Annotated in this window: 53 protein-coding genes and 1 riboswitch (1 of these 54 running past the window's edge); of the genes, 27 read left to right on the forward strand and 26 right to left on the reverse strand. The window is 46.1% G+C overall.

The window, feature by feature from the left end; translation table 11 throughout:
• Positions 1-324 precede the first annotated feature (324 nt).
• Positions 325-1,698: a DNA repair protein RadA gene (gene radA, locus MJ595_RS00005; RefSeq protein WP_263080468.1), complete on the forward strand. Its 1,374-nt coding sequence runs from the start codon at positions 325-327 to the stop codon at positions 1,696-1,698.
• A 40-nt stretch (positions 1,699-1,738) separates the two neighbouring features.
• Here radA and megL read toward each other — a convergent pair whose 3' ends face one another.
• Positions 1,739-2,932: a methionine gamma-lyase gene (megL, locus tag MJ595_RS00010; RefSeq protein WP_263080469.1), complete on the reverse strand. Its 1,194-nt coding sequence runs from the start codon at positions 2,930-2,932 to the stop codon at positions 1,739-1,741.
• A 302-nt stretch (positions 2,933-3,234) separates the two neighbouring features.
• Here megL and thiE point away from each other — a divergent pair, with 302 nt between their 5' ends.
• The 3 genes from thiE to MJ595_RS00025 are packed head-to-tail and all read left to right on the forward strand — an operon-like array spanning position 3,235 to position 5,883.
• Positions 3,235-3,909: a thiamine phosphate synthase gene (gene thiE, locus MJ595_RS00015; RefSeq protein WP_263080470.1), complete on the forward strand. Its 675-nt coding sequence runs from the start codon at positions 3,235-3,237 to the stop codon at positions 3,907-3,909.
• A gap of 49 nt (positions 3,910-3,958) precedes the next feature.
• A complete protein-coding gene (gene hemL, locus MJ595_RS00020; RefSeq protein WP_263080472.1) occupies positions 3,959-5,254 on the forward strand; it encodes a glutamate-1-semialdehyde 2,1-aminomutase in 1,296 nt (431 codons plus the stop codon).
• A gap of 8 nt (positions 5,255-5,262) precedes the next feature.
• The gene (locus MJ595_RS00025) at positions 5,263-5,883 is read left to right on the forward strand and encodes a hypothetical protein (protein ID WP_263080473.1); all 621 of its coding nucleotides are present in this window, start codon (positions 5,263-5,265) and stop codon (positions 5,881-5,883) included.
• Between the two features lie 271 nt (positions 5,884-6,154).
• On the opposite strand, the gene MJ595_RS00030 is transcribed toward MJ595_RS00025, so the two are convergent.
• The 3 genes from MJ595_RS00030 to MJ595_RS00040 form a co-directional block, all read right to left on the reverse strand.
• On the reverse strand, positions 6,155-7,480 hold the full coding sequence (locus MJ595_RS00030; RefSeq protein WP_263078492.1) for a transposase: 1,326 nt from the start codon (positions 7,478-7,480) through the stop codon (positions 6,155-6,157).
• Positions 7,481-7,610: 130 nt separating this feature from the next.
• Positions 7,611-8,234, reverse strand: coding sequence for a hypothetical protein (locus tag MJ595_RS00035; protein WP_263080474.1), 624 nt, complete (start codon positions 8,232-8,234; stop codon positions 7,611-7,613).
• 261 nt (positions 8,235-8,495) lie between these two features.
• Positions 8,496-8,819 carry a DUF1820 family protein gene (locus MJ595_RS00040; protein WP_263080475.1) on the reverse strand — a complete coding sequence of 108 codons (324 nt, stop codon included), beginning with the start codon at positions 8,817-8,819 and terminating at the stop codon, positions 8,496-8,498.
• Between the two features lie 376 nt (positions 8,820-9,195).
• On the opposite strand from MJ595_RS00040, the gene miaB reads away from it, so the two are divergent.
• From miaB to lnt, 5 genes are all read left to right on the forward strand, one after another.
• The gene (gene miaB, locus MJ595_RS00045; RefSeq protein WP_263080476.1) at positions 9,196-10,545 is read left to right on the forward strand and encodes a tRNA (N6-isopentenyl adenosine(37)-C2)-methylthiotransferase MiaB; all 1,350 of its coding nucleotides are present in this window, start codon (positions 9,196-9,198) and stop codon (positions 10,543-10,545) included.
• Between the two features lie 201 nt (positions 10,546-10,746).
• Entirely contained in the window at positions 10,747-11,742 is a 996-nt protein-coding gene (locus tag MJ595_RS00050) for a PhoH family protein (RefSeq protein ID WP_263080478.1), read from the forward strand.
• Positions 11,739-12,206, forward strand: coding sequence for an rRNA maturation RNase YbeY (gene ybeY, locus MJ595_RS00055; protein ID WP_263080479.1), 468 nt, complete (start codon positions 11,739-11,741; stop codon positions 12,204-12,206). Before MJ595_RS00050 ends, ybeY begins: the two co-directional genes overlap by 4 nt.
• Before the next feature lie 47 nt (positions 12,207-12,253).
• Positions 12,254-13,096, forward strand: coding sequence for a CBS domain-containing protein (locus MJ595_RS00060; protein WP_263080480.1), 843 nt, complete (start codon positions 12,254-12,256; stop codon positions 13,094-13,096).
• A gap of 23 nt (positions 13,097-13,119) precedes the next feature.
• Positions 13,120-14,613: an apolipoprotein N-acyltransferase gene (gene lnt / locus MJ595_RS00065; RefSeq protein ID WP_263080481.1), complete on the forward strand. Its 1,494-nt coding sequence runs from the start codon at positions 13,120-13,122 to the stop codon at positions 14,611-14,613.
• 34 nt (positions 14,614-14,647) lie between these two features.
• Here the strand turns inward: lnt and MJ595_RS00070 are convergent, their stop codons facing one another.
• On the reverse strand, positions 14,648-16,135 hold the full coding sequence (locus MJ595_RS00070) for an O-antigen ligase family protein (RefSeq protein ID WP_263080482.1): 1,488 nt from the start codon (positions 16,133-16,135) through the stop codon (positions 14,648-14,650).
• 63 nt (positions 16,136-16,198) lie between these two features.
• Between MJ595_RS00070 and nadC the strand changes: the two genes are divergently transcribed.
• Positions 16,199-17,050 (forward strand): carboxylating nicotinate-nucleotide diphosphorylase, encoded by an 852-nt coding sequence (gene nadC / locus MJ595_RS00075; RefSeq protein ID WP_263080483.1) that lies wholly within the window; start codon positions 16,199-16,201, stop codon positions 17,048-17,050.
• Between the two features lie 131 nt (positions 17,051-17,181).
• On the opposite strand, the gene MJ595_RS00080 is transcribed toward nadC, so the two are convergent.
• Entirely contained in the window at positions 17,182-18,108 is a 927-nt protein-coding gene (locus MJ595_RS00080; protein ID WP_263080484.1) for a LysR family transcriptional regulator, read from the reverse strand.
• 279 nt (positions 18,109-18,387) lie between these two features.
• On the opposite strand from MJ595_RS00080, the gene MJ595_RS00085 reads away from it, so the two are divergent.
• Positions 18,388-18,849 (forward strand): hypothetical protein, encoded by a 462-nt coding sequence (locus MJ595_RS00085; RefSeq protein WP_263080485.1) that lies wholly within the window; start codon positions 18,388-18,390, stop codon positions 18,847-18,849.
• 450 nt (positions 18,850-19,299) lie between these two features.
• The gene (locus MJ595_RS00090) at positions 19,300-20,025 is read left to right on the forward strand and encodes a DsbA family protein (protein WP_263080486.1); all 726 of its coding nucleotides are present in this window, start codon (positions 19,300-19,302) and stop codon (positions 20,023-20,025) included.
• A 444-nt stretch (positions 20,026-20,469) separates the two neighbouring features.
• On the opposite strand, the gene MJ595_RS00095 is transcribed toward MJ595_RS00090, so the two are convergent.
• Positions 20,470-20,898, reverse strand: a complete 429-nt coding sequence (locus MJ595_RS00095; protein WP_263080487.1) for an H-NS histone family protein — start codon at positions 20,896-20,898, stop codon at positions 20,470-20,472.
• Positions 20,899-21,344: 446 nt separating this feature from the next.
• Between MJ595_RS00095 and MJ595_RS00100 the strand changes: the two genes are divergently transcribed.
• Complete coding sequence (locus tag MJ595_RS00100) at positions 21,345-21,653, forward strand: GIY-YIG nuclease family protein (protein ID WP_263080488.1); 309 nt, start codon at positions 21,345-21,347, stop codon at positions 21,651-21,653.
• A 62-nt stretch (positions 21,654-21,715) separates the two neighbouring features.
• Here the strand turns inward: MJ595_RS00100 and MJ595_RS00105 are convergent, their stop codons facing one another.
• Positions 21,716-22,474 carry an META domain-containing protein gene (locus MJ595_RS00105; protein ID WP_263080489.1) on the reverse strand — a complete coding sequence of 253 codons (759 nt, stop codon included), beginning with the start codon at positions 22,472-22,474 and terminating at the stop codon, positions 21,716-21,718.
• Positions 22,475-22,696: 222 nt separating this feature from the next.
• Here MJ595_RS00105 and MJ595_RS00110 point away from each other — a divergent pair, with 222 nt between their 5' ends.
• Positions 22,697-23,374 (forward strand): hemolysin III family protein, encoded by a 678-nt coding sequence (locus tag MJ595_RS00110; RefSeq protein WP_263080490.1) that lies wholly within the window; start codon positions 22,697-22,699, stop codon positions 23,372-23,374.
• 130 nt (positions 23,375-23,504) lie between these two features.
• Here the strand turns inward: MJ595_RS00110 and MJ595_RS00115 are convergent, their stop codons facing one another.
• From MJ595_RS00115 to MJ595_RS00130, 4 genes are all read right to left on the reverse strand, one after another.
• Positions 23,505-25,280 carry a DEAD/DEAH box helicase gene (locus tag MJ595_RS00115; protein ID WP_263080491.1) on the reverse strand — a complete coding sequence of 592 codons (1,776 nt, stop codon included), beginning with the start codon at positions 25,278-25,280 and terminating at the stop codon, positions 23,505-23,507.
• 667 nt (positions 25,281-25,947) lie between these two features.
• On the reverse strand, positions 25,948-26,526 hold the full coding sequence (locus MJ595_RS00120) for a lysophospholipid acyltransferase family protein (protein WP_263080492.1): 579 nt from the start codon (positions 26,524-26,526) through the stop codon (positions 25,948-25,950).
• 127 nt (positions 26,527-26,653) lie between these two features.
• Positions 26,654-27,343, reverse strand: a complete 690-nt coding sequence (locus MJ595_RS00125) for an MliC family protein (protein WP_263080493.1) — start codon at positions 27,341-27,343, stop codon at positions 26,654-26,656.
• Positions 27,344-27,398: 55 nt separating this feature from the next.
• On the reverse strand, positions 27,399-28,856 hold the full coding sequence (locus MJ595_RS00130) for an OprD family porin (protein ID WP_263080494.1): 1,458 nt from the start codon (positions 28,854-28,856) through the stop codon (positions 27,399-27,401).
• A 232-nt stretch (positions 28,857-29,088) separates the two neighbouring features.
• Here MJ595_RS00130 and MJ595_RS00135 point away from each other — a divergent pair, with 232 nt between their 5' ends.
• Positions 29,089-29,730, forward strand: a complete 642-nt coding sequence (locus MJ595_RS00135) for a class I SAM-dependent methyltransferase (RefSeq protein ID WP_263080495.1) — start codon at positions 29,089-29,091, stop codon at positions 29,728-29,730.
• 176 nt (positions 29,731-29,906) lie between these two features.
• Here the strand turns inward: MJ595_RS00135 and moaA are convergent, their stop codons facing one another.
• Complete coding sequence (gene moaA / locus MJ595_RS00140; protein WP_263080496.1) at positions 29,907-30,887, reverse strand: GTP 3',8-cyclase MoaA; 981 nt, start codon at positions 30,885-30,887, stop codon at positions 29,907-29,909.
• A riboswitch (molybdenum cofactor riboswitch) is annotated at positions 30,876-31,134 on the reverse strand. (Overlaps the previous gene by 12 nt.)
• Positions 31,135-31,273: 139 nt before the next feature.
• On the opposite strand from moaA, the gene mobB reads away from it, so the two are divergent.
• The 5 genes from mobB (at position 31,274) to MJ595_RS00165 (ending at position 35,667) form a co-directional block, all read left to right on the forward strand.
• Positions 31,274-31,792, forward strand: coding sequence for a molybdopterin-guanine dinucleotide biosynthesis protein B (mobB, locus tag MJ595_RS00145; protein WP_263080497.1), 519 nt, complete (start codon positions 31,274-31,276; stop codon positions 31,790-31,792).
• Between the two features lie 16 nt (positions 31,793-31,808).
• Positions 31,809-33,047: a molybdopterin molybdotransferase MoeA gene (moeA, locus tag MJ595_RS00150; protein ID WP_263080498.1), complete on the forward strand. Its 1,239-nt coding sequence runs from the start codon at positions 31,809-31,811 to the stop codon at positions 33,045-33,047.
• A 215-nt stretch (positions 33,048-33,262) separates the two neighbouring features.
• A complete protein-coding gene (locus tag MJ595_RS00155; protein ID WP_263080499.1) occupies positions 33,263-34,435 on the forward strand; it encodes a Na/Pi symporter in 1,173 nt (390 codons plus the stop codon).
• 107 nt (positions 34,436-34,542) lie between these two features.
• On the forward strand, positions 34,543-35,205 hold the full coding sequence (locus tag MJ595_RS00160; protein WP_263080500.1) for a VTT domain-containing protein: 663 nt from the start codon (positions 34,543-34,545) through the stop codon (positions 35,203-35,205).
• A gap of 36 nt (positions 35,206-35,241) precedes the next feature.
• Positions 35,242-35,667, forward strand: a complete 426-nt coding sequence (locus MJ595_RS00165; RefSeq protein ID WP_263080501.1) for a DUF962 domain-containing protein — start codon at positions 35,242-35,244, stop codon at positions 35,665-35,667.
• Positions 35,668-35,695: 28 nt separating this feature from the next.
• On the opposite strand, the gene MJ595_RS00170 is transcribed toward MJ595_RS00165, so the two are convergent.
• The 10 genes from MJ595_RS00170 to MJ595_RS00215 form a co-directional block, all read right to left on the reverse strand.
• Positions 35,696-38,107 carry a hypothetical protein gene (locus MJ595_RS00170; RefSeq protein WP_263080502.1) on the reverse strand — a complete coding sequence of 804 codons (2,412 nt, stop codon included), beginning with the start codon at positions 38,105-38,107 and terminating at the stop codon, positions 35,696-35,698.
• 563 nt (positions 38,108-38,670) lie between these two features.
• The gene (locus MJ595_RS00175; RefSeq protein ID WP_263080503.1) at positions 38,671-40,047 is read right to left on the reverse strand and encodes a maltoporin; all 1,377 of its coding nucleotides are present in this window, start codon (positions 40,045-40,047) and stop codon (positions 38,671-38,673) included.
• 505 nt (positions 40,048-40,552) lie between these two features.
• Entirely contained in the window at positions 40,553-41,620 is a 1,068-nt protein-coding gene (gene modC, locus MJ595_RS00180; protein WP_263080504.1) for a molybdenum ABC transporter ATP-binding protein, read from the reverse strand.
• Positions 41,613-42,296: a molybdate ABC transporter permease subunit gene (gene modB / locus MJ595_RS00185; RefSeq protein ID WP_263080505.1), complete on the reverse strand. Its 684-nt coding sequence runs from the start codon at positions 42,294-42,296 to the stop codon at positions 41,613-41,615. Before modB ends, modC begins: the two co-directional genes overlap by 8 nt.
• Positions 42,297-43,088, reverse strand: coding sequence for a molybdate ABC transporter substrate-binding protein (gene modA, locus MJ595_RS00190; RefSeq protein ID WP_263080506.1), 792 nt, complete (start codon positions 43,086-43,088; stop codon positions 42,297-42,299).
• Positions 43,081-43,545, reverse strand: coding sequence for a molybdopterin synthase catalytic subunit MoaE (gene moaE / locus MJ595_RS00195; RefSeq protein ID WP_263080508.1), 465 nt, complete (start codon positions 43,543-43,545; stop codon positions 43,081-43,083). The genes modA and moaE overlap by 8 nt, the downstream gene beginning before the upstream one ends.
• 4 nt (positions 43,546-43,549) lie before the next feature.
• Complete coding sequence (locus tag MJ595_RS00200; RefSeq protein WP_263080510.1) at positions 43,550-43,801, reverse strand: MoaD/ThiS family protein; 252 nt, start codon at positions 43,799-43,801, stop codon at positions 43,550-43,552.
• A 6-nt stretch (positions 43,802-43,807) separates the two neighbouring features.
• Complete coding sequence (gene moaC / locus MJ595_RS00205) at positions 43,808-44,296, reverse strand: cyclic pyranopterin monophosphate synthase MoaC (protein ID WP_263080511.1); 489 nt, start codon at positions 44,294-44,296, stop codon at positions 43,808-43,810.
• A gap of 5 nt (positions 44,297-44,301) precedes the next feature.
• Positions 44,302-44,820 (reverse strand): molybdenum cofactor biosynthesis protein B, encoded by a 519-nt coding sequence (gene moaB, locus MJ595_RS00210; RefSeq protein WP_263080512.1) that lies wholly within the window; start codon positions 44,818-44,820, stop codon positions 44,302-44,304.
• Between the two features lie 6 nt (positions 44,821-44,826).
• Entirely contained in the window at positions 44,827-45,414 is a 588-nt protein-coding gene (locus MJ595_RS00215) for a molybdenum cofactor guanylyltransferase (protein ID WP_263080513.1), read from the reverse strand.
• A 45-nt stretch (positions 45,415-45,459) separates the two neighbouring features.
• Here MJ595_RS00215 and MJ595_RS00220 point away from each other — a divergent pair, with 45 nt between their 5' ends.
• Both MJ595_RS00220 and MJ595_RS00225 read left to right on the forward strand, forming a co-directional pair.
• Entirely contained in the window at positions 45,460-45,918 is a 459-nt protein-coding gene (locus MJ595_RS00220) for a DUF2780 domain-containing protein (RefSeq protein WP_263080514.1), read from the forward strand.
• A gap of 134 nt (positions 45,919-46,052) precedes the next feature.
• A complete protein-coding gene (locus MJ595_RS00225) occupies positions 46,053-46,811 on the forward strand; it encodes an aldolase/citrate lyase family protein (RefSeq protein ID WP_263080515.1) in 759 nt (252 codons plus the stop codon).
• A gap of 41 nt (positions 46,812-46,852) precedes the next feature.
• Here MJ595_RS00225 and MJ595_RS00230 read toward each other — a convergent pair whose 3' ends face one another.
• The gene (locus MJ595_RS00230) at positions 46,853-47,491 is read right to left on the reverse strand and encodes a hypothetical protein (protein WP_263080516.1); all 639 of its coding nucleotides are present in this window, start codon (positions 47,489-47,491) and stop codon (positions 46,853-46,855) included.
• Between the two features lie 106 nt (positions 47,492-47,597).
• On the opposite strand from MJ595_RS00230, the gene MJ595_RS00235 reads away from it, so the two are divergent.
• The 5 genes from MJ595_RS00235 to MJ595_RS00255 all read left to right on the forward strand — a co-directional run bounded on the left by MJ595_RS00235 (position 47,598) and on the right by MJ595_RS00255 (position 55,069).
• Entirely contained in the window at positions 47,598-47,969 is a 372-nt protein-coding gene (locus MJ595_RS00235) for a hypothetical protein (RefSeq protein ID WP_263080517.1), read from the forward strand.
• Between the two features lie 798 nt (positions 47,970-48,767).
• Positions 48,768-50,786, forward strand: a complete 2,019-nt coding sequence (locus MJ595_RS00240; protein WP_263080518.1) for an SDR family oxidoreductase — start codon at positions 48,768-48,770, stop codon at positions 50,784-50,786.
• A 212-nt stretch (positions 50,787-50,998) separates the two neighbouring features.
• Positions 50,999-51,400: a phasin family protein gene (locus MJ595_RS00245; RefSeq protein ID WP_263080519.1), complete on the forward strand. Its 402-nt coding sequence runs from the start codon at positions 50,999-51,001 to the stop codon at positions 51,398-51,400.
• 89 nt (positions 51,401-51,489) lie between these two features.
• On the forward strand, positions 51,490-52,905 hold the full coding sequence (locus MJ595_RS00250; protein WP_263080520.1) for a wax ester/triacylglycerol synthase family O-acyltransferase: 1,416 nt from the start codon (positions 51,490-51,492) through the stop codon (positions 52,903-52,905).
• A gap of 451 nt (positions 52,906-53,356) precedes the next feature.
• On the forward strand, positions 53,357-55,069 hold the full coding sequence (locus MJ595_RS00255; protein ID WP_263080521.1) for an AMP-binding protein: 1,713 nt from the start codon (positions 53,357-53,359) through the stop codon (positions 55,067-55,069).
• Between the two features lie 63 nt (positions 55,070-55,132).
• On the opposite strand, the gene MJ595_RS00260 is transcribed toward MJ595_RS00255, so the two are convergent.
• Positions 55,133-57,250 carry a hypothetical protein gene (locus MJ595_RS00260; RefSeq protein ID WP_263080523.1) on the reverse strand — a complete coding sequence of 706 codons (2,118 nt, stop codon included), beginning with the start codon at positions 57,248-57,250 and terminating at the stop codon, positions 55,133-55,135.
• Between the two features lie 249 nt (positions 57,251-57,499).
• On the reverse strand, positions 57,500-57,671 hold the end of the coding sequence (locus MJ595_RS00265) for a hypothetical protein (RefSeq protein WP_263322425.1). Its footprint extends 515 nt past the window's final position; only the last 172 of its 687 coding nucleotides appear in the window; the start codon falls outside the window, past its right edge; it ends in the stop codon at positions 57,500-57,502.

The raw sequence follows: 57,671 nt of genomic DNA on the forward strand, positions 1-57,671 counted from the left end.
GATTTATTGACCTAAGACACCCGCACGTTACCTTTTGTTAAAAATTGATCTAATTCGGTCAAAATACGAAAAACCAGATAAAACACCTAAAATACCCAGTTGACAGATTATTCTACTAAAAAGCAGATTAAAATAAGCAAATAACAAAGATTACCTTTTCATAGTACGTATTCAAATTCATGTTTGCAGAGTAAAAACGAATACCATGAATATTATTTGAAAAATTATTTATCCTAGGGGCTGTTGACGTTTGCTCGTGTGCTCAGCCATTTTTTCAGGAAACGGTTCTCTGGTATAACATTAGAATTTTCATTCAGGTTAAGCATGGCCAAACCCAAATCAAGAAAAGCATACGTTTGTACTGAGTGTGGTAGCGAGTCCGCCAAGTGGCAAGGACAGTGTCCCGACTGCAAGGCCTGGAATACCTTTAAAGAGGTAAACCTTGGTCCTGCATCCTCACCTTCAATCGCTGCCGGAAACAAGGCAGGATTTGCCGGCACGCTTTCCAATATCAAACTTCTCAGTGAAGTGGATATTGAAGAAGCCCCCCGCTTCTCCAGCGGAATGACAGAATTTGACCGGGTGCTGGGCGGTGGTTTTGTAAAAGGTAGCGCCATCTTGATTGGCGGTCATCCGGGCGCGGGCAAAAGTACCATCCTGCTGCAAATCCTTTGCCATGTTGCCAAAGACATGACCGCGCTCTACGTTTCCGGAGAGGAGTCCATGCAACAAATTGCCGCACGGGCCAGCCGACTGGGATTACCCAGTGACCAGTTAAAAATGCTGGCAGAAACCTCCTCAGAAAATATCGTGGCCATTGCCGAGCAGGAAAAGCCGGGCATTATCGTTATCGACTCCATTCAGGTGATGTATATGAACGGTGTTGACTCAGCCCCCGGCGGGGTGGCACAAGTGCGGGAGTCAGCGGCATTCCTGACCCGTTTTGCCAAGCAGACGGGAACTGTTCTATTAATTGTTGGGCATGTGACCAAGGATAACTCCCTGGCAGGCCCAATGACCCTTTCCCATATTATTGATACCCAACTGATGCTGGGAAACACCGATGATTCGCGCTTTAGAATTATGCGAGCCACTAAAAACCGTTTTGGTCAGGTCAATGAACTGGGCATTTTTGCCATGACCGAAAAAGGACTCAAGGAAGTCAAAAACCCTTCGGCTATTTTTCTCTCCAGAACACCTGAACCCACTTCAGGCAGTATTATCAGTGTGCTATGGGAAGGCACTCGCCCTCTACTGGTAGAAATACAGGCACTGGTGGTTGAGTCCCAGTTAGGCAACCCGCGTCGTGTAACCGTAGGACTGGATCAAAACCGGCTGGCCATGCTGCTTGCGATTCTCACCCGTCATGGTGGCATTTTCACCAGTGACCAGGATGTATTTCTTAATGTGGTTGGGGGAGTCAAGGTCACAGAAACCAGTGCAGACCTTGCTGGCCTACTGGCAGTAATTTCCAGTCTGAGGGATACACCGCTTCCCCAGGATCTGGTTGCCTTTGGTGAGGTGGGGCTGGCCGGAGAAATACGTCCGGTGGCCAACGGTCAGGAGCGACTTATTGAAGCGGCAAAACACGGCTTTAAAAAAGCCATTGTTCCTGCCGCCAATAAGCCCCGAAAACCCATTGAGGGATTAACCGTTATCGCTATTAACAAGCTATCAGAAGCGCTTGATGCCATTTAGGCGTTTACAGAGAAGGAGATTATCTCCTTCTCACTTTTTCCTAGAGTTGGGCCAGAGCCTGATCCAAATCAGCCAGGATATCCTCACTGTTTTCCAATCCGGCAGAAAGCCTGACCAGTCCATCACTGATGCCAAAGGCACGACGCTCTTCCGGCGTATATGCAGAGTGTGTCATTGATGCCGGGTGCTCAATCAGTGATTCAGCATCTCCCAGGCTCACCGCCAGAGTAATCAGATTAAGGTGGTTCATCAGTCTGACACCGTGATCCAGTCCGCCTTTTAGCTCAAAGCAGATCATTCCGCCGCCCCGCTTCATTTGCTGACAGGCCAGTTCATATTGAGGGTGGGATTTTAGCCCGGGATAGTAGACAGTTTCGATTTTAGGATGCCTGGATAGATAGTCAGCAATAACTTCGGCATTATCACAGTGACGCTCTACACGCATGGACAGGGTTTTCAGTCCCCTCATGATTAGATGGGCATGTAATGGAGTCAGGGAGGCGCCAGTCATATCTTTCACACCCACCAAACGCACTTCACTGATTTCATCAGCGCGCCCTGCCACACAACCGGCAATCAGATCACCATGACCGCCCAGGTATTTGGTAATGGAGTGAACAACAAAGTCAGCCCCCATCATCAGGGGATTTTGCAATACTGGTGTTGCAAAGGTGTTATCCACAACAACACGACAGTTTTCGTATTGATGAGCAAGGGCACTGATTGCCTTGATATCCACCAGCCCAAGATTTGGATTAGACGGTGTCTCAAAATACACCATTCGGGTTTTAGCGGTAATGGCTTCTTTGGCTTCCCGAATGTTGGCCATATCCACCCATTTGATATTGACACCAAAACGGCTAAGGCCATGCTGGAAATAAGCAAAGGTACAACCATAAAGTGTTTTATCTGCAACGATCTCATCACCGGCTTTTAGCAGGGTCCAGCATAATGCTGAAATGGCGCCCATCCCTGATGCAGTGGCAATGGCATCTTCTGCTCCCTCCAAAGCCGCAAGACGGGATTCAAGGACACTGACCGTCGGGTTGGAAATCCGGCTATAAAAATGACCTTTCTGGGCACCGGCAAAAAGATCTGCGCCATGCTGAACATTATTAAAGGCATAAGTCGATGTCATATAAACCGGTGGGTTTAATGCCATTTGGTGTTCTTTTGGCTTATAACCGGTATGAATGGCTTTGGTATCAAAACCCATTTGTTTTTTTTCGCTCATAGAATCATCCCCCTGAAATTGATATAGACATCAACAGGATTATCAAACTGTGGTTAGGGGCTGTTGACGTTTGCTCGTGTGCTCAGCCAAAACCAGCGGTTTCGTGGCTAGACGCAGTAGCGCAGGAATACTCACGTCTTTCAAGCTACTGCAACGACGGCACGGAACCGCTGGTTTTGGCTGAGCACACGAGCAAACATCAACAGCCCCTAAGCAGAACAGCGATCGTAAAATAATCATAATTAGCGGCAAGCTGTTATAATCCATCGACATTTTCTTTGATCGGACAGGGATAAACAACGATGCACAGGTTAAAAGGTCTATACGGCATCACTGACTGCCAGCTTCAGCCTGATGACAAGACCCTGATGGAAACAGTTGAGCTGGCTTTAATTGGTGGCATGAGAGTACTGCAATACCGGGATAAAAGTCAGGATCACGCCAGGCGCGTCCGCCAGGCGGGTGCCCTGAAAGCACTTTGCCATCGCTACCAGGCATTACTGATCATTAATGATGATATAGAACTCACTGCCGAAGTGGAGGCTGATGGCGTTCATCTTGGCCAACAAGACGATACTATCGAGAATGCCAGAAAACGCCTGGGTGACTATGCGATTATTGGTATCAGCGCAGAAAACTCTATTGCCCAGGCCAAGGCGGCGGTAGAACAGGGTGTTGATTACCTTGCCTTTGGTCGCTTTTTCCCATCAGTCACCAAACCTGAGGCCAAGGCTGCCCCTCTCTCCCTGCTATCGGAAGTTCGGACAAGCTTTGACCATCCTATTGTAGCCATAGGGGGTATTACTGTGGATAATGCTCCAGACATTATTACGGCAGGCGCAGATATGGTTGCGGTTGTCAACAACCTGTTTTCTGCACCTGATATTCAGTATCGCGCCCGAGAGTTCACCCGGTTATTTCCAGGAAATCATCAAGGAATGGCAGGCCCGGAAACAGGTACTGGTCTAAAAAAATAAACTATCTGCCTGTTCATGATGTCTAAGTGTTTAAAAATAAGGAGCCAGCATGTCCCGTTCCGTCGAACTATTTGAAGATGCACAGAAAATCATACCCGGCGGTGTTAACTCTCCCGTTCGAGCATTCAAGGGCGTCGGTGGCAAACCGGTTTTCTTCAAGCGGGCCAGGGGTGCATGGCTAACCGATGCCGATGACCGGAAACTGGTTGATTATGTAGGCTCCTGGGGACCCATGATCCTTGGCCATAACCACCCTGACGTGGTTGATGCCGTTCGAGCCCAGGCTCAGGAAGGTCTCAGCTTTGGCGCTCCCACTGAGCTGGAAACCACCCTGGCCTGCCTGGTCCGGGAAATAGTGCCATCCATGGAGCTGTTAAGAATGGTCAACTCCGGCACTGAAGCCACCATGAGTGCCATTCGACTGGCCCGGGGCTTTACCGGACGCGATAAAATAGTGAAGTTTGAAGGCTGTTATCATGGCCATTCAGATTCCTTACTGGTGAAGGCGGGCTCCGGTGCCCTGACCCTGGGGGTTCCCAGTTCACCAGGCGTACCTGCCCCTGTGGCGGAAAACACCATCACCCTGACCTACAACGATATTGACAATATAGAAAACACCTTTAGAGAGATTGGAACAGAAATTGCCTGCATTATTGTGGAACCCGTGGCAGGTAACATGAACTGCATTCCACCCAAGCCGGGATTCCTGGAAGGTTTGCGTAAGGTCTGTGATGACTATGGAAGTGTATTGATTTTCGATGAGGTTATGACCGGATTTCGTGTTGCCCTTGGCGGTGCCCAACAGTACTACGACGTAAAACCCGATCTTACTACCCTGGGTAAAATTATCGGTGGCGGATTGCCTGTGGGTGCCTTTGGTGGCCGTAAAGATATTATGGAACACCTGGCACCACTGGGGCCTGTTTACCAGGCGGGTACATTGTCCGGTAATCCCCTGGCGATGGCGGCAGGTGTTGCCACCCTTAAAAACCTGCTAGCTCCTGGCTTCCATCAAACACTCTCAGAAAAGGCTTCAATACTGCTGGCCGGACTGAAAGACAAAGCCCGGAAGGTGGGTGTTCCTTTTATCACCTCACAGGTGGGTGGCATGTTCGGCCTGTTCTTCACAGAACAGCCTTCCGTTGAACGGTTCGACCAGGTTATGGCCTGTAACAGCCAGCGTTATGCTGACTTTTTCCATGCAATGCTTAACGAAGGTGTCTATCTGGCCCCTTCAGCCTTCGAAGCAGGCTTTATATCCAATGCCCATGGCGATGATGAAATTGAATTTACTCTCAACGCAGCTGAAAGGGCGTTTATCTCACTATTTGAAAACAGTAGATGATGAGTTCTTTGGCAATATCTGATGCAATGCTGGCTTTTGCCAGCATCTTTTCCGTTTTTCTTCTGGCCCAGCAGAAGGCACTGGCACAAATACATCGTTTATCCGGGGTAATGGCACTGCTGGGCTTTTTATTAATGGCCCTGGCCGCCACCATGGGTAGCCTCCGCTATGGTGTCTCAGATATCTGGGCAGCTCCCCATGATATGTTAACCAATATTGCCACCTATATGTCTCCCCCCTTGGTGAGTATTGCACTCTGTTTGGGCTTATCTGCCAAATCGTGGAGCAAGGCTGCCTGGGGACGCCTTATATTGACCGTCTGCCTGCTATACGAAATATCCCGCTGGTATGGACTGGAACTTTTATATAGAGATATCCAGCTGGCCCTGGCCATCTGCGCCACCCTGTATTTTATAATAAAATCCCAGCTGGATTTCGGCCCCCGGATTATGATCCTGACAGCCATAGGTGCTTACTTTGTAGGGGGGCTTATTATCGGCAACGAAGGCACCCTGCTTGGATACCTCAGGCTTGATCTATTCCGATACTTTATTGGTTTGGGGAACCTGTTGCTTAGCACGGGTATGTACCTCGCCCTGCGGGTCACTTATCCTCAGCCAGAGCATTAGGGTGACCAGGGAATAGGGAATAGGGAATAGGGAATAGGGAGAATCCTGCTATTTTCAATTCTCCATTCCCTTTATTTTTAACCGAGCTGCTCAAACTTTCAGTTTTTTGGATATTCACAAGGCAAAATGCTTACATACTATTATTTATGCTTAACTTTAGAGTTAGTATGACATGAACGTTTGGTTATATTTTAAAAATTGTGTGCAAAAATACATCCAAACGTTTTTTCAGATTCGGTATTATTCTTGATTATTGCGTTGTTGCCGCTATTTATGCCGCTTTTTTCTTTTCTTTGACTATTCCGTCAGTCAAACTATTAAAATTGAACTCATATTTTTGGCTATATCGGTTCCAGCCCTCACGAATAGGTAATCTGGGGATAATTCCTGCGAGTGCAAATCTTAGCATGCCAGCGGTGGTTGTATCCTGATCCCGCCAAGGAATCCTTGAAATGCCCACGCTTGCTTGATTTTTACAGACGGTCAACAGTTGCAATAATGCGTATCCAGCCATCTTCAGATGCATCCACCGCAACAGAGTTCTCAGCTTTTGCTGCCATAACTGGCGGCAACCAAATGAATGTTTAATTTGCTGAAACATGGGTTCAACCGGCCATCTTTTCGCATAAATACGAAGGATGTCTATACCTTCAAGTCCAGTATTGGTTGCAATGAATATACGGCTTTCTGTCAGTCCTTTATCATTTTCAAACCGACCCCAGACAACCCGAACCTTGCGGCCTTTCAGGAAGCGAGCCCGACATACCCGGGTGCGATAACGTATCTTTCGAAATCTGCCGTATATTCTTACGGTTGTTTGATATTCCGGTAGCTTCTCCACTTCCGGGGGCGTCATTTTGATGCCATACTTTTTGGGTCGCCCACGTTTTTTTGCAGTGGACTCCAACGGTAAGGCATACAATGCCCGGTTTAACGGGATTTGCCCTACTACTTCATAGCCCATTTCCAGAACGGGTTGCATTAGCGTCCAGTTCATATACCAACAGTCTGTCAGCAAGCGCAGTCCTTGCACCTTCACCTCTTGCCTCACTACTTTTAGCATGGCAACAGCGATTTTTAGCTTACTGGCATTGCCTGAAGCAGGAGATGGAAAGGAAAGCACAGGGATGGCAGTAAATACTTCATCTTTAGCCCGCTCAAATACAACAGCCAGGGATACCCAGCATTGTCCCCAGATATACGTTGGCCGGTTCCTTTTTTTACTGTGCTGGTGATGGGTTCGGCAAGCGGGAGCCTTGTCAGAAAAACGCTCCACCACCCAATCATCAAGACCAATGTTGATAAGTTCACCCCGTGGTACTTTTGAGCATACCAGCTGAATGAGCCGGCATGCGAGGCTCCTCCACCGCCACTTGCCTTGAGAGAGCCAATGGTGGTAACTGCTCCATACGCATTGAAAGTTATTAATAGATAACAGCGCCTGAGTGACAAAGCCTTGCCCGGATAGCATGCAGCCAAAAAGAAGTTCGCAGAACGTAGGTACTGCTGTTGGGGATAGCGCTGAAGCAAGAAACGTTGTATATAAGGCAAGCTCCCGGAGGATCTCTTTATGATCTGAAGTGAGCATAGCAACCATCTTTGTATTTTGTTTGGAGATGGTTGCTATTAACCGATTTCAGATGAAAATCGTACTATTGTTCTTTGGTAACTCTAAAGTCGAGTTATTTATGGAAATATATAATTTATTTAGAATGAAAAATAATCGTTCATAACATACCCATAATTCTTTTAATACGAACATCTTCAAAACTAAACGGTTTATATTGCCCCGACAATTCTCTCTCAAGCACACCTTTATCAATCTCACCTTTAATATACTTCTCCAGAAAACCCCAGGCTGGCTCAGCTGCCAGCAATCTCCCATAATCTATAAAAGTTTTCTTGCATGCATTCGCATAATCAGAAAGAGTTTCATTATCTTTATCCATTGTATCCAATAGACTATTTAACCTATCTTTACTCCACTCTTTTTTAACCAGCTCTTTAATTTTTTTAGTAACAATGCCAGGTACTTCGGCTTTTTTATTAGTACTAGGTCTCTCAGCACCTATCCACAAGTCACGAAGAACTTCCTCTATTTCAATCCTTTCACGGGCAAGACGCCTACACTCACTAAAAACATCTTCTTTTGCTTCTATTTCCTCTTTGTCAAACTCATCATCCGATAATAAATCTTTATTTTCACTCTCAACAACGACCTGTGTTTCCTCTTCTAAATTACCTTCACCGAGCTTATCATCCGGTAATAAACGGTCATCTTTATCAACAACGATAGCCACTTCTTCTTTTTTAGCAGCACTTTCATCCCTTTTTTCTTCATCCCTGTGCATATCTTCACTAAATCGTTCAACCTTTCTGTCAGGTAATACCTTTCCGATAAAGGCTTTAAAAGAGACATCTGGTATTTTTTAACAAAGCCTGGACAAGCTTTGAGCACTTACAAATTCAGCCTTGATTTTCACAAAATGTTGACGGGTTTCCTCAAAAAAACATAAACCCATCAAGTCGCCTGAATAGCCAGTCTTTCAGACCGGTCATCAGCACCCCCACCGGGACGGCGGAGGGTATTACGCGAATTTTGGATACCCCTGTCAGACACTATGGGGAGCAGGTGGAATAGGAAAAGGTTTAACGTTATTGCCTTTGGAGTCTACTACCTTAGCTGCACCTTCCTTCTCAACCTCATCAATGCGTACAATGCTGTTCAAGGGAATATAACTACGCTTGACACCATCAAATGCATTTTTCAGTTTTTCTTCAGAGGGATCTACCAGCAGCTGGCTACGTTCGCCAAATACAAACTCTTCAACTTCTATAAATCCCCAGAGTTCACTCTGAAAGATCTGGCGGGCATAAACCTCAAATACTTCACCCTGATTTTCAAAAATCACACGAAAAATCTGTTTAGTCGACATTGACTCTGACTACCTATCTGAACGGAGAGCACCATTGCACTGATGCCCGAATAAGGCAGAAGGATATCACAAACACGTCCTCCCTGTGCTGCGTTGTCTCCCAATTCAATATGTAACAATACCCTGTTATTCCACTACCACCTCCCGCAGGGCATGGCTATAATGCTTTTGCTCAACTATTTTTACTTTGGACTGTAGCTTCCTGGAAGCTACAGGTTCCTGTTTGTAGGTTTTATTGGCTAAGGTTGCGCCTGGCAATCTTATGTCAACAGAGCCTGGGAGACTGTGAGATTTAAGTGTCCGTAGCGAGGATCACTATTCTCGATCAGCCTCCCGGGTGTCTCCTGAACGATAGGCCGTCGCTTTGCCATCTGAAATGACTAAAAAACTTTTTATCAAAACCCACGGCTGCCAGATGAACGAGTACGATTCTGCTCGCATGGCAGACCTGCTCGGCGAAACCCATACCCTGGAACTGACTGACAACCCGGAAGAGGCGGATGTCCTGCTGGTTAACACCTGCTCTGTGCGGGAGAAAGCCCAGGAAAAGCTGTTCCATCAGCTGGGACGCTGGAAACGCCTGAAAGAAAACAAACCGGATCTGGTCATCGGCGTGGGTGGCTGCGTTGCCAGCCAGGAAGGTGAGGCCATCAGAAAGAGAGCCCCTCATGTTGATGTTGTCTTTGGCCCCCAGACCCTGCACCGTCTGCCAGAAATGATTGATGCATCAAAGAGCCATCATGTTCCTGTGGTGGATGTTACCTTCCCGGAAATTGAAAAATTTGACCGGCTGCCCGAGCCCAGTGTGGATGGCCCCACAGCCTTTGTCTCCATCATGGAAGGTTGTAGCAAATACTGCACTTACTGCATTGTTCCCTATACCCGTGGTGCAGAAGTCAGCCGACCCATGGATGATGTCCTGGCAGAATGCCTGGGCCTGGCCGAAAAGGGTGTCAGGGAGATCAACCTGCTGGGCCAGAATGTCAACGCCTATCGCGGGGAAAAGCATGATGGTTCATCCTGTGACCTGGCTGAACTTATCACCGTTGTGGCCGCCATTGATGGCATTGACCGAATCCGCTTTACCACCTCCCATCCCATGGAGTTTTCAGAAAGCCTGATTAATGTTTATGCGGATGTTCCGGAACTGGTCAGCCACCTGCACCTGCCAGTGCAAAGCGGTTCCGACCGAATTCTGGCCATGATGAAGCGGGATCACACCACGCTGGAATACAAGTCCAAGATTCGCAGGCTTCGCAAGATCCGCCCCGAACTTAGCATGTCCTCCGACTTTATCGTAGGCTTCCCGGGGGAAAGCGATACAGACTTTGAAGACACCATGAACCTGATCGCTGACATCGGCTTTGATGCGTCCTTCAGCTTTATCTATAGCAAACGGCCCGGCACACCGGCATCGGATATGCCTGATGATATTCCTATGGACGTTAAAAAACAGCGTTTAAAAATCCTTCAGGACCGTATCAACCAGCATGTTATGCAAATCAGCAGACGCCTTGTGGGAACCACCCAGCGGATTCTGGTGACAGGCTATTCCAAGAAAGACCCAGGGCAGTTAACCGGTAGAACAGAGTGCAACCGGGTGGTCAACTTCCAGTGTGATGATCCCCGCCTGATCAGTCACTTTGCCAATGTGGAAATAATAGAGGCACTCCCTCACTCACTGAGAGGCAAGCTGCTCAATTCTGAACTGGATCAGGTAGCTTAGTAGGTTAATGAAGGAGAATTATAGGGAATGACCACTCCCTATAATTCCCTATATTCACTGTATCTGCACAATAAATCCACAACCCGAATGTTCACAAAAAAACCAATGTACTCATTGGTTTTTTTGTTGGTATGCTTTGCATGAACTTACGGGCAGTATATGCTTAAATACGGGATTTGCAGTAAAGGCTGATTACAAAACTTGAACGCACACCAAAATATTGAAGGGGATATTTGTCGATTCACCCTCGAACCTGAAGATACACGGCGATTCGCAGAACTTTGTGGACAATTCAACCAGCACTTAAAACAAATTGAAGAACGACTGGGTGTCAACATCAGAAACCGTGGTAATGCCTTCACGGTAACTGGAGACAACGGCCGGGCTCATGCCACTCGTGAAATCCTCACTCACCTTTACCGGGAAACAGGTAAACAGGAAGAACTCACCCCTGATACCGTTCACCTGTTCCTGCAGGAATCCGCCATTGAGTCGGTCTCAGACCTGACTCAGGAAAATGAACAGCCCGTCACCCTGAGAACAAGAAAAGGAACCATTACCCCCAGGGGACACAATCAGCAGCGTTACGTTAAATCCATTCTGCAACATGATATCAACTTCGGCATTGGCCCTGCCGGTACAGGTAAAACCTATTTGGCTGTGGCCTGTGCCGTTCAGGCTTTGCTGGAAGAAAAAGTGCGCCGGATTCTGCTGGTTCGCCCCGCCGTTGAAGCCGGAGAAAAACTGGGCTTCCTGCCCGGGGATCTGTCTCAAAAAATAGACCCTTATCTGCGCCCTCTCTATGATGCGCTCTATGAAATGCTGGGCTTTGAGCAAGTAGAAAAACTGATTGATAAAAATGTTATTGAAGTGGCGCCCCTGGCTTATATGCGTGGCCGAACCCTGAATAACTCCTTTATCATTCTGGATGAGTCCCAAAACACCACCCAGGAACAAATGAAAATGTTCCTTACCCGAATTGGCTTTGGCTCAACCGCTGTGGTTACAGGCGATATCACCCAGGTGGACTTGCCCAGGGGAACCCGTTCCGGCCTTGCCAATGGTATCGATGTACTCAAGGATGTCGATGGCATTGGCTTCACCTGGTTTACGGCCAAGGATGTAGTCCGCCATCCGCTGGTTCAGCGAATTGTTCAAGCCTATGATCGCCATGACCGGTCCGGAGAGAAGCAATGAGCACCCATGTTCAGGTTGACCTGCAAATTGCCAGCTCCAGCCAGTCACTACCCTCTCAGCAAGATTTTGAGCAGTGGGCAACAGCAGCTGTTGGCCAACACCGCGATCACGCTGAAATCAGCCTGCGCATTGTCGATATAGAAGAAGGTGCAGACCTGAACCAGCAATGGCGTAATAAAACCGGCCCAACCAATGTGCTGTCTTTCCCTTCGGAGCTACCGCCTGAACTGGAGCTGCCATTGCTGGGGGATCTGGTTATTTGCGCCCCTGTGGTTGAAAAAGAAGCTCGACAGCAGGAAAAACAACTGGCTGCACACTGGGCTCATATGGTGGTACATGGCACTTTACATCTGCTTGGCTATGATCATATTGAAGACCACCAGGCAGAAGAAATGGAATCCCTGGAAATCCAGATTCTAAAGAAACTGGGCTACCCAAACCCTTATCAGGATGATGACTGTTAGTCATCATCTATTATCAAAGCAGTAAGCCCCGGAGAAAGCAGAGGGTAATGAACGACGGCAATTCGATGGGGGGCGAACAGCCTCCACAAACCTGGTTTGAAAAACTATCACGGCTTTTCATCCAGGATCCCCGCAACCGCAACGACATCTTGATGTTACTGAGGGATGCCGGAAGCAAGGGTATGCTGGACCAGGAAGCTCTCAGCATTATTGAGGGCGCAGTACAAGTTGCAGATATGCAGGTCAGGGAGGTAATGATTCCCCGCTCCCAGATGGTATGCGTTGAGGAGGGTCAGGAGCCGAAGGAGTTTCTGCCTAAAATCATAGAATCCGCCCATTCCCGTTTTCCAGTGATCGGTGACACCAAGGATGAGGTGATTGGCATATTGCTGGCCAAAGACCTTATCCCTATGATTTTGCAGACTGGCAAGTTCAATATTAAGGATCATTTGCGACCTGCTACATTCATTCCCGAAAGCAAGCGTTTAAATGTTCTTCTTCGGGAGTTTCGTACCAATCGCAATCATATGGCCATTGTCATTGACGAGTTTGGTGGCGTTGCCGGTCTGGTGACTATTGAGGACGTGCTGGAACAAATCGTGGGTGACATTGAAGATGAACACGATATAGAAGAAGACAATTACATCAAGCCTGTCAATGAGATTGAAAAGACCTTTATTGTCAAGGCGCTCACCCCCATCGAAGATTTTAATGAACACTTCAAGACCCACTTCAGGGATGATGAGTTTGATACCATTGGCGGAATTATCATGCAGGAATTCGGCCATATGCCCAAACGCAATGAGTCCGTTGAGATGAGTGGATTCCGGTTTGACGTATTAAACTCAGATGGTCGTCGTATCAGGTTGTTACGGGTCAGTCCTTGTTAATGTTAAAAAAACAATCCTATTTAATGCCTGCCCTGATATCACTTTTATCAGGGTCTTTGATTCCCCTCGGTTTCAGCCCATTTAATTTCTGGCCGGTTTTAATGCTGGCTCTTGCTGTTGCCTTTCTTGTGAACCGGAACAACTCACCCAAAAAAGCGCTGATCAATGGCTTTTTATTTGGCATGGGTATGTTTGGCACCGGAACTTCCTGGATTTATGTCAGTATCCATCAGTTCGGCTCTGCCCCCATTCCCCTTGCTGCGTTGTTGACAGTGCTATTTGTTGCCTGCATGTCAATCCTGTTTATAGCCCCTTGTTTCTGGTTATATAGCTGGATTACCCACCGCAGGACTATTACCGCACCCTGGCGGCAGGCACTTACCTTTTCAGCGTTATGGGTGATATTCGAGTGGATCAGAAGCTGGCTGTTAACGGGCTTCCCCTGGCTATTTGCCGGTTACTCCCTGCTGGATACCCACTTTTCAGGCTGGGCACCGCTGGTTGGCACCTATGGCCTGAGCTTTTTATCAGTAACATCCAGTTGTATCATCGCCACCATAATTATCTCCAAAGGTTCCCGGCGTCTGGCACCCGCTTTAGTAAGTCTGGTACTGGCAACCCTGTGGATAGCCTCATTACCCCTGTCAAAGACACAATGGACCACTCCCACGGGAACAATGAGTTTCAGTGCTATACAGGGAAATATTCCCCAAAGCCTTAAGTGGGATCCTGACTATATTCAAAATACATTATCAACGTATCTGGAACTCACCAATAATGAGTGGAATCAGGATTTAATCATTTGGCCAGAAAACGCCATTCCCTTGCTTTACAGTCAGGCCCGTGGATTTATTCAACAACTGGAACAGGTGGCAAAGCGCCAGGGAACCAGCCTGATTACCGGGCTTCCCATTGACAGGCAAACCTCAGCCTATCCCCTGTACTACAATGGCGTTATCTCCCTTGGGCAGGGGCATGGACAGTACTTTAAACAAAAGCTGGTTCCCTTTGGTGAGTATGTTCCTCTGGAAAGCCTCCTACGTGGCTTGATTGCCTTTTTTAATCTGCCAATGTCCAGTTTCTCTGCGGGCTCTTCTGACCAGACACCTTTAATGGCAGGTAATATCGCCATAACACCCTATATTTGCTACGAGGTGGTTTATCCTGACTTTGCCGCAAAAATGGCCCGTAACAGCGGCTTGTTAATCACCATCAGCAATGACACCTGGTTTGGTAAATCTATTGGTCCTGAACAACACTTTCAAATGGCACGTATGCGCGCTCTGGAAACAGGCCGCTATTTAATCCGTGATACCAATGATGGTATCACTGCACTAATAGACGACTCTGGAAAAATTATTGAAACCATTCCACGGTTTGAAAAAGGCGTACTAAGAGGAACGGCAACAGTAATGAAGGGTAATACTCCCTTTATGGTCACCGGGTCATGGCCAGTTATGGCGTTATGTCTGCTACTACTGGGTTTGTGTTGTATTAATATTGGGAATAGGGAATAGGGAATAGGGAATAGTTGATTAGCCCATCCCTAATTTACATATGAAAGGCTCCATTCAGCCAAAAGCGGGGAGCCATCATGGTAGAAGGATAATAAAGAGAGTAAGTATCCAGGAAAAAATCACCATGAAAAATAACGAAATATATGGCGACTAGAGCACCTGTGATCACACCAACAGCAATTCGGAACAAGGAGATACCGCCTGGCAAGCTCAACACCATTGCAACGTTCTCTTTATAATGAAACCGGATGGCCACTCCGATAACCAGGATCATCAGCATTTGGCTGAGTGGAGTGGTGATTACACCACTAATCATTGAATGCAATGCCGCCGTCATCACCGAACAAAAAACAGCGACCTGCACCCATTGTTGTTTACTGGTGAGTTTTTCTGACCGGATTCTTTGTTTCATGTTTTTCTGATAAGAATAGCCACAGCATATAACGATCCAGGTTAAGCCCAATGTAGCAGGCACTCCCCACTCACAGGCCCACTGCAATAAGCTATTATGGGGAGAAGCTGGCCCGTCTGTTGTCAAGATAACAAAGTGTTGTGGGCCAAGCCCAAACACTCCATTTGACTTAATGGCCTCCCAAGCCATCAGCCATAATGAAAAACGCCCATTATCATAGCTTTCTCTATAAAAAGAGTGATCCAATGGAAGCGAATTATTAACCAGAAACGGAATTAATAGAATGAAGACTAAATAAACAGGCAGTGCCACCATAAAGGCTTTGGCATGAATCAGAGCCAAGGGGCGAATAAGCCCTCCAAATAACCAAACAGCTACTGCAAACGCCATCATCAACGCTAATGGCAAGCCCCGTGTCCCGGAAACCAGCATAAAAAAATACATAGCCACAAGAGGAAGCCAGCGAATTTTTCGTAATATTTCAGTAGAAGGTAAAGTACACAGAGGTAATAGAGCAAATAGAGGAATCAGCCAGCCCTGGGCGTGATTTAAAGCACGGGGATTAGAAAACTGATAAATCGAATAAGGCCAGGAATGTATACCGTAATCAAGATAAATTAAATACTTGAAACCATACCCCAGACTATATAACCCTATAGCCACCCCGATAAATACCAACCCGTACACCAGCTTTTTCTCATCAATATCACTGATAGAAATAGCCAGGACAGCCAGTGTTAACAGCAGATAAAGCCCCACCTCCTGCAAGCCTCGTTCAGGAAAGGAAGAGAGTAACGATGAAATAAAACCCAACACTATGACACCGCCAAACAGACCACGCAGATGCAAGGGCGTTTCAATAATACGAAAGTATAACTTTTGTCTAAAGGCACCTGAAACAAGTGGTACTATTAAAACGGCAACAAAGAATAGGGTTAGCAACAGGCGTTTTATATTAAACCCGGCAGGACTGAATGAAAAATAAAGCAGTCCGGAAAAGGAATAGCCAATAAATCCGATCAGTAAACCGGTTAAAACCTGGTAACTTTTTACCCTGACAAAGCCATCTTCTCTTTGATGGAAAGGACTTTTAGAAAAATTGGCATCCATACCCTTTTCTCCGAAAAAGTCTTTATAATATCGGCAAAATAACCCTTTTACGCCTCAAATAAAATGATCACAGAATTAAAAGATACAGTCCAGATTAATGTACGCCAGGCACTGCAGGAAGACATTGGCAGCGGCGATATTACTGCAAACCTGATTCCCTCTGCTCAACAGGAACAAGCCGGAATCATTTGTCGTGAGCAGGCGATTATTTGTGGCCGCCCCTGGTTTGATGAAGTCTTCAGACAAATTGATCCATTAATCAAGCTGGAATGGCTAGTAAAGGAAGGTGAACACGTGCAGCCCGGGCAAGAGCTGGTCAGATTGCAGGGAACCGCGCGTCACTTACTCACCGGTGAGCGATGCGCCATGAATTTCCTGCAAACGCTGTCTGGCACAGCAACCCGTTCACGCCATTTTGCAAATCTGGTGGCTGGCCATGGGGTAAAAATCCTCGACACCCGCAAAACCTTGCCGGGACTCAGACTGGCACAAAAATATGCCGTTCGCACCGGTGGCTGCCACAACCATAGAATAGGGCTTTATGATGCCTTCCTGATCAAGGAAAACCATATTGCTGCCTGTGGAGGTATCCATGAAGCGGTAGCCAAGGCCAGGCAAACGGCCCCGGGCAAAGTTATCGAAATAGAGGTAGAAACCATTGAAGAGTTTCTGGCCGCCAGAGCAGCGGGGGCAGATACCATTATGCTGGATAACTTCTCCGTAGAGTTACTAAAAGAAGCCGTGCAGCTAAACAAAAAAGACGGAGTGCCCCGGCCACTTCTTGAAGCTTCAGGTGGTATTTCAGAAACCACCCTGCCTCTGATAGCAGCCACTGGCATCGACTGCATTTCTATTGGCGCACTCACCAAGGACTGCAAGGCCGTGGATCTATCTATGCGGCTTATTGAAACATAATGCCGCACTCCTGATTTTATGGCCTCCCGGGTAGAAGAGGGTATCGCGAAAGTCAGTGTAATGGCGTTTTTTTCCTGACACCTCGAAAACACCAAAAACGCTTCGTGGTTCCAGAAAGCCTTCTACCACCATCAGAGAGCATGGCTGAATTTTTCTTCCAGGATTTTATGAACCCTTTTGGCAACAAACTCCCTAAACCAGCGGTGGGCCCTGTTATGTTCCCAATATTCCGGCCAGGCCATGTAGTATTCGATTTCAGGAACATTTCCCGGAAGCTCCTTAAATAGCATCCCCTTACTTTCTGCTTCCAAAATCTGGGCACTGGAAGAGCAGACCAGGATATTTTTTGTTGCCCTCAACATACTCAGGGCTATGGGCATATTAGGTGTCTTTACTCCAATCCGGATATCCACCCCCAGGGAGTCAAGATAATCTCCTACCAAATGGGGACAGCCCAGCCACGAACCATCCCTGATCAGAGAGTACTCTCCAAGAACCAAAGGTGTCAGCGGCCTCCTCGCACAGGGATGATCCCTGTCCACTACAGCACAGAGTCTATCCTTTACCAGGTATTCGTAGTTCAAACCCGACATAGGTTGACCAATATAACCCACCACCAGGTCAACCTCACCGGAAAGCAGTTTGGCGTTATAGGCCGAGCTGATCTGAATAAGCTCAAAACTAAGCTTTGGCGCAATGTGCCAAAGCTCTTTTAGTATATCCGGTATAACATGTTCAAGGGCAAAGTGCCCTGCGGCAATAGAAAAGGTTTTTTCTGTAATGGCAGGCTCAAACTGCTGGTTCTCAAAGATAGTACAGGCATCATTCACCACCCGGTTGACATCATCTTTCAGGGATAGCGCCTTATCAGAAAGAAATATTTTATTTCCCTGACGAACCAGAACCGGGTCATTCAGTGCTTCCCTCAACTGCGCCAAAGTCCGGCTCATGGCAGACTGTGTAACACACATCTGCCTGGCAGCCTTGGATACACTTTGCGTATCAAGCAACGCTTTCAGGCCTGGCAGTAAATTTAGATTGAGTCTATATAAATTCATTTTGGTAGCTACAACATCAGTCAGCTTGGGGAAAGTATCATTGAAAAACGGTCAGGAGCAGCTTTACAGGTACAATCCATATAACCAGATCAACATGGGGCGCCCGGCACAAATCATGATATGAAAAAACCATATAGGCTCATCACTTTCCTTCAATAAGTAACTACCCCTATACATTACTCAAGAATAAGGTACACTGGAATTGTGCTCTCAATGGCAGGTCGCGCAAAGGGAGCTTCTGCGATCTATTTTTCAGGCACTGGTGTAAGGAGGGCCCCAATGAGCCATAACAAGTACAAGAGCCTGCAGGACTTGGTAGACAGCTATATTGAATCCGGTTTATCCGCCAGAGAGTATGTGGAATGTTGCGTAGATTCCGGCGATATCAGTGCTGCTGAAGCCCTGAAATTGTTGTCAATTCTTAGAGATGCACAGTCCGTCACCTTCAAACTGGCAGAAGTGAGTGATGAGGAATTCTCCGGGCTGAAGATGACACTGGTGCGAAAAAGCGATGAAGTGGATGCAATAGGTCCCCCCCTCTTCCAAATCGCTATTGACGAAAGCCTCAACCCGGACAGAGAGGAGGTTATAGACATATTGCAAAAATTTGCCAAGGAACTGGCTGTTCTTGCTACCCGAGATGAACTTTCTGAAGCCGAAGCTGTAGATGCAGTTGATGAATCTCCGGAAGACTGGCTGAATCACCCAAACCTTATGCCTGCCAGTGACACACGCCATTAGCAGCCTTGTAAATAAAGAGATCCTGATCAGGATCAAAAAACCTGCTTTTAACATCCTCAAAAGGATAAAAAGCAGGTTTTTTTATCCCCATGGAAAATGCTTTCTGATAAACACAGTGAAACGTGAAAATACTGATAGCAATGAAGAAATAAGAACTCTTCCAGCAACCATCTGTTTATTTATTAATCAACTCTATTTAAGCTCGGAAATAGGGAACAAAACGCATTTATCCACAGGAAATTCAGAAACTTGATCAAAAAATCTGTTGAAAACATTCTACGCCAAAGCTTTCAACAGAGTAAGAAAAACCCCTTAAATCCACAGTAATAGTACCTTCTTTATTAATTTTATGTTAACAGAGGAAGACAGCTCACCATCTATATTATAAAGTTTGAGCCTTTTACCAGGGAGCTGTTGAGGTTCTCTAATAAGCACTATGGAAATCACTGAATGAAAAAAATACTCGCTCTATTTATCCTTATTTCCCACTCTCTTTTTCTTCAAGCAGCAACGCTTGACCAAGAACAACAGGATCAGGTTCGGCAATTAATCCGCCAAACACTCATGGAACATCCTGACATCATTGTCGATGCCATCAATGAACTACGAAAGCAGGAATACCAAAAGCAACTAAAAGACCAGAAAGCGGCCCTGGAGCTGAACAAAAAAGCACTATTTGAGGACAGGAACGATCCTTATCGCGGCGCAGAAAAACCAAAGCTCACTATCACCTACTTCTCCGACTTCAATTGTGGTTTCTGTAAGCGCCAGGACCCCATACTTGACACCATATTGGAGAAATTCCCGGAGGTTCGCATTGTTTACAAAGACCTCCCTATTTTAGGAGAAAGCTCCCGTGAAGCAGCAACATTAGCTCTCGCAGCCTATCAGCAAGACCCTAAAAGCTATGTAAAACTGCACAAAACAATGATGGCTAAACCTGGCAGACACGATAGTCATTCTATCGCTACCGCGTTCAAGTCCGAAAACATTGATATTGAAGTGCTAAAAAAAATGGATCACAAAAAAATCGGTCAACAACTGGATAACAATGTTCAGTTAGCAACCCAACTGGGTATTCAGGGCACTCCAGCCTTGGTATTTCCAGACCATATCCAGGGTGGCTTTACCGATGCAGAACAACTGGAGAAAATGATTAAAGAAAGACTTCAATAAATTACGCCACCCAAATAGGGTATTGGGTAAGTCCATAGGACCGGGCAAGACGGAATAAAAAGCAATATAGAGTATTACGGGCAATGCCGGCTCTTATTCACGGGCCTTAAATAGGCTTGCTCGATACCACCGGAGTGGTTGCAACTGACAAGAAGAGTAGCAAGGAAGCTATAAAAATACATACAGACCAGCCCCGACTAATAGGGGTAATCATGTGATTGATACAGAACCACTCCCTTTAAATCCAAAAAAATAGTCTATTTATAATTACAAACCAATCAAAAAAATTGGACTTATCATTCATAGGAGCAACAAAAGCAGCCTTCAAGTGATAAAAACAAATAATAAGGCACTTCTGGTAAAACAGCTTTTAAAAATCGAATAAAAATCAACCTAAAAAAATAAAGAGCTCCCCTAAAAGTAAGAGCCCTTCATTCAGATTGCTTAGCCTAACTCGGAAACGATGCAATCTTTACGATCTTTGCCTGTACGCTTCAGGTAATCAGAAAATTCGGCAGGAATACGACCGGTTGTCGCACCTTCCCAGTTTACGGCAGCACCATCATTGGTCTCATAAGTAAACATAAAACGCTGACGAGGCTTGTGCTTGCGGGTAGTTACTGTACCGGCAACAATCTCAAGGTCTTCCAAGCTCACACCCTGCTCTTTCATCTGCTGCACAATGGATTCAACAGCCTCTTTCTTGCGAGCCTGCTCTTCTTCAGCTTCCATCTGAACCAACAGCTTTTCTTCATAGATGCTTTCAATTCTATTAATCACACGCTGAAGGTCTTCCGCATGCATATCCTGAAACAGCTTGCGAACCTGAACCTTGGATTTAAGAACATCAATTGCTTCTTCAAAAATATTCATTCTTTACTAACCAGTCTTCAATAAAAAAGGGAGGTAACATTGGAAAACTTGGCAATTTAACATTGACCAGCCCCTCTGTAAACAAATAATAACGAACAAAGTTATTATCGTCACCTAAATCAATAACAAATCCAACTTTTTAATCTCTTAAATGGCTTTCATCCTTATTTTTTTACGTTCTCCTGCTAGCAAAACAGTATAAACACAGGTGCCCCTCCAGTTCCAACCCTGGCAAGTAAAAAATTATTCAGCCAGTCACAGCAAAATCAATCCACCTGATCATCCATTCTAAAAAATATCACATTAAAAAACACCATCTGTCCAGACAATAAATAATAGCTATTTAACCTCTTTTTCATTTATAAAAATTACAATACACTTAATTCATTCTTACACAACCCTCACAAACACATAAAACATCAGCAAAAAATCCAGAAACTGCATCTATGAACTGGCTTGTTTATATGATTCTTGCAAGTGATAACTCAATTTACACCGGCATCACCACCAATATAGAGAGACGCTGGAGACAACATCTTACAGGAATGGGTGGCGCAAAATACTTTAGGTCAAGAGATCCAAAGTGGTTGATTTACCTTGAACACAACCACAACCGCTCTTCAGCATTACGACGGGAGATGACCATCAAAAAAATGACAAAAGAGCAGAAGTGGCTGCAAATTGATAATAAAAATAATCAGGTTCACACACTATCCATAAACCTGCCTGTCTGGAGGGGCAACCCCCATACTTAGCTCAGCCTCATAAACAGGAAATGCCCCGAAAAACGGGGCAAAAAAATGAAACAATACCCGGATTAACCTTTAGCCGATTTATGCTGGGCCTTAGCAGATTGATCCACCAGGTTCACCTTATTCCTGGTTGTACTGGTATAAATAACCTTACCCCTGTTGGTCACCTGTACATAAATAGCATAAGTACGTTCAGGTTTTACCAGCTCAGGGGCATAAGAGATAGTAAACGGCACAGATCCCAGCACGGCATCTTTCAGCTTAATAGTTTCTACTCCAATAATTGCAGGGCGGCTATCAGCCAAACTGACATCCTGCAATCGCACTATAACTTGCGAGTCAGCTGGGAAACCGCCACTGGTAGATTCAACCCTCCCCTTGATGCTGCCAGTTTCCAGCCCATAGGTTAGCGTGTATTTTCCATCACGATCTTTTAACTCCAGCCTGTTCTTATTCATGGTCATCTGGTTAATTTTTTCAAAAGTCGCCAGATAATCCTTTTCCTCCTGCATTATAGGAGTAGGACAAGCCATCATTGTTGATCCCATAGGCGTAAAAGCAAGGCTTTTACCATCCAGCTTATAACCACCGAAATACCTGTTACAGGGTCCCTGACCACTAATCCGGCCCTGGTCAGGACTTACGGTTTTGAACTCCATTGTGACACGGGTCGAATCCACTGGCACCATGCCATTCATAGCGGTTAAAACCCAGGTTTTATCTTTAACCGCCTCAGGCTTGACCACATGCTGGCTGGTACCACATCCAACCATTAAAGATCCTGCTGTGGCTACGATTGCGGCCTGAACCAATAGTCTTTTCATTTTTCTCTCTCCAACAGCCTTACAACAATGATAACAATGCAAACAACAAACGACACTTGTAAAAACAAGCAGATCAGCGAACTGTTCCTGTCACATACCCTATAGCAAACAGCAACAGTCCCTAAGATGGTATTAAGCGGAGATACTTTTTCAAATTGAATTCTGGTGGTAAATTAAACACTGCTTTCCGGTATATCATCCGGCAAACCGACAGGAGCTACTATGACCGGAATCACATCCCCTGGAAAAACCATTCTTGAAAAAGGGTATAGCCTTGCTGAAGAGATCGCCAACGGCATTACCCACGGCCTGGGTGCACTACTTAGCGTAGCTGGCCTGACGCTGCTGGTGACCTATGCAGCCGGACAAAATGATGTCTGGCGCATTGTCAGTTTCAGCGTCTACGGTAGCACCCTGATTATACTCTTCCTAGCCTCTACCCTTTATCACAGCTTTCAGCATAGTCCCACCAAACGAGTATTCAAGTTACTTGATCACTGCGCTATCTATCTTTTGATTGCTGGCACCTATACCCCCTTTCTGCTGGTTTCCATACGAGGCACCACCGGCTGGATTCTTTTTGCCGTTATTTGGCTACTGGCGCTGCTGGGTATTACCTTCAAGTTAATGTTCAGGCATCGCTTTAAAAAACTATCCGTGGCTACCTATATTCTGATGGGCTGGCTGGTTGTCGTTGCCAGCAAAGAGCTGGCTGCCAGCCTGTCCACAGGCGGCATGACCTGGGTGGTTGCAGGAGGGTTAACCTATACCCTGGGTATTATTTTCTATATCTGGAAAAAGCTGCCCTTTAATCATGCTATCTGGCACCTGTTTGTTCTTGGCGGCAGTATCTGCCACTTCTTTGCCATTTATCTTTATGTGCTGCCTAAAGAACTCTAGTGGGTAGAGAATTGCAGGAGACGCCATTCCCTGTTTCACACCCGGCCAGATTCTGTTGACATAAAAAAACGGGAACCCTGAAAACAGGCTCCCGTTTTTTATATCAGTCAACGTAGTTTATTATTACTGATTATGACTGGTGTCTAGGCCTTCTGGAAGAAGAATGCGGACGACGATCCCTGCCACCACCATCACGACCGCCAGGACGGCCACGTCTGCGATCACCACGGCCACGGAAGCCATCATCCTGCCACGGGCGCAACCCCAGGCCCTGATTACGGATCTTCACCCCTTTCAGGCTGGTCAGCGTTGACTCATCCAGCCCTTCCGGCAGGTAAACAGAAGAACAGGTATCAAACAGGCGGATGTGACCAATATTGCTACCAGGAATTCCTCCTTCATTAGCAATGGCACCCACCAAATCCCGGGGGCTAATGCCCTGATCACGGCCAAGGTCAACCCGATAACGCACCATCCCTTCAGTGGAGCGCTCACGCCTCTCACGACCTTCCCGACGCTCACCCTCAAAACTACGGCGATCACGATCCCTGCGCTCACGACGCTGTCTGGGTTCAGGCTCTCTGGCATCCGGGAAAGGACGCTCTTTCTGAGCCATAAAGCACAATGATGCTGCGAGATCTTCAAGCTCCAGCCCCTGCTCCTGCATCAGGGAGGTAATCACTTCACGGAACTGGGTCAGTTTCTCGGAATCTTCCAGATTATTGACCACATCTTCCTTGAACTGCTTGATACGAATATCACGCACATCGCTCATGGAAGGCAGGGTCATGGCCTCAATACGCTGGCGAGTGGCCCTTTCAATAGCCCGCAGCATCCGTCTTTCACGATGGGCTGCAAACAGGATGGCAATACCCTGGCGTCCAGCGCGGCCAGTGCGGCCAATTCGGTGAACATAGGCTTCAGTGTCATAAGGAATGTCATAATTCACCACATGACTGATACGCTCTACATCCAGGCCTCGGGCAGCAACATCAGTAGCAATTAGAATATCCAGGGACCCACGCTTAAGGCGCTCAACCACCTTTTCACGAAGCCCCTGACTCATGTCACCATTCAGGGCGGCCGCAGCAAAGCCTCGCGCTTCCAGCTTTTCTGCCAGCTCAACGGTTGCCGTCTTGGTGCGCACAAAAATAATCATGCCATCAAAAGGTTCAACCTCAAGGATTCGAGTCAGGGCATCAAGCTTGTGCACACCACTAACCATCCAGACCTTCTGGGTAATCGTATCAACGGTAGCGGTCTTGGCCTTAATCTCCACATAGGCAGGATCATTCAGGTATTTGTCTGCAATTTTCCGAATAACCGGTGGCATGGTTGCCGAGAACAGCGCAACCTGACGGGATTCCGGGGTGCGCTCCATGATCCATTCAATATCATCTACGAAGCCCATACGAAGCATTTCATCAGCTTCATCGAGGACCACAGACTTGATCCCTTCCAGCTTCAGGCTACCACGGCGAATATGATCCATGATTCGACCCGGAGTACCAACCACCACATGCGCTCCGCGGTTGAGCCCACGCAGCTGCCCCCGCATATCCTGTCCACCGTAAACAGGCAACACATGAAACCCGGGCATATGACGCGCATAACGCTGAAAGGCTTCAGCCACCTGGATAGCCAATTCGCGGGTCGGTGCCAGAACAAGGATTTGTGGGTCTTTCTGCTTCAGATCAACACCAGAAAGAAGAGGCAAAGCAAAAGCGGCCGTTTTTCCAGTACCGGTTTGAGCCAGTCCCAGCAGATCACGCCCCTCTAGAATACGCGGGATACTTCTTGCCTGGATAGGAGAAGGGGTTTCATAGCCAACATCCTGCACAGCCTGAATAACCGCTGGCGCCAGGGGAAGTTCTCCGAAAGAAGTGACGGTTTCTGAATCGGACATTAAATCAAGTACTCCGTTAGGAAGCTATTCATGTTCAGCGAGACTGGAACAGGCTTAATGGAATATTTCTGCTTCGGATGCAGTCATAGAACTGATCCGCTGTTTGGCACAATCATAGACACCTGTGTGCTCTCGCATACCACCCCCTACAGCTATACGGGGGATTTTTCAGGTATAACCGAGGCCCGTTCAGATTAACCGACCACTTCACCTGAATGTCCATGACTGCGTTGTGACTGCGTTAGAAAGTCTTGAGGGAACCCAAGACCCAATGCTGTGAAAGTACAGTAAAACGAAGTACCAGGACTATCGCTGAGTAAAAAGCGGGGCATTCTAGCGCTATTTTCAACCAGTAGATACTGTTTTCATCCGTGAACAGACAGGTGTTTACGACTATTTCAGCAACATCTTGCGAGACAATCACACCGGACTCTGCTCACAGACCTAGGGGGCGTTCTCAATTAGACATGTGACCAGCCAGCCGTGATGAGCGCCATGCCGCGTTGCTCACTGCTTATGTGGAACAACCACACTGCGCAGTTCGCGCCTAGCCTGGCGCTCATCACGGCTGGCTGGTCACATGTCTAATTGAGAACGCCCCCTAGGGTTTTGTTAACTTAAACACAAAAGAAGAAAATAGCACTATTTTATTGCTTAGCCCGGATGCTCAAGCAAACTGTGACGGATTCTTACCTTCAATATTGGCGTAGAACGTCTGGATTTTTTTTAGGTCTTCCTCAAAATTCCCCGTTGGGGTAAACATGGGCCCAAACCCACCCACTTTCTTTTTGAAATCAAGAAAACCCAAGGCTATAGGCACCCCAGCTCCATGGGCCACATGATAAAACCCACTTTTCCATTTTCTCACTTTACTGCGAGTGCCCTCGGGAGGAATTGCAACAACCAGCTCCGTACATTGATTATATTTATCCACAATCTGCTGAACCAGTCCATTGGCCTTCGCCCGATCCACGGGAACGCCACCCAGCCACTTCATAATGCCGCCAAAAGGCCCCGTAAATAATGTATTTTTTCCCATCCAGAACACTTTTATCCGGAAGCAAAATGCCATGGCAATGATCAGAACAAAATCCCAGTTGCTGGTATGGGGTGCTGCAATGAGTACATATTTACGCACATCAGGGATCTTGCCTTCCATCTTCCAGCCCGTAAGCCTCAAGCCAATCCGGGAGATCAGGCGAAAAAAACTGTTGACCAGCGGTGTATCAAAAATCGTATGACGCATTATTTAATTAAAGTTACTAGTAATCCGTAGCCTGTAATTATACATACTTTTTCCTTAAGCTCTGAAAACAATCACAACAACAGAAGCATTAGCACCAAAAAATACCCGAATTCACTGCAACTGATATTTAATGAAGTGCCCGGCCACAGCCTTGCAGCGTTTTACCATCCAGATAAATAGTGACCGTTGTATCAAAAACCTCCCCACTCATACTGTCACGACACTCTTTCCCCTCAATGCGGACACTCATGGCATGTTCCCCGTCATTCATCTTATAGGTTGAAGTGCGCCGGGACTGATCAACATCGGGATCAGGCGTCTTAAATAGCAACCGGGTAGTGCCATAGTCACCCACATAAACCAGGTTACCTCCCAGACTTAGCTCCAGGTACCAACCAGGCTCATTGCCAACAGCCCGGTAGTCAGCCCCCCTTAACTTCGCCTCTGCCCACACAGCCCTGGCTCGATTATTCTGGCAGTGACGAGGAGACTCTTCCTTAGCTTCCAGGGTGCCACTTTCCTCTTTTAGCCAAAACGTGTAATCGTCATTTGAAAAACGCGAGCCGCTCTCAGCTTTTTGGGGTTCCAGTCGCACTGGCCCTTCCGGTAAAAAAAGCCAGGCCTGATTCATCTGCACATGTGCCGGGTACTCATATCCTCCTGTACATTCCATAAATAGCACCCGCCCCCTCACTGACTCCCCGGAAAAGAGGCCATCATCATGGGGAGCATCTTCCTTTTGTACAGAGAATGAGCTACAGCCCACCAGCGCCATAATCCACAAAATACTCAATAACAACCGATAAGCACCACTCATCTTGATACTCTCATTTTCCTCCAGGCAACAAACTATATACGGAGTTGTCCCTAAATCAAAAGACCTTTAGCACATAGTCTAAAAATACACGGGTATCAGACATCCCCTTATAGAGCCACTTATTATCATTTTTCAGCTGACTGATTTCCTTATCCATCTTATTCCAGGCATACAATATGGTGAGTTGCAGTCCGTCCAGCTCCGGCTGTTGAAATGCATACTTTAATTCAATATTGTGCTCAGACTCTTCATACTTATCGGGAAAGATTCTGTTATCCGATGCCTCTATGTCACGCCCTTCTGTATAGGTATACCCCAGGGACAATCCTGGAACCTGATCCTTATCAAATGAATACCGAACCCCCAGCTGCCATACTTTTTCCCCGTTATGATCAAAGCCTGACAGCTGTCTTTTGGTCCAATAATCAAAATCATCAAAATCATTTCCGGCATCATAAGCCAGGTGCCCGTCAAAAAAACCCAGCCCGCCTTTTTTTTCAGCCTTAACCTGCGTGAATGAAGCCAGTATTGCCAAACCATCCATGGTTAACTTCGTATTCACGTTATACAAATGAGCGTCTTTATCAAAGCCACCATATGTGACAGCTCCACCCCACCATTTATCACCATTTTCCCGGCCTTGATAAAAATGGCCGTCCAGGAGTAATGTGCTGGTTTCAGACAAATCAAATGTATAGTCAATCCGGGCAAAATATAATTGCAGGTAAGACTCACTCGCTGCGTAAGCAAGATGTCCTCCCAACCCCAAGTCACTTTTATAACCACCGCCCACAGTGTAAATGGAATTGATGACTTCATGCTTACCATAACGTCCACCTTTACCCGGCTGCTGGCTGGTAAAATTTTCCATTTTGTCCCAGTTATACAAGGAAACTTTATCCGCCCACGCCCCATATAAGTGAACGTTACTGATTTGAGCCTCAGCTAAAACACCTTGAAAACTCGTTGGAGTCAGGCGGTGATAGGTTTGCAGCAGCGGCTTTTCAATAGGTATCCAGCCTCCCACGAGACGCATATCCCACCTTTCATCAGCCAGGTAGGCATTAATATTTGCCAGACCCAGTTTCCCATAGCTTTCCTGCTTAGCCAGGTAGCGCTGGTGTTCAGCATCATAATGAGGCGCATCCTCCTTAAGGATTGTTGTCCCATACCGGTCATTCTCGCCATTCAACTTAAGCCCACCATAAAGGGAAAAATCAAAGCCCACCCCCATAGACTCACTGCCCCATGTGGCCGATTCAAAGTTAATAGCCATGCCTTGCCCCCAGGCCTTCTGCCTGTCATGGGTTTTTACAACCCTCTGGGGCATTTCATCATATTGCGGCGTGTAATCTTTAAGCTGCCGGTATTGATAATAATTACGCAGGCTTATTGATAAATGATGGTCTTCCCTTTCAAAAGGGCCATTCATTGCTGCCTGTACCTGGAAATAAAGTGTCAAACCCGCCAAAAGGACAATGGCTCTCGAGAGATAATAAAAAGCGTACTTCATCTTTCACACTCGCATGCCCAGAAATACCCGGCTAATTGACGTTTATATAATTCGGGGGGTTATTCAAAGCTATTTGTCATAAACTGTTATTCAGTAAAACACTGATCTCCATTTTTTCAATAGCGCTCCCGGCAAAAAAATACGGGGATACTTATGGGTTCCACTTAGCTAAAATTCGACGGTTCTAACATAAAAATAGAGTGGTACCCATATGAGCAACCGCACATTACAAATGACCGAATCACTGTATGACTACATCCTGGAAACAGGCATTAGAGAATCCAGACTCTTGCAGCAATTAAGGGAAAAGACCCACCAGCGCCCTGATGCAGTCATGCAAATTGCACCGGAACAGGGGCAATTAATGAATTTACTGGTCAAGCTGACAAATGCCAAAAAAATTATAGAAATAGGGGTATTTACCGGATACAGCTCATTAGCCATGGCTACCGCCCTGCCCTCAGAAGGTTATATCCTTGCCTGTGATATCAATGAAGAAACCACCACCATCGCACGCAACTTCTGGAAGCAGGCTGAAGTGGCTGACAAAATAAACCTTCAACTAGGCCCGGCTCTTGAGACATTAAAACAGGCCCTGGCAGATAATCAGCAGGAAAGCTTTGACCTTGCCTTTATTGATGCCGATAAAACACCCTATGACCAATACTACGAATACAGCCTAAAGCTACTTCGGCAAGGCGGTCTGATAATCCTTGATAACACCTTACAAAGTGGCAGGGTTGCAGATAGCAAGTACCATGATGAAGATACTGAAGCATTGAAACAGTTGAACCTGAAAATAAAACACGATGAACGGGTGGATATGGTTCTATTACCCATTGCAGATGGCATTACTTTGGTACGGAAACGTTGACATCCTCCCCCACCTAATTTCGGTGGGGGATTCCCGTTAGTCACCTAACAGGCTTTCTGTTTCACGATTCGCTGCTCAAGGAACAAGCTTGGTTATCGCGTAAACGTTCCACAGTGGGAACTTTTACGGTGACGAGCCAACCTATGTTCCCCAAGTCTCACACGAACTCCGCAGACTCACCCCCCCAGCTGGGCTAAATTATAAGTGCCTCCCGTCACGCCCTCCTCCAGAAAGTGACCATCCTTTTTCAAGGCCAGCGACTGTTTAATTCGTACAACCAGCGCCTCTTGCTGGCTATCACTCTGCAATAAATCTCTCAGATCAATACCTGACTCGGAAAAAAGACAGAGCTGCAATTTACCCATAGAGGATACACGCAGTCTGTTGCAGTCATTACAGAAATCCCTGGCATAGGGCATAATCAGACCAATACGCCCCTGGTAGTCACTATGACAGTACTCCTGGGCCGGGCCGGCATCCCTTGGGCGGGCAACACGAATCCAGCCAAGTTCAAGTAGCTTTTTCCTGATAAGCCCACCTGAAATGTGGTGTTTATTAAAGAATGAGTGATTATCCCCCGTTTCCATCAACTCAATAAAACGAATGGTCACAGGCCGCCCCCTGACCCACTCCAGAAAAGCCGTCAATTCACTATCGTTTAAGCCCTTTAACAATACGGCATTCACTTTGATGGACGTCAAACCGTGCGCAAAGGCCTTATTAATACCCGCCATAATTTCTTGCAATCGATTATGACCGGTAATTAACCGGAACGATTCCGGGTTGAGGCTATCCACGCTTAGATTAATGGCATCAATACCCGCATCCAGCCAGGATATAACCCGCTGGTCCATTTTATAACCATTGGTTGTCATGGCCACTTTGCGGATACCCGGTATCCCCTTGATCACTGAAACAATAGTGTTGAAATCAGCTCTCAAGGTGGGTTCCCCCCCAGTGATCCTTACTTTTTCCACCCCCAGTCGGGAAAAAGCTGAAATAAGCCGTCTTATTTCATCAAGCCTCAGAGAATCCCTATGACTATGGCTGGTACAGCCATCAGGTAAACAGTAGTTACAGCGAAAGTTACATAAATCCGTAACCGACAGTCGCAGGTACGGAAACTTTCGCCCCAAATGATCTTGTAACGGTTGCATAGAACACCTTTCCAAATGCGGGAGGCTATCAGGTTTCCCTGACAACCCGGTGGCATTGGTACTGTATTGTTGTGAAGACTGTCGAAGTGCATTAACCCCATCCATTGGTACTTCATCAAACTCAGCACCCAGGACAAACAAAGGAGGTATGCTCTTTAACACTTAACCGCACTAGTACCTGCCACGGCTTTTGGCTCATGCCGGTTTTCCCCGGTTTAGCAGCCAAAGCTCGGCGCTCGCGTAATATCAGAAAATTAAAAAAGGCTATCGTAGCGGCATGCTGCGCTAAATACCATGAGGCTATATACCAATAACCCTTACTTATCCATAGAAAATTACGGGATCAGTGGTAGAATTCCGGGTTTTCAGTTCCAGTCACTACCATCATGCCCACACCTCCCGTCATAGGTTTTGCTGCATATAGCGGTACCGGAAAAACAACATTACTTGAAAAAGTGATTCCGGTTCTTTCCAAAAAAGGCTTGAACATCGGATTAATTAAAGCCTCCCATCACAGAATTGACCTGGATAAGCCGGGCAAGGATAGCTATCGCCTCCGTCAGGCCGGTGCCAGCCAGCTACTTCTTAGCACCCCGGATCACTCCATTTGCTTTACCCGGCAAAAGTCTGCGGAAAAGGAACCTGAGCTGGAGGAACAGCTCCGGCTCATGAATCATGATGAGATTGATTTAATCATCGTAGAAGGTTTCAGGGATGCCGCCATCCCAAAAATTGAGTTGCACCGGCAAGCGGTGGACAAACCTTTTCTCTTTAAAAGTGACACCAATATTATCGCCATTGCCACTGACCAGCTTGTCAGTGAGGCTCCAGCCAAACTCATTCAGCTTGATATCAACATGCCTGAAGCCGTGGCCGATTTTATCATCCATTTCATCCGGGACTAAACAAGGCAAAGCCATTATGAAAGACTGCTGTTCTACCCCTGGGCTGCTTCCTATAGAGCAAGCGCTTGAGATACTGAAAAACCAGATACAGCCTATTGCCGAAACCACTCGAGTATCCCTGGAGCAAAGCCTGGGTCGAATTCTGGCAGCGGACATCATTGCTCCATTCAACATCCCTCCTCACAACAATTCAGCAATGGACGGCTATGCCCTGAAACTCAGTGATACAGAAACAAAAAACCTGTTACCTCTGGCAGGAAAAGCTTTTGCGGGTCACCCTTTCAAGGGCACATTGCCAGAGGGGCACTGTATCAGAATCATGACCGGAGCCTGTATTCCCCAAGGGGCGGATACCGTGATCATGCAGGAGCATACCGAACAAAAAGAAACCGGCATTCTTTTCAATAGGCTCCCACAAAAAGCAGGAAACAACATCCGCAAGGCAGGAGAGGATATCAGTGAGGGCACCCGGGTTTTTACCAAAGGACATAAAATCAAGGCTCAGGATATCGGGTTACTGGCCTCACTGGGAATAGCCCACCTTTGCGTCTACAGAGCTGTCAGAGTGGCCCTGTTTTCTACCGGTGACGAACTTAAGGCACCGGGAGAAATACTACGCCCCGGCGATATATACGACAGCAACCGTTTTGCAGTTAAAGCCATGCTGCAAAAATTAGGCGTGGAAATTATTGATCTTGGCTGTATTCCGGATGATCCCAAAAAAATCAGGGAAACCTTTCTATCTGCTAATGAACAGGCTGATGCCGTGATCTCATCCGGTGGTGTTTCAGTGGGAGAAGCGGATTACACGAAAGACATTCTTAATGAACTGGGTAAGACCACCTTCTGGAAGCTGGCCATCAAACCGGGTAAACCCTTTGCCTTTGGCCAACTGCCTGATAGCTACTTCTTCGGATTACCCGGTAATCCCGTATCAGCCCTGGTTACTTTCCAGCAGTTAGCGGCACCCGCCCTGAGATACATGATGAACTGCCATCAACATTCCCCTCTGGAATTCAGTGCAACCTGCACTTCACCACTAAAGAAAGCACCTGGTCGTAAAGAGTTTCAACGAGGCACCCTCACCATTGACCACAACGGTTACGTAAAAGTCGAAACCACAGGTGGACAGGGTTCGGGAATCCTCCGTTCCATGAGTATGGCAGACTGTTATATCGTTCTCCCAAAAGATCAGGGAGGGGTTGAAGCCGGCGAGCCTGTCAACGTACAACTGTTCGACGAACTTTTACTCTGAATTCAAGTCGCACCCCTAACACTGGTTTTCTTTCTAACCAGGGCTAAGGGTGTGCCTTTTTGCTGGTAACAGTCCTGCTCTCAATACGCGAATACAGTTTCTGTTTACGGAAGCATAAGCCAGTTATTTCAGAAATATTACGCGCTGTAATATTTCTGTCACAAAAGGCCGATATGTTCGCCAACATTCATAGTAACAGCACCAAGGTGCAATCGATGTCACAAATGACTGCATCCTCCAGTTCAGCTACCAGCTTCAAGAAAATGACCACCCGTCATTATGGCCGAATCTGGTTAAGGGTAATCCTCTGGATTTATGCCCTTTTAGTAGCCGTAAGCGTGGTTGGCTCCGGCTTCAAGCTAGCCGCTGGCGGAGGAGACGCTGCTGCCGAGTTATTCAGCTTTGCCAATAACGCCGTTATGGGCCTGATTGCGGGCACACTGGCCACTGCACTGGTTCAATCATCCAGTACCGTCACTTCCGTTATCGTGGGTCTTGTGGCTGGCGGATTACCGGTGCAAATGGCCATTCCCATGATTATGGGTGCCAACATTGGTACCACTATTACTAATACACTGGTAAGTCTCGGTCATATCGGCTGCGACAAAGAGTTCAAACGGGCATTTTCCGCATCTACAGTACATGACTTCTTTAACTATCTCGCAGTATTACTGATTCTACCTCTTGAGATGACAACAGGGTTCCTGTCCAAGGCATCATCCCACCTGGCAGAAATGTTGGTTGGTGGTCATAGCGTATCCATGACCAGCCTTAATTTTGTCAAACCCCTAACCTCTCCGGCAGTAGACATCATCCAGGGTTTTGCAAAACTGCTCCCTAATACCACACTGGGTGGTGTTGCCATGATTACCATGGGTATTTTCCTGATCTTTGCCTCTGTGGTTCGACTGGGTAAGCTATTGAAAAAAGTTATGGTTGGCCGTGCCAGGGATGTACTGCATAAATCCATTGGCCGTGGTCCTCTCAGCGGTATTGCATCCGGTGCGGTGATGACTATTATGGTGCAATCTTCCTCTACCACAACCAGTCTGATGGTTCCTATGGTGGGTAGCGGTATCTTCTCTGTACGACAGATGTATCCCTTTACCCTGGGTGCCAATATTGGAACCACCATTACCGCATTACTGGCAGCAACGGCTATTACAGGCCCCGCTGCACTGCCGGCACTGACCATTGCATTTGTACACTTCTTCTTTAATGTACTGGCGGTGGTAGTCATTTATGGCATCAAATGGTTACGTGAGATCCCACTAATGGCTGCTGAAAAGCTGGCCGATATGGCAAGTAAGAAACGCATTTATGCATTTGCCTATCTTGCTCTGGCCTTTTTTATTTTGCCAGGACTGGTTATCCTGTTTACCCGGTAAGATAAATCCTATTAAAAAACCCGGCATTTGCCGGGTTTTTTATTTGAACCAGTGATTACCCCATGCCATTAAACGCCCTCACCAACAACCGGAACTCCCTGCTTATAATGGCAATCTTCATGCTGATGCCCATTCTTTGCAGCTCAATGGTGATCAGCCTGCTTATTGAAAAAGAACACTTTTTCCAGTCGCTATCCGGCAATCAATGGCTCCCTATTTGCCTGATATCCAGTATCACCATGACTCTGGCAATCACTCCAACCACCCTGATCGCCATTGCCTGTGGCTATTTTATCGGCTGGGCAGCCATACCCTATGTGCTACCTGCCTACCTTATCGCTTCAGCTATGGGCTATGGCCTTGGGCGTGTGCTGGATGGCGGCAGAATAATGAAAAGCCTTAAGCAATATCCCAAAGCGAATGCCTTCTCTCAAAGTTTGTGCCGTAGCCAGTGGCAATTAATGGTTATGGCCCGACTTTCTCCCGTACTGCCCTTCTCTTTTGTTAATTTGCTATTACCTTCTTTGAATATTCGCTTCTCAGTCTTCTTATTCGCCGGCTTTATCGGTATGCTTCCCCGGACGCTATTTTCCATCTGGCTGGGATTGCAGGCCCGGGATCTGTTACAGCTACTGCAAACACCAAACCAGGACTGGGGAACCCTTTCTGTCCCTGCTATATTAGCGATTATTTCAACCGCAGGTATAATACACCTGATTCAAAAATCAATAAGCAAAGCAGTAATGGGTATAACAGGCAATTCAGGATAAAATCCAATTCTCAAGCAAAAGGCAGGAAGAATTATAATGAAAACGCTGGAACACTGGTTGAAGGAATACGGAGAGAGCCATCAACATCCCACCAATAAATTAATTCATTGGGTCTGTATTCCACTAATTACTTTTTCGGTACTGGGATTGCTATGGAGTTTACACTGGGGGCTAACGGCAGCTGTCATAGTTATGGCATTACTGTTTTATATTCGCCTTTCCATCAAACTGGCTATGACCATGCTAACCTTGGCAGCACTAATGCTAGCGACTATCAGCGCACTTCAACCAATAATACTGCCGGTATCCCTGGGAATCTTTATTATTGCCTGGATTTTCCAGTTTATTGGCCATCACATTGAAGGTAAGAAACCCTCTTTTTTCAAGGACCTACAGTTTTTATTTATTGGCCCACTGTGGCTATTGGCATTTTTATTCAGGCAATTTCGGATGCGCTATTAACAAGGCTTACAGTGCCGCTAAATGTTAATCACTCCCATTCATTCTCATCATCCTCAACACCGTTTTTGTCACTTTTTATTGGCGGCGCTGGAATCATATTACTTACTTTCCCAAAACCCCCCGAAAGACCTGACTGACTCATCTTATCGCCTTCTATTTTCTCGGCATCGAATCTTTTTAGCCTCTCAGCATCATTTTCCTCAAGTTCCTCCCTCTTTTTCTGTCCCACTTTTCTAATTTCTTCTAACACGTTTTTTCTTGCCTTTAAATGTTCAGGATCCTGTGTTTCACTATCCCTGCCCTTAGTTGCATGTATTTTTGGTTCCTCTGGCGGAGGAGGTGCTGGAGGTGCTGGAGGCGGTGGTGGAACCCTCCCATCACCCCCAAACCGAGTTGTAGAATCCAATCCTTCCATCTGTGTGCCAGGCTCTGCTGGCAAAGGTGGATGTCCTGAGTTCAAAGCCTGAGACGCCGAAGGCGCCGCTTCTGAAGGTGGTGGTGGTGGTGGCGCTGAAGGTCGCGGGGGAGGGGGCGGAGCCTTGCGACCAGGTCTTTTACGAGCCGGTTTTGGTGATAGTCCAGTAGATGAGTCTAACGAATCATTCGATACGCTTTTTGTCCTGGATGCCCCTAAAGGCAGTGGAGTACTATCCAATGTTCCAGAATCCAGACTTAGTTCTGACATACTTCTTGATAGCGCTGACTGCCGAGCCAGGACATCCAATATAACTTCACCCCTATTCCTGATAGATTGATATCCCGCCGGGATTCCATGCCAATCAGCTTTCTCAAGATGCGCCAGAAGGTTATTAACTGTTGTTTGATCCTCTCTCGAACAAAATTTCATCACCCTTGCTGACATTTCATAAGGATCCAGCCCCTTTCCCACTCTCAAAAGCTGACTAAACAACTTTACTTCCCTGGGCGGGAGATGATCATAGCCCAAGGCTTCAAGAAGCTTTCTTCCATCAACTATTTCACCGGCCCTTTTTTCAGTACCCCCTACGAGTTCCCGAAGCTCTGCACGCCTGACCTCTTCCTTTTTGGAGCATTTATCAATAATACTCGTTAAAGTAGTTTCTATCTCTTGTGTTTTATTAACCAGATATTCCTCAACACTGGCAGAGGATGAATTCATGGCGCCATGAAACCTGTTTACATCTTTCTCAGCTTGACGCAGGACATCTTCAGCCGCTTTCATAGCCACTCGCCTTAAGTGAGTACCCACTCTTAAAAGATCAACCCTTTCGCCAAGCAGCTTGGGTTCTACCTTAGCAACAATTCGCTTAATTTCTTTAAGATCTGAAGCTGAAAATGGTTCTCCTGATTCCATTCTCTTAACGTACTCCAGTGTTTTTTCTTTAAGTTGCTCTATATCTTTGGGAACAGTGAACTCCCGAAACCTGGCTTGACTAGTCTTCAAATGGCTTGCTTCAGTTAAAACCTGCACCATAAAACCGCCACAATGTCTTGCAGGCACTGGTAGCTTCATCCAATCAATTGGCCCCATTTCTTTAAACCTGCGAGAAAGACCATCCACTGTCTTTTGGTCGAACTGTTTGCAGATCCGATGAAACACTCCTGTATATGAATCCTTTCCCTGGAGTTCACGACCCACTTTCATCAATTGATCATATAATTTCATTTGGTCTGGAGGCATCGTTGCACGCTCAACAGCCTCATCAATCTGGCGTCTATGCATAAGCGGCTTCATTCTATTCTTAAAGCTGCCATTCATATCTATATTTTCACTTTGCCTTTTATCTTTTTGCTTAGAACAAGACTCTATAACATTACTTAGAACAGAATAAACATCATCACTTTCCTGTTCGATAACAGACTGCATGACTTGAACTGAAGAATTTGATGGCTTATGCCAATGCACCAGGTCAGCTGCTACTCTGTCCAAATGCTGCTCACTAGCCTTTGTTGCTGCTCGCCTAATGCAGTTTCCTGCACTATGGAGTGTAGACACTTTAACAGTATGCAGAAGTTTTGGATTAACTTGTTTACAGGCCTCCACTGTAGACCCCATATCTTTTAAATCAGCAGATGAAAGCCTCATTTTTTCATCAACCTTAAATTTCAGGTCAGCCGCCTGCTTTCTTACACTTTCCTTAAAACAGCTTTTAAATTTCTTATTTAGTCTTTTCGTATGTTTTTCATCACAACCCAAAGACTCGGATTTGTTATCAAAAAAGTCCTTGCCATCTTTTAAAGCAACCGGACTATCTACCTGCTCCATAAAGGTCTGATAAAATCGCAAAAACTTAGTCTTGGCACCCGAACTATTTGTATCTGCGTCCACCAATAGCTGAAATTTATCATTCAAAGCTCTATGACCGTTTTCCCTGCTTATTTTATAGGCCTCACTAATATCTTCAGCGAGCGCCAAATAATCAGGCTCTGCACCATATGACTCATCCCAGTTAACACTCATACTACTTGCTGTACTGGAAATAGATAAACGACTGGCCTCACTGGAAGTACTTAGCCTTCTTTCACGGAGACGTGAACCATCATTCCGCTCCCCAAAAGAAGTTTGCTGCCTTGTATTATCCACCTGGGTCGATGAGTGTTCCTGCTGCTCAGAATCTCCACCTACAGCATTAATATCTGTATAGGGAGCCCCCTGAATATGATTATTTATGCCATTTCCACCACTCATAGTTACCACTCCTTAGCCTGTTAAAGTTGGTGCAATGTGCCTGCCAACTTCCCTGATCATCTTTATGTCTCAAGTACTTCCATATTTAAAACTTTAGTCTATTCCACAGAACTCCCCTGACCGGAGCATAGGAATTTTCCTCAGAAGCCGTAAAATTTGCAAAAAGCCTGCTTTTCAAACTGTTTTTTGCCCCTATTCCGTCAAAAAATCGGCATTCTAAAAATTTCACTAACAAAAAAACCCCGCAGAGCGGGGTTCCGAAGTCGGATAAAGGGAGTATATCTGTTGATGCCTGGCCGGCATCAAGAATCAATGCTGCAGATTAACTGAGCCACTTACCACCAGGCTTCCATTTGGACACCGAAGGTGAAGCCACTGGTTTCGTCTGCAAAAGCAGCGCCACCCACTTGTCCTTTAGAGTCATCATTCCACTTGGCATAGGTGCCGAACACCCGGATTTGTGGACGTGCCCAGTAACCTCGGCCAGCAGACCACTGTTGAGCAATGGTAATTTTACCAACCTTAGAGTCTTTATTATTGCCAATGCCATTCTTAACGTGGTCATAGCCCAACTCAACCGCTGTGCTCATGATGTCATTCCAGAAGTAAACGGGACGTACACCTACGCTAAACCATTTTTCATCATTCTTATTAGAATCTTTAAATGACATATGGCTATACAATGCCTGATACTGCATTTCGACATCTTCACCCAAGCCAACTACACCATGGTCAATAATTCTATAAAGCTTATTACCATCTAAGTTATCAGAGGACAAAGCGGAAATTCCTTTACCATCAGTTCCTACTCCAGCTTTTGTCATTGCATCAGTTGCATACTGCACAACAAACTTATTGAATCCACCGAAGAGATTACTTTGGGTATGTTCGAGAGTAAGCATATAGCCATTCTCATCCATTTCATCCGTAGATAACCCTTTAATATCGGTTACAGGTTTAGCTGAACCATCAGAGTTATATCCTCCATGAGCATAACCTCCTTCAAAGTCACTGGAAGGTCTACCAAACGCATAATCAAGACCAACTGTTAAAGCACCATCAGTATTTGTCTTAATATTTTCAAATCGCAGATCCACAATATTTTGATCTAGCTTATATTCCTGCTGATTCTCTTTGTTAAGGGCATTATCTTTAGATTTATAATAATTTATTGTTTGAGAGCTTTTTACCCAAGCCAAACTCATGTTAGCAAAAGTAACATCAATCCCTTCAATACCTGCACCTGGGCCAGACATATTCCAGTAATAGAAATCAGACATATGAATATCATGACGCTTGTAGAAACGCTTACCAGCCCAGAGTGTTGCTTCAGGAGCAAACTCTAAAACACCTTTGCCTTTAACGTTAAACTCTCGAAACGCTGGATCAGTACCTTCCCAGTCAGATGCCTGGTCAACACTAAAGGCCATATTACTGTCTAAATAAAAGGATTGTTCGCCATTATTGAATAATTCAGAGCCTAATTTGATTTCACCATAGGTCTCTGCTTCGTTACCCAGACGGTACTTGGAACCAGCACCTACTGCCTGAAATGCCTCTTGATCCCCACCACTGGTGGCAGCACCAATACCAGAGCGCACATAGCCATGAAAGTCAACAGTTGCCGCCATGGCAGAAGATGCCATCACGGCTGCCGCAACGGCACCTGCCAACGGAAGTTTTTTCAGTACTTGTCGGGATAACTGACTCATAATTCCTGAACTCCTTACGATCTCCGGGCATAAAAACTCCCTGCTGCTTATTTTCAATTAATAAAGCACCTGGACTTTTTACTTTGTGGTACGGCGAAGTCAGATTACCCTTTCAAGGGCATTCTCTATCAAAACGACATACAACTGCTGGAGTGCTGGTTTACCCTGGTGAGATCAATGTTTTTTCTATAGCAATACCCTTTGCAGGCAAAAAAAGACCTTAAATCAGTTCAGGCTACAAAAAGAGTATTAACTGTTTGCTGCATTGGGCGTGATAATAAATGATTGGATTTCTTACTTTCTGATGTAGATCAACGTGTAAGCGTTTACAGAAGCATTACAGTTAATTTACTACAAAACACCTTAAACAAAATAGGCCACCAATCATTCAGATATCGGTTTCTACCGATCAACTCGATAGATTCCGGTCTTTTTATAAATTCTACTGAATCTGCTGCCATTTACGCTGACTAACAAAAATGCAAAAACATGTGTCAATATGCAATCAATAAACATCCAGCCCTGATGCTTTAAAATAGGCAAACACCTGCCGCCCCTCTTGCAAAGACAACTCACCCAGTGATTTTTTAGTGATAACAGACAATAACCGCTGCTTCTTTAATTTCAGAATTAACAGACAATGGTGCAGCCCTTGATTGCGTATTTGCTCAACCGTTACCAGCAAACGGTTCTGAATGCTGGTTTCCACCCTGCCATTCAGGCAAACACTGACTTCCTGCGCAGGCAAAACAACACGCACATGGCCGCCCACATCATTGTCTATTTGATTAATCCACAGGGTCTGACTGCAAACATCCAGCTCTGTCAGAGAGTGCTCGGGACAGTGACGAACCACCTTTCCCTCAAGCATTGCCAGCGCCGCCCTGTCATCACTGAATGCATGCTGCATTATCAGTGTCCGACACCGCCCCCGGTTAGTCACCTGCCCCCGGTTCAGCATCAGTAAACTATCGGCCAGTCGTGCCACTTCCTCATGGGCATGACTCACCATAATAATAGGTATCTGAAAGTGCTGATGCACATTTCGCAACAACGGCAGTATTTCCGTTTTAGCCTGCCAGTCCAGAGATGCCAGGGGTTCATCCATAAGTAAAACAGAAGGGGCATTTAGCAGCGCCCTGGCAATGGCAACCCTTTGTTTCTCCCCACCGGATAGCTTTTCTATTGAACGGGCTAACAGTGGCTCAACAGCCAATTGCTGAATAACATCATTTAAAGCAGGTACGTTTAATGTGGGTCGCGCTCTCTTTTCGGCAAAACGAAGATTGCCCATCACATCCAGGTGAGTAAACAGGCGGGCATCCTGAAATATATAACCGATCCTTCGCTTTTCAGGTGGCATCCAGCTCCCGGAGTCGGAATCCTGCCAGACCTGCCCTCGAAAACAAACACTGCCAAGGGCTTGTCTCTCAAGACCGGCCAGGCAGCGCAGCAACGATGTTTTTCCGCAACCCGACGGCCCCATAATCGCCCAAATACCGGATAAATTCAGCGTCTCCTGCACTCTTAATACAAAGCGATCCCTTGCCAGGGAAATATCCAGCTCAAGCATGTTTTTTCCGCTTTCCCCGATTATCAATACTGTAAATAACCACCAGCAATAGCATGGCGAACAGCAGCAACCCTCCGGCAATGCCATGGGCTTGCGCAAATTGCTGGGTCTCTACCGCATCAAACAGGGCAATGGACAACACTTGTGTTTCGCCCGGGATATTGCCACCAATCATCAGAACCACACCAAACTCACCCACGGTATGGGCAAAACCCATACAGGCTGCCAGCAAAATAGCCCGGCGCGCAGAAGGTAAAACCACGGTAAAAAAACGATCCAGGGGCCCCGCGCCCAGCATAGCGGCAGCCTCCAGCAGCCCGGAATCCAATTCCTCAAAAGCCCTTTGCAACGGTTGCACCACAAAGGGCAAGGAATAAATCACCGAGGCAACCACCAGTCCCGTGAAGCTAAATGCCAAGGTAGACCCGGTGAGCTGTAACCAGAATTCCCCCAGAGGGTTTCTAGGGGAAAAAAGCACCAGCAGATAAAACCCAAGCACTGTTGGTGGCAAAATCAGGGGCAAACCAATCAGGGCTTCCAGCACCGGTTTAAGACACCCTCCCCAGGAACCTCTCAGATTGGCAAGCCACCATGCCAGAGGCGCTGCCAATAGCAGTAAAATAAATGTTGTGACTAGTGCCAGCTTAAGGGTCAGCCAAATTGCTGCTGGTAGCATTTACCCTTTTCCCCTGGAACTGCTTTTCAAATGGCTGTAACCATGACTTTCAATATACTTCTGGCTGCTTTCCGACAGGATAAACTCAGCAAACTGTTTAGCCAGAGTGGTCTCACCACCTTGCTTTAGCACCACCAGTTCCTGCCGGATAGGCTGGTAAAGGTTCGCAGGAATAAAACTGACTTTTGCTCCCTGCCTATCCACCAGTTGAGACCAGGCCACCATACCCGTGGGAGCAGCACCACTTTCAACAAACTGCCAGGTCTGCTGAATATTGCTCCCCCTTACCAGCCGGGGCTGAAAGGTGTCCCATAGCCCCAGTTTTTCAAACACCTGTTGGGCAGCCTGCCCATAGGGGGCTGTCGCCGGGTTAGCTATGGCTAAACGACCCTTCCAGTCTTTTAGATCATTAATAGTCAGGGGTTGATCAGCCGACGGAGTCCAGAGCACCAGACAACCATAGGCATAAGGCTGTCTACTACCTTCCACCACCCGCTTTTCTTTTTCCAGCATTTCCGGACGACGAGTGTCGGCAGAAAGAAATAAATCAAACGGTGCACCCTGGGTAATCTGGTTATAAAGCACACCAGAGGAAGCGGAAGAAACGAGAATTTCAGGCGGTTCACTGTTTGGCTTTTTCTCTTTATCAACAAACTGCCGGGTGTACTGATCAGCCAATGATTGCAGCACTGTCTTAAAATTAGCCGCCACAGCAACCCTGATTTTAGGTACATCCGCTTTTGCCGTGAGAGTCAGCACGCAAAGAAACAGCGTAACTAACCGCCTAATCATCACCGTTTTCCCCCGACTGCCAGCGTGTAGCCGCTTCCTGATCCTGATCGCGAGCATCTAACCAGCGATCCCCTTCCGGCGTTGTTTCCTTCTTCCAGAAAGGAGCCCGGATCTTCAGGTAATCCATAATAAATTCACAGCCGGCAAAGGCAGCCTTTCGATGAGCGCTGGCAACACCCACAAAAACAATCCGGTCACCCGTGGACAACTGACCAATGCGATGGATAATCCGAACCTTATTGATTGGCCAGCGTTCACAGGCCTCATCAATAATCTGCTGTAATGCGCTTTCAGTCATTCCCGGATAATGCTCAAGGAATAACCCGCCAACCTTTTCGCCCAGATTCATATCCCGAACCAGGCCGGTAAAGGTAACAACCGCGCCTGCGCTTTTATCTTCACTCAGCAGTGCCTGCTCAACACCCGGATCAAAATCGTCAGCCTGAATAGAGATCAATAGTCTAGCCCCCTGTCACCGGAGGGAAAAAGGCCACCTCATCCCCTTCCTTTATCTTGCGGTCAGACCGGGTCATCACCTGATTCACGGCCACCAGCCCACGCCGGTTCAACATCACATCCCGCCATAACTCACCGCGTTCGGAAAGCTTGCTGCGAAGCATGGATACGGTTTCAGGGTATTCCCCGGATGCCAGCTCCAGTCGTTCACAACCCAGTTTTTCCCGGTAACTGGCAAAAAATAGAACAGTAATCATAAGTTACTACCTGCCATCGTCCACTGCCTGATAGTGACCACTGCGGCCACCGCTTTTCTCCAGCACCCTGATTCCTTCGATGCTCATGGTCTTATCAACCGCTTTGCACATATCATATATGGTCAGTGCTGCAACAGAAGCTGCGGTCAGTGCCTCAATTTCAACTCCGGTCTTGCCACTTAAGCGACAACAGGTTTCTATACGAATACGGTTTTTATCTTTTTCCAGCTGAAATTCAACCCCGATAAAGTTCAGCATCAGGGGATGGCAAAGAGGCACCAGATGACTGCACTGCTTGGCTGCCTGAATACCGGCAATACGGGCCACTGCCAGCACATCACCTTTTTTCAGGCCATTTTCCGCTACCAGCGCCAGGGTTTCCGGATTCATGGTGATATAACCTTCGGCTTTGGCTTCGCGCCGGGTGATATCCTTTTCACCAACATCAACCATGCTGGCACGACCCTGGTCATCAGTATGAGTGAGCATTGACATAGACCTCAGACCTTTTTCAGCTGCTCAACAAAATTACAGGGGCGATGGCGACTATCCAGCTGCTGTCGGATAATGCCATCCCAGGCGGTGTTACAGGCATTATTGGAACCGGGCATGACAAATACGATAGTACCATTCGCCAGTCCGGCCACCGCACGGGATTGAATGGTTGAAGTGCCTATCTGCTCAAAAGAGAGTTGCCTGAATAACTCACCATAACCATCAACCACCTTATCAAATAAAGGAAGAACCGCTTCGGGGGTGCTGTCCCTGCCAGAAAATCCTGTTCCTCCCGTAATCAGGACAGCCTGGGTATTCTTAGAGGCTATCCAGCGGGATAATACTTCCCGGATTTTATAAATATCATCTTTCACGATGCATTTGTCTGACAGACGGTGTCCCTCGGCTTTCAATTTTTCTACTAATAGGTGACCAGAGGTGTCAGTTTCTTCACTACGGGTATCGGATACAGTGAGAACCGCAATATTTAACGGAATAAATTCAGAAACCTGATGATGCGCCATGGATTACTACTCTAAAGACATTAATTCAGACAGGCAGGATGCCCATTCTTCCGGTGTGTTGGCATTGGAGAAAAAACGCTCCATACCTTCTGGGACAGGCATTGTTCCGCCGTTTAGCCTTTGATGCAAGCGGTATAATGAGTAATCCCTGGTAACAGGGCTTGTTATTGCAAGACTAACATAGTCAATAACACCCTGATTTACAGGTATAAACAGGGGAAGCATAAAACCTTCGTAACATGAAATACGGTGACTCTGGCTGCCATATTCATAGAGCGCTTTCACCAGACCTGCCGATAACATGGGCATATCCACAGGCACTACTACCAATCCCTCGCAACCTTTATCGAAGAACGCCATTAATGCAGCATGAATGCCACTGAGCGGCCCTTTGCCTGGTATACGATCAACCAGGGCATCAGGTAGTTGATTACCGCTCACCACCACAGAATCAATGCCTGCCTGATTCACTATGGAAATCATATGCTGGTATAAAGGTTTGCCAGCCAACTCCAGTAACGCCTTATCCTGCCCCATACGACTGGATTGACCTCCTGCCAATACCAGCGCGGAAATCCTGTTATATAATCCCATTATATCTACCTGAACAATCACAACCGTTCATTGACGGAAAAAAACATGAAAAACAAACATGCACACCTTTATCTGCCCATACTACTCCTTGCGCAAGGCATTCATGCTGCGCAAGCCAATACTGAAACCAATGATTTGACCAATCTATTGATCGAGAAATTACAGGTCAGCAGAAGTCAGGCTGAAGGAGGGGCAGGTGCCTTGCTAGCTGCCTCTGAAAAGGCATTGAGCACCGAACAATTCTCACAACTGGCAAGCACTATTCCTGCAGCAGAGCAATTACTAAGCTCTATTCCATCACTTGATGAATCAGGGTATATCAGTAGCCGGTTTGATGAGTATGGCATACAACCCCATACCCAAAAACTGGTTAGCCAGTTTCAGCAACTGGGTCTGCCCCCAGGGTATATTAAGCACTTCAACCAGGTTATTTATAACTATCTGAAAGAAAGCCACAGCCCCGGTCTGGCCCTGGTGTTGGATAAAAGCCTGAAAGACTTATAACAGCCTCAAGTTATCGAGTCACTACTAGATAACCAATATTAGGTTCTGTTGGTAGCGGCCAGTTCGGCCCCCAGCTTTCCAGACTGCTCCCAACAGTCCACAATCCTTATCTGCCTACGGTGAAAGGCTTACTGATGAAACCTCATAATATAATAGAGTGCCTTAAAAAAAATAAAGCGGCTATCAATGGCTGGCTAACCCTGCCCTGCCCCTTCACAGCAGAAATCATGGCGAACCAGGGCTACGACACCCTGACCATTGACATGCAGCACGGCGTCATAGATTACGAGATTGCACTATCCATGCTGCAGGCTATTGCCACCACGTCTACAACCCCGATAGTCAGGGTTCCCTGGCTGGAACCGGGTATCATCATGAAGATGCTGGACGCCGGAGCATACGGCATTGTCTGCCCAATGATCCAAGGGCCACAGGATACCCAAAGCCTGGTGAAAGCCTGCAAATATCCTCCAAAGGGCTTCAGGAGCTTCGGCCCTCTTCGGGCATCCCTTTGCAATGGCAATGACTACCCTGAAAAAGCCAATGACACCATAATGCCCATTGCCATGATTGAAACCAGAACCGCACTGGAAAGCCTGGAGGATATTCTTTCAGTAGAGGGGCTGGGAGGTCTTTATATCGGCCCATTTGACCTATCTTATGCTCTCGGCTGCACACCCAGACCCGATGATTATGAGCAACCCGTTCTTGATGCTATTGACCGGGTGCTGACCAAGGCAGCTCAACACAACATCCCGGTTGGCATTCACTGTATCACCCCGGAGTATGCCAACCGCATGATAAATAAAGGCTTTAACTGGGTCACTGTGGCTTGTGACTCGGATTTTATAAAGTCCGGCTCAGCTTATGTAATGAACACCCTTAATAACTGATTTTTTAGCCGGCAAGCCGGGTAATACAATCAAACTTTTTATTACATAGAAACAACAGTTATATTCCCTCGGCCATCTATTTTACAACAATCATTACCATCACTAAATCTCACTGTCATTTGGTTCATTCCATCTGGCTCAGAACAGAATATAAAACAAGTATTTGCTCGTTTTGCTAAATCTGTTTTTTCATAACCACTATTACTCTTTATAAATAGATACCCTTTCTCATCTTCTGGTTTATACATTATAAAAACCTTCAACCTTCCAGAAGCAGAAGCAGGAGCAGGAGCAGGAGCAGCAAATTCAAAATCACCTGATAAATCATATTTTGATAGCGTTAAAATTTCTTCCCTTGAAATTTCTTTTCTCCTAATTTCTTCTTCAATAACCTCTTCTCTTAAACCCTCTTCTCTTGAAATTTCTTCTATAGTGGACTTTTCCTCTAGTACTGAGCTATCATCCCCTAACACACTTCTCGTTGTTTTTATTGTAACTTCATCTTCAGACTTGAATTCTCTAGAAATTTCTTTTCTTGTAACCTCTTCAACTACTTTTATTACAACATCGCCCTCTATTTTATATCTCGATTCAATGACAGCAAAGCTCTCCACTGAAAAACTCAAGAAAAAAGGTAATAAAAAAAACCATTTTAATGAATTTATTTTTACGAACAACATGTCTATCCCTCTCAACCTGCGTTTTTGACCTCTAAAGTCTAGCAACAAAAAACAAACAACAAATATATCTAGAGTTCAAATACCCTAATTACGACTAATAAAGAATATGACAAAGCTGTTGACAAATGGGGGGATAGGCTGTCTGGCCTATGTCATGCTAACTGGAAATTACATATTTAATTATGAGAAAGAAGTCACTAATAATGAACCAGGAAATATGGAAGCAAGAAACCAAATTGCAAAATTTTCCAGGCTCAATGATGATGAGAAAAAAAAGGTTATTGAGGCAAAACAGCGGCTTCGTTCTAAAGACTGTCCAAAAGAAATGTTTGACAAAATACTTGATATTATTGTTGGTCTTACAAAAGCTAACCCGGATTCACGACTGCCTCTGGATGAGGTGCTTAAAAATCTTACATCTCTTTTGCAAAGCGCCGGAAGCCCCAGAGGGAACTTGCACCCGAAAAAGACCTTGTAAGATATATAGTCCAATCTGGTATTTGAGAGCATGATCAGGCACTTCCTTTTTGATCAGTGGGCTACTCCGGGACACTCAGAAATTTGACTTTTATAACCACATCACATGAACATTACCAGTACAAACCCCTATACAACACCTGACAAGCTTGATATTTCACAATCAAAATATTTACAAAAAATAACATTGCACACTAAACAGGTTAGTTATTACACACTTATTCCGGGTGTCAGATAAAACTTATAAACAAAAAAGTACGATTGAGGGAGTATAGTTCAATAGATATATATCGAAAGAAAAAATCGCAATACCGACAAAATCATAGAAGCACCGTAATACTTATATCATCCAATCTGATGTCATAGTATACAACCTTCACTGTTTCCCTACCCCTCCAAACAAAAGTCGATGCATATATATATTGTCAAACAAGCATCAACTGCCTTACAATTCTTTACATCAAAAACCTTGAATCAAACATGGTAACAAAATTCAAACGCCTGTATGATTCGATGCAAAAGCCATGCTTATCACACTAAAAAGCCTGGCAAATGGGGAGGGATAACGATGCAGTTTATCCAGAGGTATCACTACCAATAGTGACAAGAGATAGCCGATATTCAATAAATGCTTTCCAGTTTCCCAAAACCTGAAATCCTGATTAGAAACAGCTTACGGGGAAGGCTGTCTGCACACTGAGCATATCCACCCAGCACTTCGAACATCGAACAACCTTGCTCAGTCCAAAGAACGAATTTTATAGATACGATTAGTCAGACTAACGGAAGAAGTAACCAGATGTCTCACGACAATGTAACATCCATTCAGACTCACTATTTTGTTACCGGGGCAACAGGGTTCCTTGGCACACATCTACTTGAGCGCCTGCTGGCAAGGCCTGGCCATATTCACCTGTTGGTACGAAACCCAAACAGTGAAGCATGCCAGGAGTTATTTGAGCGTTACAAAAACCAGCAACCCCGTATCCATCTGTATAAAGGTGATATCACTCTTGCGAAACTGGGATTGAGTGAAGCGGATCTGGAAACACTCAATGCACTTAATATTGAGTTTTTCCACCTGGCCGCTATCTACGATATAGAAGCTTCCTGGGAAATCCAGCAAGCCGTCAATGTTGACGGCACCCGCAATGCCCTGGATGGTGCCGTAGCAATGGGAGCCCAGCGCTTCCATCATGTCAGCTCTATCGCTGTTGCCGGACTCTACAAAGGAGAGTTTGGCGAAGATATGCTGGATGAAGCAGGCACACTGGATAATGCCTACCTTCAAACCAAACACGACTCAGAAAAGCTGGTTCGTCAGGAATCAAGAATCCCCTGTCGTATTTATCGCCCTGGCATGGTGATTGGCCATTCAAAAACCGGTGAAATAACCAAGGTTGACGGTCCCTATTTCCTGTTCCACAGCATCAGAAAACTGCGCGACTCCGTACCAGAGTGGATGCCCCTGATTGGTATCGAGGGCGGGCGGCTTAATCTGGTTCCTGTAGACTACGTTGTCGATGTAATGGATTACATTGCCCACAAGGAAGGGTTTGACGGTAAAACCTTCCATATCACTGACCCGAATCCAAGGCGTCTTGGCGAACTGATAAACCTGTTTGCAGATATTGCCCGTGCGCCCAAAATGAGCATGCGTATTGATGGCAATAACTTCAACCCGTTAATCACCATGTTCGCAAAGAGCATCACCAAAACACCGGCATTCCAGAATTTTGTCGAGATGCTACTCAAGGATCTCAACATTCCGAGAGAAACACTGGGTTTTCTGGACTATGCCACTCAATTTAATCGCACTAATACGGACACCGCTCTGGAAGGCAGCGGAATCCGACTCAAGACACTGGAAGAGTATGCCCGGGTTATCTGGAGCTACTGGGAACAAAACCTGGATACAGAGCGTCTCGCCCCTGAGAACCTGATTCAGCAAGTAAACGGCAAAGTTATTCTGATTACAGGCGCCTCCTCAGGAATAGGCAAGGCAACCGCTCTGCAACTGGCTGAAAGTGATGCCACACTGGTACTTGTCGCCCGCAACCTGGAAGCCCTTGAAGGGGTCGCTTCGGAAATCCGCGACCGTGGTGGAAAAGCGGCAGTCTATAGTGCTGACCTGACCTCTGACGAAGATACACTGCGTCTAACCGAGCAAGTCATTAAAGAACATGGCGGAGTGGATATCCTGGTTAATAATGCAGGCCGCTCTATCCGCAGAGGCATTGAACACAGCTATGATCGCCTGCATGATTTTCAGCGCACCATGGAAATCAATTACTTTGGTGCCCTGAGGCTAATCCTGGCCTTTTTACCGGGAATGGTGGAACGGGGCGGCGGTCAGGTGATCAATATTTCCTCCATTGCAGTACTGGCTGGAAACCCTCGATTTTCAGCCTACACTGCGTCCAAATCAGCACTGGATTCATTCACTCGCGCCGCATCCAGCGAATACGCTGATAAGGGAGTGAAATTTACCACCATTAATATGCCGTTGGTAAAAACTCCGATGATCGCCCCCACCAAACTTTATGACTACGTACCTACCCTGACACCAGAGCAGGCTGCGGATCTCTTGATTAAGGCGATCATCCAGAAACCAACACGTATAGCCACACGCCTGGGCATCTTCTCCCAAATGATGTATGACCTGCTGCCAAATGTCAGCCGCCTGTTGATGAACACGGGCTACAACATGTTCCCGGACAGTGCCGCGTCTAATGGCAACAATAATGAAGGTGTGCAGCACAAGCCAACACCTGAGCAAAAGTTTCTGGTTAATATGCTAAAGGGTGTTAACTGGTAGTAGTCAGTTACACAAAGCCTTTAATCAGATGATCGATTGGCCACTGAAAGGTGGCCACATAAATGCTGTGGAAGTCCGCACCAGTCTCCCTTGTTTACAAAGGGACAAGCCAACCACACAGCAAAAAGCCATAAGCATAGAAAGTGATTTTTGTTGCTTTTATATGGGGCAAGAAAGACATACTTTCAAACTTAAAATTGAAGGAGTAAATCATGTACGAGAAACTGTGGCTTGCCGGTCTGGGCGCCTATGGTCGTTACGAAAAGCTGGGGCAGGAAGGCAAAAAGCTGTTTGAAGACCTGGTAGAAGAAGGCGATGACATGCGTGATGAGCTGTCCGACCGTTTCGAAAACGCCAAGCAAAAGACCCTGGACAAGCTGAACGATACTCTGGTTAAGGTTCGCACCACAATTTTGCCAGAATCCGAAGACAAGGCCAGCCAGCTTGTTCCTCAGCTGGAAGAACTGACCAAGGCTGTAAAACTGCTGACTGAAGTTCAAGGCGGTGTGGTAGCAAAAGCTGACGAACCTAAAATTGAAGTCAAGGAAGCTGAAAAGCTGACCAAGACTACAACAACTAAAAGGACAAAGCCCGCTACCGGTGCTTCTGCCTGATAAGCGCTAGGGAGAGGCCAAAGCCTCTCCCTTCCCTCTCAAGCAATTGCTGAACGACGATTGCCAAATACGTTACCGACCTTGAATCCATGAAACAGTTATCAGCGCTTGATACCACATTCCTGAACCTTGAAACGGGTACCACGCCCATGCATGTGGGTTGTGTGGCCATCTATGATTCCTCAACCATGCCCGGTGGTAAACTGGACTTCAGTGAATTCCTTAACAACTTTGAAAGGAAGCTTCCCCGGATTCCGGTATTAAGGCAACGTCATGTCAGCGCCCCAATGGGAATCGATTATCCCTACTGGATCAGTGATCCTGACTTCAGTCTGGACTACCATATCCGCCATATTGCCCTACCCAAACCCGGCAACTGGACGCAGCTATGCACCCAGGCCTCCAGGCTTCATGCCAGGCCACTGGACTTAAAACACGCTCCCTGGGAACTCTATGTCATTAGCGGCCTGGATAATATCGAAGGCATGCCAGAAGGCTGTTTTGCCCTGGTTAGCAAAATGCACCACGCCCTGATTGATGGTGTCCGTGGAGCCCAGCTTTTGGCAGCACTTCACGATTTATCCCCGAAACCCTCTTACCCCAATAAGGTTGAACCCATTATTGTTGACCGGGTACCCACAGGGGTTGAGTTGATTACCCGAGCCGCACTGAATATGCCTGGCAACCTTATGGCAAAAGCCAAGGCAACCACACGTCATGCAGTTCCCCTATTTAAGGATGTAGCCAGCAAACTGCTTTCCAACGAAAAAAAGCGTTACCTGGCACCAAAAACCCGATTTAATGGCAAGGTTACCTCTCACAGAGTCTTTGATGCAGTCTCATTTGACCTGACTGATATTAAGTCCCTTAGAAAACTGGTACCTGGCAGCACGGTTAACGACGTAATGATGACCATTGTCTCCGGTGCAATCAGGCACTACCTCAATAGCAAAGGGGAACTGCCGGAAAAATCAATGAGTGCTATGGTGCCGATGAATATCATGCCTAGCGCACAACAAAGCACCCAGGGCAACCATATATCATTTATGTTCCCTGCCATTTACACAGATGAAGCCGACCACGTTCAACGAATGACGGCCATCAATCGCGAGAATATTGCAGGCAAGGCTCGCCAGAAACAACACAATGGCCAGCTATTAATGGATTCCACTCACCTGCTGCCAACCACTTTAACCAACCTGGTTATTGATAAGGCCATCAAGTACAACGTAGCCAACCGTATGAAGCCGTTATTTAATACGGTTATCACCAATGTACCCGGCCCTCAGCTACCTCTCTACCATGCCGGTGCAAAAATGCTGGCATTTCATGGGGCAGGTATTTGTTATGATACGGTTGGACTTTTCCACATTATCTTCAGTTATAATGGTAAAATCAGCATCAGCTTTACCTCCTGCCAGGAGATGATGCCTGACCCTGAGCGTTACGCCAGCTGCCTCAAAAGAACGGTCACTGAAATGATGAAGAAATTGCCAGTAAGCTAGCCCTGAACTTCTCCCGTTTCTTGCTTGCCCTTTGCCATTCCAAGGAATTTTGTTCAGTCAACCGTATTCCCCGGTACGGTATTCCCGCACAAAACTCCTAACGACTGCATGGGGGCAAGAGGTAGAGCAACACAGGCGCTATTACCGGGAACTATGATGGATGGAGTATCCGGGCTGGCAGGCTCACAGGTGTCTTACCCGTACTTTTTACATAAAGTAACATAACGACTACAAAACACCTCTGTTTACATCACAACCAGCCTGACATATAGCAATATTAAACTAGGTAATTATTGCTAGAGTTCAGCAAATAACACCTATGCGCATACACATGCGTAATCTGGAATCAACCGATAGCCTACCAGGGGGATCTGTTCTTGTTTAGGGATACAGGCAACAACAATGGCTATTCAGTTGTGAAATACGTCAAGACAATTAATAGTGAAGTATAATGGAAACTGGTTTCTGGAACAGTAAGCGAGCACCGGGCGTTCCCGACAACATTAACCCAGATGAATATGGGTCCATTCTCGAAGTATTCGAGGCATCCGTTAAAAAATACGCTGACAATCCTGTAGTAACCGGTATCGGACACACCCTGACATTTCGGGAACTGGATCAATATAGCACCCGGCTGGCTGCCTGGCTGCAAGCCTATACCGACCTGAAGCCGGGTGACCGAATTGCCATCCAAATGCCGAATCTGCTGCAATACCCTGTGGCCGTTTATGCGGCAGTGAAGGCAGGCTTGGTGATTGTCAATACTAATCCGCTTTACACCGCGCGGGAAATGAAACACCAGTTTAACGACTCTGGAGCCAAAGCCCTTATCTGCATGGATGTCTTTGGCCATATGGTCGAAGAAATTCTCAAGGAAACGCCGATCAAGCACCTTTTGATCACCAGCCTGGCAGACATGCTGCCAACTCCCAAACGAATATTAATCAATGTTGCAGCCAAACATATCAAGAAAATGGTTAAGCCTTACCGTTTACCACAGGCTACTGCATTCAGGAAAGCGCTGAATAAGGGACGCTCTCTCAATTATAAACGGCCACCATCGCCTAAAAGCCACGATGTTGCCATCCTCCAATACACTGGTGGCACCACCGGAGTCGCCAAAGGTGCCATGCTCACCAACCGTAATATGGTCTCAAACATGCTGCAGGCCCAGGCCATGTTGAAACAACGGGACCCTGATGGTAATCCTCTCTATCAGCCAGGTCAGGAAACCATTGTCGCACCACTGCCGCTTTATCATATTTATTCCTTTACGGTACACCTGATGGCCATGGTGGAAATGGGCAACCATAGCATCCTGATTGCCAACCCCCGGGATACTGCCATGTTTATCAAGATGATCAAACCATGGAAGTTCTCAGCATTCATTGGGCTTAACACATTGTTTACCAGCCTGATGAACCACCCTGAATTCAAGAGCTGTGACTTCAGCAATTTAAAGGTCACCCTTTCTGGTGGAACGGCGCTGCAAAGTGAGGTGGCCAAACGCTGGAAGGATATAACTCACTGTGGCATATCTGAAGCTTACGGCTTAACTGAATGTTCACCAGCCGTATGCATGAATCCCTTTGGCGAGCTCACCCAGCAAGGCACCGTAGGCCTGCCTATGCCTAATACCGAACTGAAGACCATCGATGCAGAAGGCAATGAAACTCCTATCGGTGAGCGGGGAGAACTGTGTATCCGGGGACCTCAGGTGATGAAGGGTTACTGGAACCAGAAACAGGCTACCGATGACATTCTCAGTAGTGATGGCTGGCTTCGTACCGGAGACGTTGCCATTATCAAGGAGGACGGTTTTATCAGCATTGTTGACCGCTTAAAGGACATGGTGCTGGTATCCGGCTTTAACGTTTATCCCAATGAAATTGAAGATGTGGTTGCCAAACACAATGACGTTGAGCACTGCGCAGTTATCGGTGTTCCCGATAAAAAAACAGGGGAAGCTGTTAAACTGTTTGTGGTTCGCAAGAACAGCAACCTGAATAGAGAGGAGCTAATCGGACACTGCCGCAAGCATTTAACAGGCTACAAGGTACCCAAGCAAATTGAGTTTCGGGATGAACTCCCCATGACACCTGTGGGTAAAATCCTGAGGAAAGATCTTCGGGCCCAGGAGCTTAAGAGGCTGGAAGCTGCTTAATCAAGTAAATAAAGTCCGGTAATTCAACCAGTACTAATGACCGGGCTTTATTTTCATGGACTTTTAGCCGCCGAAGAAGGTCCAAGTAGCATTTCCAAGTGCCACAGCACCTTGTTTTCCTACATAAATAATATGTGGGCCAATAAAATAATAAGTAACGCCTGCTATAACACAACTGGTCACGATACCCACCTTGGCTGGTAAAGAGCGATCCTTCCAATAAAAGTCAAGGTTTCCTCTGTCATGCCAGCAATGAGCAATTACCGTATCTCTTGCATCCTCAATAGTGGGATGTATTTTTTTAAACTTAGGAGATGATTTTGGTGAAGTCAGTAATATAGAATGAATCTCCCAACTTTTATTGGCTCCTGCCTGTTCTTGTTCTTGTTCTTGTTCTTGTTCTTGTTCTTGTTCTTGTTCTTGTTCTTGTTCTTGTTCTTGTTCTTGTTCTCCACCTTGTTCTAACAGCCCTTCTACTTCAGTTGTTTCTTTTTTATCTCCCCAGGTCACTCGACGACTACTTCTTCTTGTAACAACCTGCCTTGCCCTGGTTCTCGTGGTTTTCTCTACTCTTGCAGGCTGCTCAACTTCTGTGACAGTAAAAAAAACAGCCATTTTTTTATCACTCTCACTTAAAAGATAAATAGACTCATTCTCTCCATGAAAGTTAAATTCCTGCTCCATTCGATTAAGTTTTGACATAACTATTGCGTATCTAAGCTTATCCAACCCAGCCAATTTTTTCGCATCAATCATTTTCATCTGCTCAGACAAAATACTTTTTGCACCAGCTAAAGTCCAAACCTTGGTTGGAGTTAACAATAAAACAACAAGATCACAATATATTTTTATCTGCTCATTGATATCTAATTGATAAAAGCTGGACAGTTCAGTACTGACTTCCGATGCCAAATAATCAATATTACTAGCCATTTCATCTAAATAAACACCCGATCTGTCATCTCCACTCACTAATTTATTGAACCAGTGCCCAAGAGCCTTTTTACTTTCTCTTCCCATACCTTGAAAAGAAACTATTTGATGAGTCTTTTGATCCATGGCAGCCTTAAAGACTCTCCTTGTATACCTTCGCATAGCTTCAGAAACAGGGTCTTCATCCCCTCCCCAGCCGTTAACTTCTAATGCATCCATATCAGTTACTGCGATATGAGTTGCTTCACCTTCAGTAACTTTAGATATTGAAGAATGAGACCTTGAAGAACCGGTTAACCCAGAATAACTAACACCTTCCTCTTCCCCTGTGGACTCTACAGAAATCTTCAGACCTGCCTTTAAGGAAGCCATTTGTTTTTGAATATTAGCTGCCTCACCTCCAAGCCTCTTCAATATATCTCTTAGTTCTGCTTTATCGCTGGGATCAATATGGGCAGTCATATCCATAGACTCAATTTTTTTCAGTCTATCCTCAAGGCTCTCATATAAAGTTGCAGCCTTTCCTAATTCTTTTAATATATTATCCACTTTCCCTATCAGCTGCTGATCTCGTGCATGATCCTTCATACTCCTCATTTTTTCTGCATCAGCCAGAGCCTCTTTCATCAAATCACTAAACTGAGCTTGAGTAATGGGTTCCTTTTCAGCAGGTATTTCACGAGTTTCAGCGGCTCGCTGTTCCTCTAGTAGTTCTCTCACCTGCTCCACAGTTCTTTCCCCCATATCTTCCCCTCGAGGAAATTGATTGAGAAGCTCGTTGATCCGCCTGAAAAGCAATTCATTGCCTCCAGTAACTGTATCCATAATAGCTTGATGAGAAGTTTTCGTGCTAAGTTGAATAGTCACACTACCCTCACCCTGTGCGTCTACTACTTTAGCCTCAAGTGTAGGCTGACGTTCAACCAACTCGTCATCATCCATATCTTTATAATCATCATACAAGTATTTTCTTGCCAAATCCTCCTGACTCATTGAAGCATGGACTCTTGCGCTACTTCTTGAATCACTTTCGTGAACCTTTTCTTTTCTGGTTATCCTTGAATCTGTTCTTTGAGTAACTCTCCCCCTTTTAACTGTACTTGGTTTTGATTTAGTCTTAACAGCTGCACCTCTTCCGCTAGCATGGGCACCATCGCTTTCTACACCTAGTAAAAAAAACACTAATAACGATGATAAAAAGACTGCTATAAAACGCCCTTTTATTGACCGTTCTTCCAAGAAATGCATAAGACAACCTCTCTATAACAGGCATTAAACGATAAGACACCCAATACCTTAAAAGCAGTATCCACAAACGGTTCTATATCTTTTCAATCAAAAAAAAATAACTGCATAGGCATCAAAAGGCATATACTAAAACGACATAGTAACTATAGCCGTCAACAGCGATTTATATATAGCAATTCTGAATCAATTGGTGAGTTGTACGACTATTATATTTTGAGCTTTTTAACTACTTTATTAAAAATAAAAATTCTATTGTTCTAAAAAAAACTCATTTGGACACTGATTAGAATATGGGGCATCAATCAAGGAATGGTGATCCGGCTTAGTAACCAAATTACCACTGAAGTATAAGCGGATTTCTTTAAACACTGCTCCTTTTTTAGCTTGATAGCAGTGAAGACTACTGGAACTATCTATACCC

Source organism: Endozoicomonas sp. Mp262 (genome assembly GCF_025643335.1).
In the GTDB taxonomy this organism is placed as follows: Bacteria; Pseudomonadota; Gammaproteobacteria; order Pseudomonadales; family Endozoicomonadaceae; genus Endonucleibacter.

Coding starts and splice junctions, on each gene's coding strand:
- MJ595_RS00240 (WP_263080518.1), top strand. CDS start 48,768: ATGTCTCACGACAATGTAACATCCATTCAGACTCACTATTTTGTTACC.
- MJ595_RS00255 (WP_263080521.1), top strand. CDS start 53,357: ATGGAAACTGGTTTCTGGAACAGTAAGCGAGCACCGGGCGTTCCCGAC.
- MJ595_RS00085 (WP_263080485.1), top strand. CDS start 18,388: ATGAGCCATAACAAGTACAAGAGCCTGCAGGACTTGGTAGACAGCTAT.
- miaB (WP_263080476.1), top strand. CDS start 9,196: ATGACTAAAAAACTTTTTATCAAAACCCACGGCTGCCAGATGAACGAG.
- moaC (WP_263080511.1), bottom strand. CDS start 44,296: ATGTCAATGCTCACTCATACTGATGACCAGGGTCGTGCCAGCATGGTT.
- MJ595_RS00175 (WP_263080503.1), bottom strand. CDS start 40,047: ATGAGTCAGTTATCCCGACAAGTACTGAAAAAACTTCCGTTGGCAGGT.
- modC (WP_263080504.1), bottom strand. CDS start 41,620: ATGCTTGAGCTGGATATTTCCCTGGCAAGGGATCGCTTTGTATTAAGA.
- MJ595_RS00260 (WP_263080523.1), bottom strand. CDS start 57,250: ATGCATTTCTTGGAAGAACGGTCAATAAAAGGGCGTTTTATAGCAGTC.
- mobB (WP_263080497.1), top strand. CDS start 31,274: ATGCCCACACCTCCCGTCATAGGTTTTGCTGCATATAGCGGTACCGGA.
- MJ595_RS00125 (WP_263080493.1), bottom strand. CDS start 27,343: ATGAGTGGTGCTTATCGGTTGTTATTGAGTATTTTGTGGATTATGGCG.
- hemL (WP_263080472.1), top strand. CDS start 3,959: ATGTCCCGTTCCGTCGAACTATTTGAAGATGCACAGAAAATCATACCC.
- MJ595_RS00120 (WP_263080492.1), bottom strand. CDS start 26,526: ATGCGTCATACGATTTTTGATACACCGCTGGTCAACAGTTTTTTTCGC.
- MJ595_RS00040 (WP_263080475.1), bottom strand. CDS start 8,819: ATGTCGACTAAACAGATTTTTCGTGTGATTTTTGAAAATCAGGGTGAA.
- MJ595_RS00130 (WP_263080494.1), bottom strand. CDS start 28,856: ATGAAGTACGCTTTTTATTATCTCTCGAGAGCCATTGTCCTTTTGGCG.
- nadC (WP_263080483.1), top strand. CDS start 16,199: ATGATCACAGAATTAAAAGATACAGTCCAGATTAATGTACGCCAGGCA.
- MJ595_RS00170 (WP_263080502.1), bottom strand. CDS start 38,107: ATGAGTGTTAACTGGGATGAGTCATATGGTGCAGAGCCTGATTATTTG.
- MJ595_RS00245 (WP_263080519.1), top strand. CDS start 50,999: ATGTACGAGAAACTGTGGCTTGCCGGTCTGGGCGCCTATGGTCGTTAC.
- moaB (WP_263080512.1), bottom strand. CDS start 44,820: ATGGCGCATCATCAGGTTTCTGAATTTATTCCGTTAAATATTGCGGTT.
- megL (WP_263080469.1), bottom strand. CDS start 2,932: ATGAGCGAAAAAAAACAAATGGGTTTTGATACCAAAGCCATTCATACC.
- MJ595_RS00220 (WP_263080514.1), top strand. CDS start 45,460: ATGAAAAACAAACATGCACACCTTTATCTGCCCATACTACTCCTTGCG.
- MJ595_RS00030 (WP_263078492.1), bottom strand. CDS start 7,480: ATGGTTGCTATGCTCACTTCAGATCATAAAGAGATCCTCCGGGAGCTT.
- MJ595_RS00225 (WP_263080515.1), top strand. CDS start 46,053: ATGAAACCTCATAATATAATAGAGTGCCTTAAAAAAAATAAAGCGGCT.
- modB (WP_263080505.1), bottom strand. CDS start 42,296: ATGCTACCAGCAGCAATTTGGCTGACCCTTAAGCTGGCACTAGTCACA.
- MJ595_RS00155 (WP_263080499.1), top strand. CDS start 33,263: ATGTCACAAATGACTGCATCCTCCAGTTCAGCTACCAGCTTCAAGAAA.
- MJ595_RS00110 (WP_263080490.1), top strand. CDS start 22,697: ATGACCGGAATCACATCCCCTGGAAAAACCATTCTTGAAAAAGGGTAT.
- MJ595_RS00035 (WP_263080474.1), bottom strand. CDS start 8,234: ATGCACAGGGATGAAGAAAAAAGGGATGAAAGTGCTGCTAAAAAAGAA.
- MJ595_RS00080 (WP_263080484.1), bottom strand. CDS start 18,108: ATGAATTTATATAGACTCAATCTAAATTTACTGCCAGGCCTGAAAGCG.
- lnt (WP_263080481.1), top strand. CDS start 13,120: ATGCCTGCCCTGATATCACTTTTATCAGGGTCTTTGATTCCCCTCGGT.
- MJ595_RS00070 (WP_263080482.1), bottom strand. CDS start 16,135: ATGGATGCCAATTTTTCTAAAAGTCCTTTCCATCAAAGAGAAGATGGC.
- MJ595_RS00090 (WP_263080486.1), top strand. CDS start 19,300: ATGAAAAAAATACTCGCTCTATTTATCCTTATTTCCCACTCTCTTTTT.
- MJ595_RS00235 (WP_263080517.1), top strand. CDS start 47,598: ATGACAAAGCTGTTGACAAATGGGGGGATAGGCTGTCTGGCCTATGTC.
- radA (WP_263080468.1), top strand. CDS start 325: ATGGCCAAACCCAAATCAAGAAAAGCATACGTTTGTACTGAGTGTGGT.
- moeA (WP_263080498.1), top strand. CDS start 31,809: ATGAAAGACTGCTGTTCTACCCCTGGGCTGCTTCCTATAGAGCAAGCG.
- MJ595_RS00200 (WP_263080510.1), bottom strand. CDS start 43,801: ATGATTACTGTTCTATTTTTTGCCAGTTACCGGGAAAAACTGGGTTGT.
- MJ595_RS00230 (WP_263080516.1), bottom strand. CDS start 47,491: ATGTTGTTCGTAAAAATAAATTCATTAAAATGGTTTTTTTTATTACCT.
- MJ595_RS00215 (WP_263080513.1), bottom strand. CDS start 45,414: ATGGGATTATATAACAGGATTTCCGCGCTGGTATTGGCAGGAGGTCAA.
- MJ595_RS00105 (WP_263080489.1), bottom strand. CDS start 22,474: ATGAAAAGACTATTGGTTCAGGCCGCAATCGTAGCCACAGCAGGATCT.
- MJ595_RS00250 (WP_263080520.1), top strand. CDS start 51,490: ATGAAACAGTTATCAGCGCTTGATACCACATTCCTGAACCTTGAAACG.
- MJ595_RS00115 (WP_263080491.1), bottom strand. CDS start 25,280: ATGTCCGATTCAGAAACCGTCACTTCTTTCGGAGAACTTCCCCTGGCG.
- thiE (WP_263080470.1), top strand. CDS start 3,235: ATGCACAGGTTAAAAGGTCTATACGGCATCACTGACTGCCAGCTTCAG.
- MJ595_RS00135 (WP_263080495.1), top strand. CDS start 29,089: ATGACCGAATCACTGTATGACTACATCCTGGAAACAGGCATTAGAGAA.
- MJ595_RS00100 (WP_263080488.1), top strand. CDS start 21,345: ATGAACTGGCTTGTTTATATGATTCTTGCAAGTGATAACTCAATTTAC.
- moaA (WP_263080496.1), bottom strand. CDS start 30,887: ATGCAACCGTTACAAGATCATTTGGGGCGAAAGTTTCCGTACCTGCGA.
- MJ595_RS00160 (WP_263080500.1), top strand. CDS start 34,543: ATGGCAATCTTCATGCTGATGCCCATTCTTTGCAGCTCAATGGTGATC.
- MJ595_RS00165 (WP_263080501.1), top strand. CDS start 35,242: ATGAAAACGCTGGAACACTGGTTGAAGGAATACGGAGAGAGCCATCAA.
- MJ595_RS00060 (WP_263080480.1), top strand. CDS start 12,254: ATGAACGACGGCAATTCGATGGGGGGCGAACAGCCTCCACAAACCTGG.
- modA (WP_263080506.1), bottom strand. CDS start 43,088: ATGATTAGGCGGTTAGTTACGCTGTTTCTTTGCGTGCTGACTCTCACG.
- ybeY (WP_263080479.1), top strand. CDS start 11,739: ATGAGCACCCATGTTCAGGTTGACCTGCAAATTGCCAGCTCCAGCCAG.
- MJ595_RS00095 (WP_263080487.1), bottom strand. CDS start 20,898: ATGAATATTTTTGAAGAAGCAATTGATGTTCTTAAATCCAAGGTTCAG.